This is a genomic window from Acetobacter sp. (assembly GCF_052102375.1).
Classification (GTDB): Bacteria; Pseudomonadota; Alphaproteobacteria; order Acetobacterales; family Acetobacteraceae; genus Acetobacter.
This window is the reverse complement of sequence record NZ_JBQDXI010000012.1, coordinates 23,645-80,707: the sequence shown is the minus strand read 5'-3', so window position 1 is coordinate 80,707 and position 57,063 is coordinate 23,645. Positions and strand designations below refer to the sequence as shown.

At 55.2% G+C, this 57,063-nt stretch carries 50 protein-coding genes and 1 pseudogene; 22 read left to right on the top strand and 29 right to left on the bottom strand.

Features of this window, described 5'->3' with window-relative positions; genetic code table 11:
* Positions 1-132 precede the first annotated feature (132 nt).
* Positions 133-909 carry a sulfite exporter TauE/SafE family protein gene (locus ACTIDN_RS07375; RefSeq protein WP_415508696.1) on the bottom strand — a complete coding sequence of 259 codons (777 nt, stop codon included), beginning with the start codon at positions 907-909 and terminating at the stop codon, positions 133-135.
* A 39-nt stretch (positions 910-948) separates the two neighbouring features.
* Positions 949-1,875, bottom strand: a complete 927-nt coding sequence (locus ACTIDN_RS07370; protein WP_415508697.1) for an MBL fold metallo-hydrolase — start codon at positions 1,873-1,875, stop codon at positions 949-951.
* Positions 1,876-1,981: 106 nt separating this feature from the next.
* On the opposite strand from ACTIDN_RS07370, the gene ACTIDN_RS07365 reads away from it, so the two are divergent.
* The 3 genes from ACTIDN_RS07365 to pgm all read left to right on the top strand — a co-directional run bounded on the left by ACTIDN_RS07365 (position 1,982) and on the right by pgm (position 4,943).
* Positions 1,982-2,641, top strand: coding sequence for a peroxiredoxin (locus tag ACTIDN_RS07365; protein ID WP_415508698.1), 660 nt, complete (start codon positions 1,982-1,984; stop codon positions 2,639-2,641).
* A complete protein-coding gene (locus ACTIDN_RS07360) occupies positions 2,638-3,060 on the top strand; it encodes an ArsR/SmtB family transcription factor (protein ID WP_441376548.1) in 423 nt (140 codons plus the stop codon). The genes ACTIDN_RS07365 and ACTIDN_RS07360 overlap by 4 nt, the downstream gene beginning before the upstream one ends.
* Positions 3,061-3,296: 236 nt before the next feature.
* Positions 3,297-4,943: a phosphoglucomutase (alpha-D-glucose-1,6-bisphosphate-dependent) gene (gene pgm, locus ACTIDN_RS07355; protein ID WP_441376547.1), complete on the top strand. Its 1,647-nt coding sequence runs from the start codon at positions 3,297-3,299 to the stop codon at positions 4,941-4,943.
* Between the two features lie 556 nt (positions 4,944-5,499).
* Here pgm and holA read toward each other — a convergent pair.
* From holA to ACTIDN_RS07320, 7 genes are all read right to left on the bottom strand, one after another.
* Positions 5,500-6,516 carry a DNA polymerase III subunit delta gene (holA, locus tag ACTIDN_RS07350; protein WP_441376546.1) on the bottom strand — a complete coding sequence of 339 codons (1,017 nt, stop codon included), beginning with the start codon at positions 6,514-6,516 and terminating at the stop codon, positions 5,500-5,502.
* Between the two features lie 60 nt (positions 6,517-6,576).
* Positions 6,577-7,281 (bottom strand): hypothetical protein, encoded by a 705-nt coding sequence (locus ACTIDN_RS07345; protein WP_441376545.1) that lies wholly within the window; start codon positions 7,279-7,281, stop codon positions 6,577-6,579.
* Positions 7,281-9,920 (bottom strand): leucine--tRNA ligase, encoded by a 2,640-nt coding sequence (gene leuS / locus ACTIDN_RS07340; protein ID WP_441376544.1) that lies wholly within the window; start codon positions 9,918-9,920, stop codon positions 7,281-7,283. The genes ACTIDN_RS07345 and leuS overlap by 1 nt, the downstream gene beginning before the upstream one ends.
* A 55-nt stretch (positions 9,921-9,975) precedes the next feature.
* On the bottom strand, positions 9,976-10,515 hold the full coding sequence (locus tag ACTIDN_RS07335; protein ID WP_441376543.1) for a DUF3576 domain-containing protein: 540 nt from the start codon (positions 10,513-10,515) through the stop codon (positions 9,976-9,978).
* Positions 10,516-10,686: 171 nt separating this feature from the next.
* Positions 10,687-11,745 (bottom strand): transglycosylase SLT domain-containing protein, encoded by a 1,059-nt coding sequence (locus ACTIDN_RS07330; RefSeq protein ID WP_441376542.1) that lies wholly within the window; start codon positions 11,743-11,745, stop codon positions 10,687-10,689.
* A 115-nt stretch (positions 11,746-11,860) separates the two neighbouring features.
* Positions 11,861-12,124 (bottom strand): hypothetical protein, encoded by a 264-nt coding sequence (locus tag ACTIDN_RS07325; protein ID WP_415508706.1) that lies wholly within the window; start codon positions 12,122-12,124, stop codon positions 11,861-11,863.
* A gap of 102 nt (positions 12,125-12,226) precedes the next feature.
* Complete coding sequence (locus ACTIDN_RS07320; RefSeq protein ID WP_441376541.1) at positions 12,227-12,790, bottom strand: DUF721 domain-containing protein; 564 nt, start codon at positions 12,788-12,790, stop codon at positions 12,227-12,229.
* Between the two features lie 10 nt (positions 12,791-12,800).
* On the opposite strand from ACTIDN_RS07320, the gene mutY reads away from it, so the two are divergent.
* Both mutY and hemH read left to right on the top strand, forming a co-directional pair.
* Positions 12,801-13,865 carry an A/G-specific adenine glycosylase gene (gene mutY / locus ACTIDN_RS07315; protein WP_441376540.1) on the top strand — a complete coding sequence of 355 codons (1,065 nt, stop codon included), beginning with the start codon at positions 12,801-12,803 and terminating at the stop codon, positions 13,863-13,865.
* A 101-nt stretch (positions 13,866-13,966) separates the two neighbouring features.
* Complete coding sequence (gene hemH, locus ACTIDN_RS07310) at positions 13,967-15,004, top strand: ferrochelatase (RefSeq protein ID WP_441376539.1); 1,038 nt, start codon at positions 13,967-13,969, stop codon at positions 15,002-15,004.
* 29 nt (positions 15,005-15,033) lie between these two features.
* Here hemH and nth read toward each other — a convergent pair whose 3' ends face one another.
* A complete protein-coding gene (gene nth, locus ACTIDN_RS07305) occupies positions 15,034-15,858 on the bottom strand; it encodes an endonuclease III (protein ID WP_441376538.1) in 825 nt (274 codons plus the stop codon).
* A gap of 163 nt (positions 15,859-16,021) precedes the next feature.
* Between nth and ACTIDN_RS07300 the strand changes: the two genes are divergently transcribed.
* The 3 genes from ACTIDN_RS07300 (at position 16,022) to ACTIDN_RS07290 (ending at position 22,323) form a co-directional block, all read left to right on the top strand.
* Entirely contained in the window at positions 16,022-17,821 is a 1,800-nt protein-coding gene (locus ACTIDN_RS07300) for an ABC transporter ATP-binding protein (protein ID WP_441376537.1), read from the top strand.
* A gap of 226 nt (positions 17,822-18,047) precedes the next feature.
* A complete protein-coding gene (locus tag ACTIDN_RS07295; RefSeq protein WP_441376536.1) occupies positions 18,048-20,570 on the top strand; it encodes a TonB-dependent receptor plug domain-containing protein in 2,523 nt (840 codons plus the stop codon).
* A 214-nt stretch (positions 20,571-20,784) separates the two neighbouring features.
* Positions 20,785-22,323, top strand: coding sequence for a hypothetical protein (locus ACTIDN_RS07290; RefSeq protein WP_441376535.1), 1,539 nt, complete (start codon positions 20,785-20,787; stop codon positions 22,321-22,323).
* A gap of 170 nt (positions 22,324-22,493) precedes the next feature.
* On the opposite strand, the gene glyS is transcribed toward ACTIDN_RS07290, so the two are convergent.
* Both glyS and ACTIDN_RS07280 read right to left on the bottom strand, forming a co-directional pair.
* Positions 22,494-24,554, bottom strand: coding sequence for a glycine--tRNA ligase subunit beta (gene glyS / locus ACTIDN_RS07285; protein WP_441376534.1), 2,061 nt, complete (start codon positions 24,552-24,554; stop codon positions 22,494-22,496).
* 4 nt (positions 24,555-24,558) lie between these two features.
* Positions 24,559-25,443 (bottom strand): glycine--tRNA ligase subunit alpha, encoded by an 885-nt coding sequence (locus ACTIDN_RS07280; protein WP_086651058.1) that lies wholly within the window; start codon positions 25,441-25,443, stop codon positions 24,559-24,561.
* Between the two features lie 300 nt (positions 25,444-25,743).
* On the opposite strand from ACTIDN_RS07280, the gene ACTIDN_RS07275 reads away from it, so the two are divergent.
* Positions 25,744-26,511: a DUF2076 domain-containing protein gene (locus ACTIDN_RS07275; RefSeq protein WP_415508074.1), complete on the top strand. Its 768-nt coding sequence runs from the start codon at positions 25,744-25,746 to the stop codon at positions 26,509-26,511.
* 54 nt (positions 26,512-26,565) lie between these two features.
* On the opposite strand, the gene ACTIDN_RS07270 is transcribed toward ACTIDN_RS07275, so the two are convergent.
* The 4 genes from ACTIDN_RS07270 to ACTIDN_RS07255 all read right to left on the bottom strand — a co-directional run bounded on the left by ACTIDN_RS07270 (position 26,566) and on the right by ACTIDN_RS07255 (position 30,127).
* Complete coding sequence (locus tag ACTIDN_RS07270; protein WP_441376551.1) at positions 26,566-27,063, bottom strand: helix-turn-helix domain-containing protein; 498 nt, start codon at positions 27,061-27,063, stop codon at positions 26,566-26,568.
* Positions 27,064-27,159: 96 nt separating this feature from the next.
* A complete protein-coding gene (gene lnt / locus ACTIDN_RS07265) occupies positions 27,160-28,779 on the bottom strand; it encodes an apolipoprotein N-acyltransferase (protein ID WP_441376533.1) in 1,620 nt (539 codons plus the stop codon).
* 68 nt (positions 28,780-28,847) lie between these two features.
* On the bottom strand, positions 28,848-29,705 hold the full coding sequence (locus ACTIDN_RS07260) for a GNAT family N-acetyltransferase (protein ID WP_441376532.1): 858 nt from the start codon (positions 29,703-29,705) through the stop codon (positions 28,848-28,850).
* Entirely contained in the window at positions 29,702-30,127 is a 426-nt protein-coding gene (locus tag ACTIDN_RS07255) for a Fur family transcriptional regulator (RefSeq protein WP_415508076.1), read from the bottom strand. The genes ACTIDN_RS07260 and ACTIDN_RS07255 overlap by 4 nt, the downstream gene beginning before the upstream one ends.
* A gap of 228 nt (positions 30,128-30,355) precedes the next feature.
* On the opposite strand from ACTIDN_RS07255, the gene ACTIDN_RS07250 reads away from it, so the two are divergent.
* Positions 30,356-30,640, top strand: a complete 285-nt coding sequence (locus ACTIDN_RS07250) for a sulfurtransferase TusA family protein (RefSeq protein WP_415508041.1) — start codon at positions 30,356-30,358, stop codon at positions 30,638-30,640.
* A gap of 68 nt (positions 30,641-30,708) precedes the next feature.
* Here the strand turns inward: ACTIDN_RS07250 and rho are convergent, their stop codons facing one another.
* The 3 genes from rho to ACTIDN_RS07235 form a co-directional block, all read right to left on the bottom strand.
* Entirely contained in the window at positions 30,709-32,004 is a 1,296-nt protein-coding gene (gene rho / locus ACTIDN_RS07245) for a transcription termination factor Rho (protein ID WP_048839104.1), read from the bottom strand.
* A gap of 251 nt (positions 32,005-32,255) precedes the next feature.
* Positions 32,256-32,783, bottom strand: a complete 528-nt coding sequence (locus ACTIDN_RS07240) for a hypothetical protein (RefSeq protein WP_441376531.1) — start codon at positions 32,781-32,783, stop codon at positions 32,256-32,258.
* On the bottom strand, positions 32,780-33,967 hold the full coding sequence (locus ACTIDN_RS07235) for a CorA family divalent cation transporter (protein ID WP_441376530.1): 1,188 nt from the start codon (positions 33,965-33,967) through the stop codon (positions 32,780-32,782). The genes ACTIDN_RS07240 and ACTIDN_RS07235 overlap by 4 nt, the downstream gene beginning before the upstream one ends.
* 319 nt (positions 33,968-34,286) lie before the next feature.
* Between ACTIDN_RS07235 and trpB the strand changes: the two genes are divergently transcribed.
* The 6 genes from trpB (at position 34,287) to ACTIDN_RS07205 (ending at position 41,819) form a co-directional block, all read left to right on the top strand.
* On the top strand, positions 34,287-35,531 hold the full coding sequence (trpB, locus tag ACTIDN_RS07230) for a tryptophan synthase subunit beta (protein ID WP_048839107.1): 1,245 nt from the start codon (positions 34,287-34,289) through the stop codon (positions 35,529-35,531).
* Positions 35,528-36,367 carry a tryptophan synthase subunit alpha gene (trpA, locus tag ACTIDN_RS07225; protein ID WP_441376529.1) on the top strand — a complete coding sequence of 280 codons (840 nt, stop codon included), beginning with the start codon at positions 35,528-35,530 and terminating at the stop codon, positions 36,365-36,367. The genes trpB and trpA overlap by 4 nt, the downstream gene beginning before the upstream one ends.
* Positions 36,364-37,635, top strand: a complete 1,272-nt coding sequence (locus ACTIDN_RS07220; RefSeq protein WP_441376528.1) for a TIGR03862 family flavoprotein — start codon at positions 36,364-36,366, stop codon at positions 37,633-37,635. The genes trpA and ACTIDN_RS07220 overlap by 4 nt, the downstream gene beginning before the upstream one ends.
* Before the next feature lie 16 nt (positions 37,636-37,651).
* Positions 37,652-39,133: an ATP-binding protein gene (locus tag ACTIDN_RS07215; protein WP_441376527.1), complete on the top strand. Its 1,482-nt coding sequence runs from the start codon at positions 37,652-37,654 to the stop codon at positions 39,131-39,133.
* A 122-nt stretch (positions 39,134-39,255) separates the two neighbouring features.
* The gene (locus tag ACTIDN_RS07210) at positions 39,256-40,452 is read left to right on the top strand and encodes an ATP phosphoribosyltransferase regulatory subunit (protein ID WP_415508047.1); all 1,197 of its coding nucleotides are present in this window, start codon (positions 39,256-39,258) and stop codon (positions 40,450-40,452) included.
* 77 nt (positions 40,453-40,529) lie between these two features.
* On the top strand, positions 40,530-41,819 hold the full coding sequence (locus ACTIDN_RS07205) for an adenylosuccinate synthase (RefSeq protein WP_441376526.1): 1,290 nt from the start codon (positions 40,530-40,532) through the stop codon (positions 41,817-41,819).
* A 175-nt stretch (positions 41,820-41,994) separates the two neighbouring features.
* Here the strand turns inward: ACTIDN_RS07205 and ACTIDN_RS07200 are convergent, their stop codons facing one another.
* Positions 41,995-42,270 carry a hypothetical protein gene (locus tag ACTIDN_RS07200; protein WP_441376525.1) on the bottom strand — a complete coding sequence of 92 codons (276 nt, stop codon included), beginning with the start codon at positions 42,268-42,270 and terminating at the stop codon, positions 41,995-41,997.
* Positions 42,271-42,481: 211 nt separating this feature from the next.
* Between ACTIDN_RS07200 and phoB the strand changes: the two genes are divergently transcribed.
* The 4 genes from phoB (at position 42,482) to ACTIDN_RS07180 (ending at position 47,506) form a co-directional block, all read left to right on the top strand.
* Complete coding sequence (gene phoB / locus ACTIDN_RS07195) at positions 42,482-43,174, top strand: phosphate regulon transcriptional regulator PhoB (protein ID WP_415508050.1); 693 nt, start codon at positions 42,482-42,484, stop codon at positions 43,172-43,174.
* A 33-nt stretch (positions 43,175-43,207) separates the two neighbouring features.
* Positions 43,208-44,497: a sensor histidine kinase gene (locus ACTIDN_RS07190; protein WP_441376524.1), complete on the top strand. Its 1,290-nt coding sequence runs from the start codon at positions 43,208-43,210 to the stop codon at positions 44,495-44,497.
* Between the two features lie 113 nt (positions 44,498-44,610).
* Positions 44,611-45,624, top strand: a complete 1,014-nt coding sequence (gene pstS / locus ACTIDN_RS07185) for a phosphate ABC transporter substrate-binding protein PstS (RefSeq protein ID WP_415508052.1) — start codon at positions 44,611-44,613, stop codon at positions 45,622-45,624.
* Positions 45,625-45,796: 172 nt separating this feature from the next.
* A complete protein-coding gene (locus ACTIDN_RS07180) occupies positions 45,797-47,506 on the top strand; it encodes a porin (protein ID WP_415508077.1) in 1,710 nt (569 codons plus the stop codon).
* 46 nt (positions 47,507-47,552) lie between these two features.
* Here the strand turns inward: ACTIDN_RS07180 and fdhD are convergent, their stop codons facing one another.
* From fdhD to ACTIDN_RS07155, 5 genes are all read right to left on the bottom strand, one after another.
* Positions 47,553-48,347, bottom strand: coding sequence for a formate dehydrogenase accessory sulfurtransferase FdhD (gene fdhD / locus ACTIDN_RS07175; RefSeq protein ID WP_441376523.1), 795 nt, complete (start codon positions 48,345-48,347; stop codon positions 47,553-47,555).
* Positions 48,337-48,963: a molybdenum cofactor guanylyltransferase MobA gene (gene mobA / locus ACTIDN_RS07170; protein ID WP_441376522.1), complete on the bottom strand. Its 627-nt coding sequence runs from the start codon at positions 48,961-48,963 to the stop codon at positions 48,337-48,339. The genes fdhD and mobA overlap by 11 nt, the downstream gene beginning before the upstream one ends.
* A 133-nt stretch (positions 48,964-49,096) precedes the next feature.
* Positions 49,097-49,513: a glycine zipper family protein gene (locus ACTIDN_RS07165; RefSeq protein ID WP_415508055.1), complete on the bottom strand. Its 417-nt coding sequence runs from the start codon at positions 49,511-49,513 to the stop codon at positions 49,097-49,099.
* A 235-nt stretch (positions 49,514-49,748) separates the two neighbouring features.
* Complete coding sequence (locus ACTIDN_RS07160) at positions 49,749-50,987, bottom strand: histidine-type phosphatase (protein WP_441376521.1); 1,239 nt, start codon at positions 50,985-50,987, stop codon at positions 49,749-49,751.
* Positions 50,988-51,060: 73 nt separating this feature from the next.
* Positions 51,061-52,380 carry a hemolysin family protein gene (locus ACTIDN_RS07155; protein ID WP_086652097.1) on the bottom strand — a complete coding sequence of 440 codons (1,320 nt, stop codon included), beginning with the start codon at positions 52,378-52,380 and terminating at the stop codon, positions 51,061-51,063.
* Positions 52,381-52,673: 293 nt separating this feature from the next.
* Between ACTIDN_RS07155 and acuI the strand changes: the two genes are divergently transcribed.
* On the top strand, positions 52,674-53,660 hold the full coding sequence (acuI, locus tag ACTIDN_RS07150; RefSeq protein ID WP_441376520.1) for an acrylyl-CoA reductase (NADPH): 987 nt from the start codon (positions 52,674-52,676) through the stop codon (positions 53,658-53,660).
* 139 nt (positions 53,661-53,799) lie between these two features.
* Here the strand turns inward: acuI and ACTIDN_RS07145 are convergent, their stop codons facing one another.
* Positions 53,800-54,294 (bottom strand): hypothetical protein, encoded by a 495-nt coding sequence (locus ACTIDN_RS07145; protein ID WP_415508078.1) that lies wholly within the window; start codon positions 54,292-54,294, stop codon positions 53,800-53,802.
* 457 nt (positions 54,295-54,751) lie between these two features.
* Between ACTIDN_RS07145 and ACTIDN_RS07140 the strand changes: the two genes are divergently transcribed.
* Positions 54,752-55,294: a DUF4142 domain-containing protein gene (locus ACTIDN_RS07140; RefSeq protein WP_441376519.1), complete on the top strand. Its 543-nt coding sequence runs from the start codon at positions 54,752-54,754 to the stop codon at positions 55,292-55,294.
* Positions 55,295-55,398: 104 nt separating this feature from the next.
* On the opposite strand, the gene ACTIDN_RS07135 is transcribed toward ACTIDN_RS07140, so the two are convergent.
* The 3 genes and pseudogenes from ACTIDN_RS07135 to ACTIDN_RS07125 all read right to left on the bottom strand — a co-directional run.
* Complete coding sequence (locus ACTIDN_RS07135) at positions 55,399-55,998, bottom strand: acetate uptake transporter (protein ID WP_441376518.1); 600 nt, start codon at positions 55,996-55,998, stop codon at positions 55,399-55,401.
* A 155-nt stretch (positions 55,999-56,153) separates the two neighbouring features.
* On the bottom strand, positions 56,154-56,366 hold the full coding sequence (locus ACTIDN_RS07130) for a hypothetical protein (RefSeq protein WP_441376517.1): 213 nt from the start codon (positions 56,364-56,366) through the stop codon (positions 56,154-56,156).
* A 383-nt stretch (positions 56,367-56,749) separates the two neighbouring features.
* Positions 56,750-57,063: pseudogene (locus tag ACTIDN_RS07125) on the bottom strand (endoglucanase); the annotation flags it as partial.

The window sequence follows — 57,063 nt, the reverse complement described above, 5'->3', positions numbered from 1 at the left end:
ATGTCAAAATACAATGAGGAATGTTTATAAAAACACGTAAAAACAAATGGTTGCGTTTTATTTCGACAAAAAAGAAAGGCAGCTATGATGCTGCCTTATACTTTATCAAAAACTTTAAGTAATGAGGGTGGTTTAGCGGAGACTCTGCCAGATCATATAGCCTGCAACGCAGAAGATGACTGCCGCAAAGAAGAGGGTCAGGGTGCCTTTAGAGCGTGCCATGCGCCGTGCAACCTGTGTGCCTAATACGCTACCAATGGCACCCCCTAAAATAAACAGGGCGGCAAGTTGCCAGTCTATGTAACCGGAAATCATGTAACTGAGTGCTGTGCTGAAACCAAAAGCTGAGACAGCAACAAGAGATGTGCCAACAGCGTTCAGAATAGGCATGCCGGTTGAGGCAATGAGCCCCGGCACAATGAGAAAGCCGCCGCCGATACCAAAAAAGCCGGAAAGTAGGCCGGTGCCAAGGCCGAAACCGGCTACTTTTCCAGCGTTGTTGCGGTTGCAGCTGGCGCCGGGACATCCCTCATTGCGTCGGCCGCGAATCATAATGATGGCAACACCAATCATGAGGACGGCGAAGCAAAGGAGAAGGTGTTTACCATCTACGGCCTTGCCGGCGGTTGCGCCAAGGAAAGCCCCGATAATGCCGCAGGATGCATAGATTGCTGCACAGCGCCACTTGACGGTGTGGGCGCGTGCGTGCTGCGCAAGCCCCACTAACGCGTTGACCGCAACAGCCAGAGCACTCGTGCCCAATGCAACATGGGGGTTTGTAACGCCCACCAGATAAACCATGAGGGGCACAGCAAGAATGGAGCCACCCCCACCAATCAGCCCCAAGGTAAAGCCCACTAACATACCGGAAAATATTTCTAGAATGGTATGAAGAAAAGACGCTGACATATTGTGGGCCTAGTGTGGGAAGGAATTAAAACCAAATAATCAGAGTTTATTGATAGGGATTTTTATATAACTCACGCCATTATCTTCTGGTTCAGGCATGTGGCCGCCCCGCATATTGATCTGCACAGAGGGCATGATCAGGTTGGGGAGAGACAGCTTGGCATCGCGCGTTGTGCGCATCTGCACGAACTCGTCTTCCTGTGCGCCGTCATGCACATGAATATTGCCAGCGCGTTCAGCGCCAACCGTTGTTTCCCACGCAAATGTATCGCGTCCCGGTGCCTTATAGTCGTGGCACAGGAAAAGGCGTGTCTGATCAGGGAGGCTGAGGAGGCGGCGAATGGAGCGGAACAACATGCGGGCATCGCCGCCCGGAAAGTCTGCTCTGGCGGTGCCGTAATCGGGCATGAACAGGGTGTCACCAATAAAGGCGGCATCCCCGATAATAAAGGCCATGTCCGCAGGAGTGTGGCCCGGAACATGCAGGGCTATGGCGTCCAGTGTGCCAACCTTGAACTGGTCTCCGTCATGGAAAAGATGGTCGAACTGTGACCCATCGCGCGCAAAGGGAGTGCCTGCGTTGAAGATTTTGCCAAAAACTTCCTGAACCCGCACGATATCTGCACCGATGCCGAGTTTGCCGCCCAGTTGTTCCTGTAGCCAAGGGGCTGCGGACAGATGGTCAGCGTGGGCATGGGTTTCAAGCTGCCATGCAACGCTCAGCCCTTCGGCTTTGACATAGGCGACAATCTGCTCGGCAGAAGTATGTTTGGTGCGGCCTGATGCGGCCTCATAGTCCAGCACGCTGTCGATAATGACGGCTGTTTTTGTGCTGGGGTCATGCACCACATGGCTGGCAGTGAAGGTGGTTTCGTCAAAAAAAGTTTTGACAATAGGTTTGAGGCCGGGCTCGCGTTCGGCTTTCAGAATTTGAGCTGTTGCCGTGGCCAGAGGCGAATCCGTCATCTTTGGCGCCTTTACAGTTTAAGATTTAATATAAATGTGTATATCATATTTCATTAAATACGAAACCATCTTGCGTCAAGCACACCAATCCGCTTAAGAACGCTTTATGAGCGACAGTAATTTGGACTCCTGCCCCCTTTATCACTCGCGGGCCATTCTGCAGATTGGTGACTCCGCGCCGGATTTTATGGCACGCACCACACATGGTGACCTGACTTTCAGTGCGTTACAGGGGCATTGGGTTCTGCTGTTTGCGCATCCAGCTGATTTTACACCGGTCTGCACAAGTGAGTTCATAGCGCTTGCGCGTGCTGAGCCACAGTTCCGGGCTTTGAATTGCGCCCTTGTCGGGGTGTCTGTTGATAGCTTGCCGTCTCATCTGGCGTGGGTCGAGGCTATTCGGACGCAGTTTGGTGTGACCATACCCTTCCCGATTGTGGAAGACCCTTCCATGTCTATCGCCCGTGCTTACGGTATGCTGGACATGACGGCCCAAAGCAGTGTGACGGTACGCGCTGTGTATGTCATTGACCCTGACGGCATTGTACAGGCCATTAGCTGGTACCCTCCAACCGTTGGGCGCTCCGTGCAGGAGTTGTTGCGTCTGGTTCAGGCGCTACAGCGCGTGGCTCAGGATGGGGTCATGACTCCAGAAGGCTGGCAGGTGGGGCAACCGGTCATAACGCCTATTCAACAGACACAACAGGCGGTGGCAGCCGCTGGTCCTGCATGGTTTATGGATTTATCTCAGGGCTCTAAGGCATGACCCCGCTTTCACTTGAGGAAGCAAAACAGCTTGTTGAGCGCCTGAAGCTTTTTGCTCAGCCCCAGCGTCTGATTATTGTTGATGCCCTGTTGCGTGGACCACTTGCCGTGAGTGAGCTGGAAGCCAAAACCGGTATTGGCCAACCAACACTCAGCCAGCAGCTTGGCACATTACGTCGGGCTGACATTATTGCGCCCCGGCGCGAATCTCGTGCCATTTATTATAGCCTGACAAATGAAGAAGAAGTCTTGCGGGCCCGCGCTCTGATCGGTCTTTTACGTGAGGACAAGGCCGCTATTCCGCTGGCGCAGCGGATGGCTGAACAACGGGCGGCGATTACCTCTCCTCCTAAAAAACACGTTGAGAGTGGAGCGCAGTTTGCCTATATTCGCCCGCCTTCACAGGCCAGCGAGCCCTGATAGAGTAACGCTGGTTCAGGCTTGAAACGCCAGCAATAAAAAGCCCCTGAAATTTAGAGAATTTTATAGTATGCCATTGGAAATATGGCACCACTATGCCTGCCGTGTTTGTAAAACTTTTTCGTTCTGTAAAATCATATTTCCTGCAAACGCAGGGCTAGACCCGCTGCACGAGACGGTGTTTGTTATTGCGAGAACATGAACACCCCTTAAAACGGTGAGGAGCAGACACACGCATGGCAAACATCAGCCCATTGGCAGGACATAAGCTACCCGCAGCAGATCTGGCCGATATTCCCGCTCTTCTGGCAGCTTATTATGACCGCAAGCCAGACCCTGCCATTTCAACCCAGCGTGTGGCGTTTGGAACATCGGGCCATCGTGGTTCACCGTTGCATACCAGCTTTAATGAAAACCATATTCTTGCGATCTGTGAGGCTATTGCCCGCTACCGCAAGGCGGAAGGCATTGATGGCCCGCTTTTTCTGGGCATAGATAGCCATGCCGTATCAGCGCCGGCTCAGCGGAGTGCGCTGGAGGTTCTGGCTGCGCATGGTATTGCAGTGCATATTGATCAGGCAGACGGTTACACACCAACACCTGTCATCTCTCATGCTATTCTTACCTATAATAAAGGCCGTACCACGGGTCTGGCTGATGGTATTGTGGTCACACCCTCTCACAACCCGCCTATTGATGGTGGGTTTAAATACAATCCATCCCATGGTGGCCCGGCTGATACGGCTATTACAAAAGCCATTCAGGACATGGCGAACGGATTTCTGGCAGATGGCCTGAAAGACGTAAAACGGCTGAGTTATGAAGAGGCACTCAAACAGCCCTGCATTACCAAATACGACTTTGTTACGCCGTATGTGGCGGACCTTGAGTCTGTTATTGATATGGCGGCTATTCGGGACGCAAAAGTCAGGATTGGTATTGATCCGCTCGGTGGTGCTGCTGTGGATTACTGGCAGCGGATTGTGGACCATTACGGCCTGAACGCCACTATTGTGAGCAACGAAGTTGATCCGCAGTTTGGCTTTATGACGGCAGACTGGGATGGCCAGATCCGTATGGATTGCTCTTCCCCTTATGCCATGGCGCGGCTGATTAATCTGGGTTCAGAATTTGATGTCGCTTTTGCGAATGATACGGATGCAGACCGTCACGGCATTGTGGCGCAACCTGATGGGCTGCTGAACCCTAACCACTATCTGGCAGTTGCAATTTCCTACCTGTACCAGAATCGCCCGCAGTGGAGCAAAGACCTAGGTATTGGTAAAACACTGGTGAGCAGCAGCCTGATAGACCGTGTTGCGGCAGAACTTGGCCGTAAACTGGTTGAGGTTCCGGTTGGGCTGAAGTGGTTTGTGCCCGGCCTTATGGATGGGTCACTAGGTTTTGGTGGTGAGGAAAGTGCAGGCGCCACCTTCCTGCGGCGTGATGGTACGGTTTGGACAACGGATAAGGACGGCTTGATCCTGAGCCTTCTTGCTGCGGAAATTACAGCCAAAACAGGTAAAAACCCAAGCCAGCATTACCACGAGATCAGTGCGCGGCTGGGCACACCCTACTATCAGCGCATAGATGCTGCGGCGACACCGGACCAGAAAGCAAAGCTTTCCAAGCTGTCTCCTGAGCAATATCCGGGGGATACGCTGGCGGGTGAGGCTATTACAGCCAAGCTGACCAAGGCTCCCGGCAATGGGGCAGCGATTGGCGGTTTGAAGGTGACCACACAAGATGGCTGGTTTGCGGCCCGTCCATCCGGCACGGAAGACGTGTACAAGATTTATGCTGAAAGCTTTAAAAGCCCTGAACATTTGAAAGAAATTCAGGAAGAAGCGCAGGCAGTTATTAGTCAGGTTCTGTCGGCTTAAGATCGTAAATTTGCACCCTCACGGCTTTTGCTGTGGGGGTAAGCAAGATTTGCGCGGCTAAGAGAAAAATTATGAGCATCTGGTCTGCGGAGTAAGATGCAGAGCCGCGCGGTTGTCTGGGCGAAGGTGGAATCTTCACACTGCCAAAAATAAAATTCTTACAGCAAGAATACTGTATTTTGGGGAGTAATAAGGTGGTGTCCGCGACGGGATTCGAACCCATGGCCCCAGGATTCATACCACTTCGGCTTTCACCGCCCCGCCTTTGCGTGTGCAAAAGCGTGTTCGTGGTCTGGACTGTCCCTTTGCCTTAGGCCGTATGGCCCTTAGGCATCGCCCATCCAGTCTCTACACCTTCCGGCCTTTTCAGGCGCGGCTTGGCTCGGGATTGGCACGACCCAAGAGGGTCAGAGCGTTCCCCGACTTTGAGCGAATACACCATGGGGTTTCCCGTCATGGCGCCCAATTACATTAGGAATCCTGTGCTCTATCCTGCTGAGCTACGCGGACACACCGGCCCTGCTTATACCAGACAGGTCTGTGGCGGCAAGAGCGCTTAATAGCGCCGTGCTGCGCGCGCCGCTTTAGCGCATAGGGTTGCAACATGGCGCTTGCATAAGAGTTCGTCTGGCGCGCCAGTCTGTTTGCAGGCCAATTCAAGCGCCTGCGTGTCCTGTAGGGCTTCTGTTAGTGCCGAGAGAGACCAGAGGTCCAACGCACGGTTAAACCCTGCGGTCCGTTTAAAGAACACAGGGGGGCGGAGTGCTTTTACAGCTTCCGTCCGGCTTTCTCCATCAGCCATAGCTGCCCGCACACGGCGCAGACGGTGTAAATGGCTGAGAAAAGCACGGGCAATTGTGATGGGGCTGGTGCCTTCAGCCAAGGCCCGCTCTATGGCCAGATCAGCATCGGCTCTGCGTCCTTCTGTGGCGGCAAAGGCGGCATCTTCTATAGATACGCTACCAGCATCCCCAATGCAGGCCCGGGCATCATCCAGTGTCAGGGTTCCAGTGTCTCCGGCATAGAGCGCCAGTTTCTCAACCTCACTGCGTGCAGCCCCTCTGTCTGAGCCTAAACGCCCTGTCAGCCAGTGCAGGGCATCCTGCTCTATACGGACATGATGCGCGCTAAGCATTTGCGTAATGGTGCCTTCTAGTGTGCGCCCTTCTTCAGGGTAACATCCTACGCTTGCGCAATCCTGTCGCTTTTCGAGCAGGGCACGTAGCTTTGAGCGAGAAGGAAGGCTGGGCGCTTCCAGAATGACCAATGTGTCTGTCGGGGCGTCAAGTAGGGTTGTTACAGCTTTAAGTAAGCTGTCAGAGGCATCCCGTACACGCACAACACGACGACCACCCATGAGGGAGAGGGCTGTGGCCTCCTCTTCCAGCCTGTCGTGTGTTTCCTTGTCCAAAACGGCAACGCGGAACGGGTCGTCAGTGGAACCGGCAATCTGGCGTGTGGCGTCCTGCGCCCGTTCACGGATCAGGCCAGTATCTTCTCCATGCAGCAGGATAACGCGCCACGCTCCGGGGTCTTTTGTGACACGGGAGAGGGAGCGTGCGTCAATTTTCATGGTTCAGCCCAAGTTTCATGCAGGGGTCTGGCGCAACCCTGCATTGGTGCAGCCTGACTGTTACAGAGCGCCAGCGCTTGGTGCGCCGCGCCCAGTCGCCATATCGGGAATAGCGTCAGCACCTTCTTCTTCCATCGGGGACTGCTTCTCGGAATCAGGTATGGCGTTGGGGGTCGGGTAGTAGGTTTTTGGCCCTTGTGCGCGTTTGACAGAGGGGGCGGCGTGGGTTCGGAACCACGTGGCAACCTGTTGTGTTATCTGCTCGGCTAATGCCTGCGTAACGCGTCCGATTGCGGTCTCGCTATTCAGGGTTTGTGCAAAATACTGTTCGTACAGGGCGCTGTAGCCGTCCATGCTACTGGCATCCCCTTCAGCCAAGAGTTTGGGGTTTTGCTCAACAGTGAAAAGCCGCCAATGGGCATGAGCATTGATACGAATACGGCCAGAGGTATTGTCCGCATGAATATCAATGGCTTCCTGCCCGATGTTGGGCTGAGCATAAAGGGTGTAGCCGTCCGGGTTTTCGGGGCCGTCACCTGCCATATTCTGCTGAAGGGCCAAACGCATTAACTGGCCGCTCCGCTCAGGAATATTGGCAACATAAACCCGCTTCAGTTCGTCTTCCACCGGCACGGTATTCTTGGCACCCTGCGTGCCATAGAGCGGCTGAAACCCGCAGCCACTAAGGGCTACAGGCACCACAAGCAGCGGCAGGGCTGTAAAAGAACGGGCCAGAGCAGCGCGAAAAGAGCGGGAGTGGGACATCAGCCTGCCGTTACAAAGTTAACAATGCGGTTAGGCACATGTACCCGTTTGACAATCCGTTTGCCTTCCAGCAACCGGGCCACGTTGGGCTCGGCTTCGGCGCGGGCGACCACGGCATCTTTGTCTTCATCCGGCGCAGCTTCAATCGTACCGCGCAGCTTACCCATGATTTGCACAGCAATGGTGACTTGGGTTGCAGCCAGCAGGGATGGTTCTGCTTCCGGCCAGGGCTGTTGAACAACCATGGGTGCACCCGGCTCAAGCTGGGAGAACATTTCTTCTGCCAGATGCGGCATCATGGGGGCGGATAGCAGGCACAGGGTGCGGGCAGCTTCACGGCGGGCAAAAGCCATGCCTGTTGCATCAGCCGTTTTTTCTGCGTCTGCCAGAGCGGATGTCAGTTCATGCAGGCGGGCAACCGCCACATTGATGGCAAAGCTTTCCAATGCTTCCGTAACGGCGGCAATGGTGCGGTGGGTTGCGCGGCGCAGGGCATCTGCCTGCGCGGCAATATCAGCCGGGCAGGTGTCCTGCGCGGGGACGGTTTCCGCAACTGTACGGACCAGACGGAAAAGGCGCTGTGCAAAACGGGCTGCCCCGGCAACGCCTGCTTCCGTCCATTCCATGTCGCGTTCCGGTGGGCTGTCGGAAAGGACGAACCACCGGGCCGTATCAGCACCAAAGCGCTCAATAATGGCAACCGGAGCCACCGTATTGCGCTTGGATTTGGACATTTTCTCTACACGCCCAACGGTTACGGGTTCATCCGTCCCACGTTTGGTGGCCGTGTCACCTTTACGCTCTACTTCTTCCGGATACAGCCAGTTGCCTGCGGCATCCTTATAGCTTTCGTGGCTGACCATGCCTTGCGTAAACAGACCGGCAAATGGCTCGCTTACGTTCAGGTGGCCGGTTTTCTGCATGGCTTTGGTAAAGAAGCGCGCATAGAGCAGGTGCAGAATGGCGTGTTCAATGCCGCCAATATACTGGTCTACGGCCAGCCAGCCATCTGCGGCATCCCGCACGGTGGGGGTGTCTGCTTTTGGTGCCGTAAAGCGGGCAAAATACCATGAGCTATCGACAAATGTGTCAAACGTGTCGGTCTCACGCGTAGCGGGTTTGCCGCATTTGGGGCAGTCAACATGCTTCCATGTCGGGTGGTGGTCCAGCGGGTTGCCCGGCTTATCAAACGTGACATCTTCCGGCAGTTTGACCGGTAGCTGTGCGTCTGGCACGGGCACTGCACCGCACTCTTCACAATGAATAACCGGAATAGGGCAGCCCCAGTACCGCTGGCGGGAAACACCCCAGTCACGCAGGCGCCAGTTGGTCACCCCTTTGCCAACGCCCAGACCTTCAAGGCGGGCAATGGCTTCACGCCGGGCGTCTTCCGTGCTCAACCCATCCAGAAAGCCTGAATTGATCATGGTGCCATCACCGGTAAAGGCATTTTTGGTAATGGCGAAGTCTGCGGCATCCTTACCCGGTGGCAGCACCACAGGGGTTACCGGCAGGGAATATTTGTGCGCGAAATCAAGATCGCGCTGATCCCCAGACGGGCAGCCAAACAGGGCACCCGTGCCGTAATCCATCAGCACAAAATTGGCGATCCAGATTGGAAAGCTTTTATCAAGGAACGGGTGGTTAACGCGCAGGCCTGTATCAAAGCCACGTTTTTCAGCCGTTTCTACTGCTTCTACGGATGTGCCCAGACGGCGGCATTCTGCAATGAAGTCTGCTGCTTCCGCATTCTGCTGCCCGACCCATGCCGCTAGCGGGTGATCCGGGGCGATAGCAAGGAAAGACATGCCAAACAGGGTGTCTGGTCGTGTGGTGAAGACCTCAAGCGCATTGAGGTTGGTGTCCAGCCCGGCCGGGGGTTGATGAAGGGAGAACGTGACATGCGCCCCTTCTGAGCGGCCAATCCAGCGTTCCTGCATGGTGCGGACACGGTCTGGCCAACGGTCAAGGCTCTTCAGGCCGTCCAGCAGGTCTTCTGCAAAATCGGTGATTTTCAGGAACCACTGAGAGAGTTTTTTCTTCTCAATCGGTGCGCCTGAGCGCCAGCCGCAGCCATCTACAACCTGTTCGTTCGCCAGAACGGTCTGGTCCACCGGGTCCCAGTTGACCCAGCTTTCCCGGCGTTCCACCAACCCTGCCTGCATAAAGTCCAGAAACAGCTTCTGCTGCTTGCCGTAATAGTCTGGAAGGCAGGTGGCAATTTCACGGTCCCAGTTCAGGGAGAACCCAAGGCGCTGGAGCGTGGTGCGCATGGCCGCAATATTATTGAGCGTCCATTCCTGCGGGTGAACGCCGCGTTCACGCGCGGCATTTTCTGCAGGAAGGCCAAAGGCATCCCACCCCATGGGGTGCAGAACAGCGTAGCCACGGGCCCGTTTGTAACGGGCAACAACGTCCCCCAGTGCATAATTGCGGACATGGCCCATGTGCAACTGGCCGGAGGGGTAGGGGAACATCTCCAGCACATAATATTTGGGACGGTCGGCCGGGGGAACATCCGGCACGGTAAAGACACTCGCCTGATCCCACGCCTTCTGCCAGCGGGGTTCGACAGAATCGAAATCATAAGATGTGGCAGAAGGAGCCGCTGTGGCTGGTGTGTTGGCAGGCTGTGTCATGGAACTCGTACAAATGAAGAGAGAGAATTAGGGAGCGCTGAAAAACCGGGCTGGATTAGTTGTCCCGGTTGCCGTTGTCAGCACGCAGCTTGCGGGCACGGGACAGGATGCGTGCCCCAATGTCAGACGCCGTATTGCCTGCGGCTGGTGTATCGACCCACTCCGTCCCCTGCTTGACCTGGCGGAAAACGGACAGGCGCAGGGCGTCTGACCGCAGGCGGCGGTCAAGAATGAAGGCCGTAATTTTGAAGCGTTCATCATGTGCTGCGGGTGGTGTGTACCAGTCCGTCAGGATAATACCGCCCTCGGCATCCGCTGTGGCAACAGGCATGAAGGAGATGGTGTCCAGCGTGGCGCGCCAGAGATACGCGTTGACCCCGCCTTTCAGCTTGTCCTCACCACCTGATGCACCGCGGTCTTCTGCCATAAGGTGGTTGCGTGGGGCTGTGAGGTCACCCACAGATTTGGGAGCGCTTGAGCAGGCGGACAAAGCGGCCAGACCCAGCAGGGCTGCGGTGGGAAGCCAGGACATGCCGCGCAGTGACTGTGCGGCAGAACCGGAGGCGGAACGGCAGGGCATAAGACGACGTGGCATAATGTCGGTACGGCTCCTTCGGCGCGGGGCGTCGATATTTCCAGTCCTGCCTTTAGTCTGTTTTCAGGCCAGGCACCGGTTCGTGGTCACAGGGGTCTTACCTGCCTTCATATCGTGTCGGGGCAGTCCCGCCAAGCGTCTGCGTGCGTAAGGCGAATAACCGTGGTCTGGTTATGGGTTTGTGACCGGAACACAGGGCATGCCCTGCTGCCGCAGGCTTGTGCAGATTGTGCTGGTTTGCTCGGGCGGAAGCCCAGCAAGCCGGGTACGCCATACGGGGTGCGCAGCCCCGGCAGGAGAGATCAGATCAATCTGGCTGACGGCGTTTGCGAGGGCTGTGGAGCTTTGCCGGGCCAGTGCCGTGGCACGCAGGGCGCGGTCCTGCGTGGAGAACGCACCAATCTGAATACTGGCGGCATAGGTTGCGGCATTATCCTGCCGCCATATGGCGGCAGCCGCCGGGGCAGCATAAGCGGGCGCGGTTGAGGCTGGCTGTGCATAGCCCGTAGCCGGTGTGGGTGTATCAGCCGAGGAGACAGCAATGGCGCCGTCTGCGCCATTATAGGGTGTGGGTGCCGCAATGCTGTCATCAGGCAAAGGGGGCGCTGTGCCTGCTGCATAGTGCGGCGCAGAAGCCGGAACCGAGGTTTCCGCCACAACTTTGACCGGTGGCGTGGGCGCTGGCGCATACGCAATCTGGGTAGGTTGCAGCATGGCGGGCACGGGGTCATTTAGGTGGGGCTTGATGGCCGCCATGTAAGTCTTGGCGTAATCAGGCAGTGCGGTGCCACGCGTCCGGTGGTTTTCTGCACATTGAGGGCCACAGTTATAAGCCGCCAGAAATTGCGGCGAGCCAAAGCGGTCATACAGCTCACGAATATAGCCGCTGCCCGCCATGATATTATCGTGCGGGTCATACGGGTCTGAGCCCAGACTGTAGCGTTGCGCCAGCTCGTAATATGTTGCGGGTTTTATTTGCATAAGCCCCACAGCGCCATGAACCGAGCGCACTTTACGGCCACGAATATACTGGTGCCCACCAGACTCCTGCTGCATGACAGCGCGGATCCAGGATTGTGGGATGGAAAACCGATTGGAGGCTTCCTGAATGTAGTTGCTCCACTGGTTGACGCTGGAGCCTGCCACTGGTGTGCGCACAACCGGTTGGCTTGCGCAGGCGGATAAAACTGCCAGCCCAGCGACCGAGAGCGCGGTCACAACACGGGGCATGCCCCTGCTGGCGCGCTGTTTTTCACACACAGTTTTCATGGAGCTGTAATTTGCCCGCGTTGGCCGCGGGATGCAATCTGCCAGACAGGAGGATTTACATGCCTGCCCGGTATTTTTAGCAGGATTTATGGCGCGGGAGTTGTGGGTTACCGCTCACGCTTTGTGCAATATCCTGCATCAGGTCCGGGTTGGTACGCCGTATTTGCCCGGCGCGCAGAATGCTGGCAGCGGAGGCACCTGTGCCACCAGAAGCCCACTGCTCCATAAATTGCAGGTCGGACAGGCTGGTGGCCCCATGCTGGCGCAGGGCGCGGTGGGCTGCAAGGCTGCACAAAGTAGAGCGAAGTTTAGTGGGCTGCATGGCTGAAAAACGATTCATGGTTCTAAGTCTGTGAATAAGGTGCAAACCTAGAGCATTACGAATATGTCATTTTCAAGGGCGCTTGATAACACTTTCTATTGATGCCTTGTGTGCCGGGCCTTAGCGCTTCTGTTTTTCCTGCAAAATGCGTGCGCCCAACGACTCCAGGGCAGCCCGTAACGGGCTCTCTTCCATATCTGGCACAACACAACTTGGTGCAGGCCGCAGGCTTTTACGGCGGGTGGACGTGGTCAGACGGACTCCGGCCTGTGGGTCCTGCACAAAACGGAGTCGGGTTACCAGAGTATGGCCGCACCAGGTGTTGATACGGGCTATAAGTGTACTGCTGAGATGTTGTAACTCCATGGCAACCGGCCCGGCACAGGCAATGGTCAAGGTGCCAGCGCTTAGTTTGCTGGGCGTGGTTACGGCGGCATGGGCAGGCCCCATAATATCCGCCCAATCCGTAAAAACCTGAACACTGGCCGGGGAGCGGCGGCGGAAGGCTGGCGCCGTGACTGCTGGCAGCAGGGACGCAAGGCTGCGCGCGGCAAATGCCCGCTTGGGGGGAGGGGGCGGCGGTTCAGTCTTGCTGCGGCTAGGGCGTGTGGGGGTGGCTGGTTTGGTACGCGGGGTGGTGTGCGCAGTCTGACCCATCTTGCCGGGGGCACTCTCCTTCGTCATAACGTCCTCCGTGACACTCCCATCTGCCCACCTCCTGCTTGATTGGTATGACCGCCACCGGCGTGTGCTGCCGTGGCGTTCTGGCCCAGACCAGAGCGCAGACCCTTACCATGTCTGGCTTAGTGAAATCATGCTCCAGCAGACAACGGTTAAAGCGGTTGGTCCGTATTATCATCGTTTTCTGGAGAAATTTCCAACAGTTAACGCACTGGCCGCTGCGGAACGCGATGATGTGCTGGCTGCATGGGCAGGGCTTGGCTATTACTCCCGTGCCCGCAACCTGCATGCCTGCGCGCAACAGGTGGTAAAGCTTGGGGGTTTTCCCCGAACTGTGGAGGGCTTGCGGGCTCTGCCGGGGATAGGAGCTTATACAGCCGCCGCTGTGGCTGCCATTGCGTTTGGTGTGCCCGTTGTGCCGGTGGACGGCAATGTGGAGCGTATTACCGCCCGCCTGTTTGCCGTGCAGGAGCCTCTTCCGGCTGCGCGTAAGGCCTTGGCCCAACTGGGTGCAAGCCTGAATGCGGATAAAGAGGCCAAGGCCCGCCCGTCCGATTTTGCACAGGCGTTGTTTGATCTGGGTGCGTCTCTCTGCTCGCCTCGCTCTCCCGCATGCGGGCTGTGCCCGTGGCAACAGGGATGTGCCGGGTATAAAGCAGGGCTGGCAGAAACCCTGCCACGCCGCTCGCCCAAAGCGGAAAAGCCTGTGCGCTACGGGGTGCATTTTCTGGTGATGGATGAAGCGGGTTCTGTCCTGCTGCGTAAAAGGCCAGAGACAGGCCTCCTTGCCGCCATGACAGAACTGCCGGGAACAGAATGGCGCAGTACCCCGTGGTCTGGGGCTGAAGCCCTTGAACACGCGCCCCTTAAAGCAGACTGGCTGCCATGTGGTGATGTGCGCCATGTTTTTACGCATTTTACGCTGGAAGTCAGTATTTACGCAGTAAAGGTCAAACGGTTTTCAAACCAGATTGCCCAGATCGGCTTTCTGACGCCTGTTGACGCAGTGGAAACACTGTCACTGCCGTCTGTTATGGTCAAATGTTTCAGGTCAGGTTTAAAAACCCTTGGGGTTTGAACACGTTCTCTTTGCGTCTCGCACGGCACGGGGTTTGCTGACAGCGCTTATATAACCCGGTGCAACAGGCAGCTATGCGCCGGGTTTTAGAAAGGTTTTTTATGGTTTTTCATCATATTCCGCCGCGTAAACGCCCAGACGGAGCTGCCCGCGCTGCAAACCGCCCCGGCATATTGCTGCTGAACCTTGGAACACCGGATGATACCGGATATCGGTCAGTGCGGCGGTATTTGTCTGAATTCCTGTCTGACCGGAGGGTTATAGAAGGCTCACCTGTGCTGTGGCAGCCTATTTTGCAGGGCATTGTGCTCACGGTCCGGCCCGGCAAAAGCGGCAAAGCCTATGAGCGGATCTGGGATAAAGCACGGAACGAGAGCCCCTTGCGCGGCTATACCCGCAGCCAGTCAGAAGCACTGGCCCAGCGCTTTGCTGCTGAGGATGTGCCCGTTACATGGGCCATGCGGTACGGTAAGCCCTCTGTGGCTGTGGGGCTGAAAGAACTGATGGAGCACGGGTGTGACCGCATTTTGGTCATGCCGCTGTACCCGCAATATAGCGCTACCACCACAGCCACCGCCAATGACCAGTTTTTCCGGGTCCTTATGAAAGTACGGAACCAGCCTGCTGTCCGTACTCTGCCAGCCTTTCCGGATCATCCTGCTTATATAGACGCCTTGGCGGCCTCCATTCAGGATGGTGTGGCGCACCTGCCCACTCCTCCGCAGATGATTGTGGTGTCCTTCCACGGCTTGCCGCAGGAGTATGTCGATAAAGGGGACAGCTATCAGGCGGACTGCATCCGCACCATGGAGGCCCTTCGTGCTAAACTGGGTATGACGGCAGAGACTTTGGTTCTCACCTTCCAGTCCCGTTTCGGGCCGACCAAGTGGCTGGAACCCTATACTGCTCCGTTTGTAGAAGCCCTGCCGGAAAAAGGCGTGAAAAACATCGCCGTCATTACGCCCGGTTTTATGGCCGACTGTATTGAGACACTGGACGAAATAGGAAACGAAGTAAGGGATGAGTTTCTGGCAAAAGGGGGAGAGACCTTCACCCTCATCCCATGCCTGAATGACAGCCCTGCCTGCATAGACCTGTTGGAGCAACTGGCCCGGCAGGAACTGTCTGGTTGGCTATAAGGGTGCGCCTCCTCGGGCGGACAGTTTAGTCAGACTGATGTGCTGCGGGGTGGCTTGATAACAGGCCGCTCCGTTTTTGTGGGAAAAAGGCAGGGAGCTATGGCCGCACAGCGCCAGCATTCCGGCTTACGGGCTTTACACACATAGCGCCCTTGTAAAATCAGCCAGTGGTGAGAGTCTCTTATTATGTCTTGGGGAATACGGTGTTCGAGGGCGGCTTCCACGGCTTCCACCGTTTTGCCACGGCCTAGTCCCGTCCGGTTGGCTAGCCGAAAGACATGAGTATCCACTGGTACTGTGGGCTGATTGAAGGCAACATTCAAAACCACATTGGCAGTCTTGCGGCCCACGCCAGCAAGGGCTTCCAGTTCTTCCCGTGTACCGGGCACTGTGCCGCCATGCCGTTCCAGCAATTGGCGGGAGAGCGTTACCACGTTCTTTGCCTTGTTCCGCCATAGCCCGATGGTGCGAATAAGCGCGCCAACGCCCTCATCCCCCAAAGCGGCCATGGCTGCGGGCGTAGGGGCCGCAGCAAACAGGGCAGGGGTTACTTTATTAACCGAAGCATCCGTTGCTTGAGCAGAGAGAACAACGGCAACTAATAAAGTAAAAGGTGAAGAATAGTGTAACTCTGTTTCCGCATCTGGCCAGGCCTGCGCAAGATCTTTGAGGAAGGTTCGAATTTCTTCCGGCTTCATGTCGCGCGGCGCCTGTGTTGCTGGCACAGTTTTGGGTGCTGTGGCCTTGGCGGCTTTGGTTGCTTTAGACGGCGCACGTTTAGCCGTAGCTTTTGGGGCTGCCGTGCTGGCGGCGGAAGTTTTACGGGTGCGGGTAGGGCGGGGGGCATCAACCATGGGGGTCTTGTATCCCGTTTGCCCGAGCGGCGTCTATGCTGCGGCAGGCGTGGTAACGTGTTTGCCAAAAAAAACGAGGCAAGATACAGTCGCAAATCCGTTTTAGCCGTTCAGGCTTCCTCAGCGCCTGCTGAGCGATGATTGTTTTTTTCGGAATCTCCTCATGAATACGTCCTCTTCCGATGCGCAAACTGCCGCACGGAGGCAAAATCTGTTTGTCGATGTCCTCAAATTTGTCATGCGGCGGTGGTTGGATTTTCCAGTCCCGCTTTGGATCACGGTGGCGGGCGTCATGTTCGCTACGGTGCTGGACGTCCTTATGCCAGTGCTGGCAGGGCGCTTGGTGTCAGACGTGGCTATGCCTGCTGCTCAGTCCAGCCGCACGCAGGATGCGGTGTGGATGCTGGTGGCTATGGCCGCATGTGGTGTGGGCAACGTACTGGGCAAACGGGCCGCGTATCTGGGCATTACGCACCTGACCACGCGGGTTATGCACAAAATTGCTGCACAGGCCTTTGCGCATGTGCAGCGCCTGTCAACGGACTGGCACGCCAATACATTCGCAGGTTCTACCGTCCGCCGTCTGACGCGCGGGATGTGGGCGGTGGACATGCTGGATGACACACTGTTGCTCATGCTAATTCCCGAAGTCTGCCTGCTGGTGCTGACAACGCTTGTTCTGGCATGGCACTGGCTGTTCATGGGTGTGCTTCTGGGTGTGTTGTCTGCCGTGTTTATTGCAGTCTCCATTACCCTGACGCTCCGCTACGTTGCACCTTCCGCGCGGGAGTCCAACCAGTGGGATAGCCGCATGGGTGCCGCACTGGCGGATGCCGTAACCTGTAATGCCGTGGTCAAGGCCTTTGGTGCGGAAGAGCGGGAAGAGAAGCGGCTGGAAGACGTTATCAGTGCATGGCGCAAGCATACCTGCCGCACATGGACGCGCGGTACCAATAGTGCAGGCATTCAAAACCTTCTGGTCACCTTCATGCGGCTTGCACTGGCGGGGGCTGCGGTGTTGCTGTGGCTTTCTGGCGCGGCTGGCCCGGGTGATGTGGCGTATGTGCTGACCATGACCTTTCTGGTGCAGGGGTATTTGCGTGACATTGGCCAGCAGGTCTCTGTTGTGCAGCGCTCCGTGAATGAAATGGAGGAACTGCTTGTTCTGTGGCGCACGCCGCCGTCCGTTAAAGACCCGGTCAAACATCTACCCTTCAAGGCGCAGGAAGGTGAGATCCGGTTTGAGCGTGTCAGTTTTCAGTATGCAGGCCAGACGCGGCATATTTTCTCTGACCTGAATGTCACCATTGCGGCAGGCAGCCGGGTTGGGCTGGTTGGGCCGTCTGGTTCTGGCAAATCTACCTTTACCAAGCTGTTGCAGCGGCTGTACGAGCTGGATGGTGGCCGGATTATTGTGGACGGTGTGGATATTGCCACCATCCAGCAATCTGCCTTGCGGGCAGAAATAGCGATCGTGCCGCAGGAGCCAATGCTGTTTCACCGCAGTCTGGCAGATAATATTGCCTATGGCAGCCCAAACGCCACGCAAGCCCAGATAGAAGAAGCAGCCAAACTGGCAAACGCGTCAGATTTCATTGACCGGCTACCCGAAGGATATGACACCCTGGTAGGGGAGCGTGGGGTCAAGCTGTCTGGTGGTGAACGCCAGCGTGTGGCCATTGCCCGCGCGTTTCTGGCTAATACCGCTATTCTGGTGATGGATGAAGCAACCGCCAGCCTTGATTCCCAGTCCGAGGCATTGGTGCAGGAGGCCATGCAGCGTTTGATGGTGGGACGCACGGTTATTGTGATTGCTCACCGTCTGGCTACAGTTGTGGACCTTGACCGTATTCTGGTTTTTGAACGCGGGCAGGTTGTGGAGGATGGTACCCATTCGGAACTGGTGCAGAAACCCGATGGCCTGTACCGGCGTTTATATGAGCTTCAGTCCCTCGAGCAGTAAAAGCCGGGGCTGGCTACGTCACCCCCGACTGTTGCGGGGGTGACACAGTTTGTGGCTCATTTCAAACAAGCTGTATTTTCCCTAATGCCTCAAGACAAAAAGTAACATAACAATTAAACGATTGTTTGTTGTTGTTTGTGTTGGGAGCATCCCTCGTGCGTCAGCGTTCTATTTTTGCAGCTGAGTTTTCTGCCCGCTCTCGTAAAAAACGTGCGGTAGGGGGCAGTTGTGCCTCTGCTCTGCTGGGGCTACCCTGCTTTCCAGCCCGGTGGGTGCGCGAGCAGCCACGCTCTCTACCCCAGAGACCCATACTGGGGCACACCCGCAAAAAGCCCCGGTTCGGGCTGTTGCTGCGCGTAAGACGCCGGTTGCGCGCCCTACTGCACCTGTGGCCAGTGTGGCGGCCGTACCCCACCGGGTTTCCGCGCCTGTTGATAGTACGGGTGAGGAAAGTGTGATTGTTACCGGCACGCGTGAGACAGGCCGTAAGGCCCGTCAGAGCCTCGCGCCGATTGATGTAGTCTCCGCCAAACAAATCAGTCAGACCGGTCAGCCTAATTTGCGTGAAGCGCTGGCCCAGCTTTTACCGTCTCTCACCATGCCCACCGCTGGCTTTGATACAGGTGCTCTGACTGATTCCATCAGTCTGCGTGGCCTGAACGCCAATGAAACACTGGTGCTGGTGGACGGTAAGCGGAGGCATACAACAGCCAATATCTATTCCAATCCCGGCCCACAGCAGGGTACCACTCCCGTGGATATCGACATGATCCCCATGGCGGCGATCGACCATGTGGAAGTGCTGCGTGACGGTGCATCCGCTCAGTATGGGTCAGATGCGGTGGCGGGTGTTGTTAACATTATCCTGAAAAAGCAGGACCATGGTTTCCATGCGCAATCCATCAGTGGCATTACGGCGGCCAAGGATGGTTTCCAGCAGGGTGTGTATCTGGATGGCGGGGCCAAGCTGGGCCAGCGCGGTTTTGTGCATGTCAGTGGCGATTTTTTCCACACAGACCACACCTACCGCAGCGCACCGGACGCCCGTACGGGCACCAAAGTGAACAATGTGCTTAGCCAGCCAGAGCAAACGCGTGAAAGTGTTGCCATTAAAGCGGGATATGACCTGACGGATAGCATTCAGGCCTACGCAACCGGCACCTATGCTCACCGCCATGCTGAATCGTACCAGAATTACCGTCTGCCGAGTTCGGTCTCTAAATACCCCGGATATGCCGCGCAGTATCCATGGGGTTATTCTCCCCTGATCACGCTGGATGAGGATGACTACGAGCTTACAGCCGGCCTGAAAGGAACTTTCATTGGCTGGAACTGGGATCTCTCAACCGTATACGGTCGTGATTTCGACAGCATTGGCCTCAAGAACTCCGCCAACACGATACTGGAAACCACACAGGGCCGCTCGCCCACAAAATTTAACGATGTTCAGGGCTTTAACAATTCGCAGTGGACCAGCGGTCTGGATCTGTCGCGCAATTTTCACCTGTCTGGCTGGCCTCATGCCATTAACGTGGCGGGCGGAACATCCTACCGGTACGAAAGCTACTCTATTGGCGCGGGCTCTGCCGACTCTCTGGCAGGAAGCGGGTCTGACGCCCTGAGCGGCACAAACCCTGGTAACACCGGTAACTTCAACCGGGATGTGATTGCGGGTTACATTGATGTCTCTACTCATCTGACCAAAAACTGGCAGATTGATCTGGCCGGTCGGTATGAGCATTATACTGACGTAGGCGACACCGAAAACGGCAAGATATCCACCCGATATGATGTCTCACCGCGCCTTGCTTTCCGGGCAACAATATCCAACGGGTTTCATGCACCCACACTGGCGCAGGAGCATTACAGCTCTCTGGCTGTCTCCCCTACGGCTGCACGTGGCCTGATTGCTGTGAATTCGGCAGGGGCGCTTCAGAATGGTGCTTCCCCACTGAAGTCTGAGCGCTCAACAAACGTCAGTGGCGGTATTGTCATGGAGCCGTTCCGCAAACTACACGTGACGGTCGATGTGTATCAGATCAACCTCCGTGACCAGATCATGCCGGGTGGACAGGTTTATGGTACGCAGGCGGCTGCTGCATTGCAGACCAACGGCTTTACCTTGCCGAATACAATATCGTGGCAAACAAATCCGAATGCGCTCTCTACCAACTGGTTTGCAAACGTAGCCAGCACCCGCACACAGGGGCTGGACCTGACGGCAACCTATGCCACGCGTTTGGGTGATATTGGGCGGATTGACTGGGATGTTGCCATTAACCTCAACCGGACACGTTTGAGCCATCAGGGCACGAACGCCAACGGAGGGCCGCTGCTTAACCCGCAGAGCATAGCCTATCTGACCACCGCTTATCCCCGCAGTAAAATGATCTGGGGTGGGCGCTTCACCAGTGGTAAATGGACCGTAGGCGTGCATGAAATCCGGTACGGGCAGGTTACGTCACAGCTCAGCTATTACGGCGGTGCTGGCAATACCCAGTCGCTTTCTGGTTCAGGCAACTATCGCGAATTTAAAAATACGCCCAAGTTCATTACCAATATGGAAGTCACATACCGGGCGTTGCCGCAGCTTGCCGTAACGCTGGGGGCTAACAATATTTTTGATGCGCGACCAAGCCGTGTGCCGGACAACAACCGCTACCTTGGTGCGCCACAATATTACATGAGCACATCGCAATTGGGTATGAATGGTGGGTTCTATTACCTGCGGGGTGATATTTCGTTCTAAAAAACAGTTCCCCGTCATGTTCTGCTAGTTATGCAGAACATGACGACTGTCTGATATGTCTGCATGGTATCATATCGTGTTGAAACAGTATGTAAGACTATTTTTTCTATATTTCTGTTATACAACAGCAATACCGTGAAAAAATCTTGATGTTTGTTTCCAATATATAGACTTCTCTGCTAAAAATATTTTTTTAGAATAAGAGTTTGCGTCAATGGAAAAAACTTCAAAAAATATTTTCCCAATTTTCTTATTGTTTGTTTCTTTTATTCTTTTTGCTGTCAGCGCTGTGAAAGGTATTGGCAGTCCCAGTTTTGGTGATGAATCTGGGCATATGCTCGGTGCTTTTGCGGTTGCGCGGGGCGATATTCTCTACCAAGACTATATAGATGCTCACGGCCCTTTTATTTATATGCTTACATGGGTTCCGGCTTTATTTGTAGGGTTTCATTATGCCTACCTTCTTAGGTGTGTTTCTATTTTTATAGTATTACTTACAACATTATCCTTATACTATTCACCTCTTTTCAAAACACAGAATTCCCGCTTCCTGGGAATGGCTTTCTGGTTAGGCTCCTTGTCTTTTTTCTGGGTTACTCAAGGGCTGAATATGGCCAGCTACTGGACTTTGGGTGGAGGTCTTATCGCCATTATTCTCTCAAGTTCGGTATTACCTGCTATTTTGAATGAACCAAGCAACCAGAAACTATGCTTCATGGGTGGGGCGTCTTTGCTCTTTTTGTGCCTTACAGCATATTCTTTCACACCCGCAGCAATATTATTATTTGCAGCTTTATGTTTCGCTCCTACGGCAGATCGTAAAAAAACGATTATTTATACGCTGTATGGCGCATTAAGTGCAGGAGGCGTATTTTTAATTTGGATGCTTTTTTGCGGAGATATTGAAGGATATATAATATATCACTTTATTCTCAATCAATTTTATTATGCACATTATATTTCATTTGGTCTTTCCCCTCTTTTCCAAAGTCTCATTCCATCTTTCACACCGCAATCAGTTATGAATAGTTTGGGGACCTTATCATTTTACGTAGCGGTTCCATTTTTATTTATCAAATCGCGCTTTAAGATACCCTTTGTATTGACCGCTGTCGCATTACTAATAACCCAAATTCGTGGTGGTACAGAATTCCAAGACGGTACGTTTTTGATGGGATCGCTGATTCTTCTTACGTTAACAACAGTGTATGTTATGAAGGATAAAGTTCTTTTTACAAGTATTCTTATTCCTGCATTGTGGGCCGTTTTTTACGCAGGCCAGCATCATGCTATTTTTTCTCCGTACGGCATGTCCGAAAAGGACATGAATAATCGTGGTCTACATTTATTTAGAGAAAACTCTTCCATAGGTTTTTCTCAAATCATACAAGCTTACACAAATAAAAATGAAAGAATATTAGTAATACCCTATAATCCAGATGTTTATATTTATTCTGGACGATTATCTATGAAAAAATATCACGAATATCTTCCATGGGAAGCAGATTATGCCAAGCATCCCTGGGGCGGGTATGAGCGTGATATATGCCAAGATCTTTTGCATACACCGCCGCCTGTTATTTATTTTGATCATTACAAAGTTTGGGGGCAATGGAGTGCTTACGACTTTATTCCATGCCTAAATATGCAACTCACACAGAATTACCAGCAAAGCACTGAAAATTCATCGCTATACATTAGAAAAGACCGTTTTCTTGAGCATCAAACCATTCAAGACAAAAAAGGCTTGTAAAATCGCAGAGGCACAAAAACAGCACATCAGAAGAAGAGTTTATTCAAAAATAGTCCGTTACTTTTTGTTTTAGATTTATGCGTGATGCTGAGTTCTAGTTAAAAGCACAAAAAATATGAGAAATTTGGTCTGCATTTCGTAAATATTGAAAAGCAGACCAAATTATTTTATCAGCCTTCTATCTGGCTGAAATCAGCAATAAGACGCATCATGCGGCCAAGACGGGCGAGGAGATGCAGCCGGTTAAAGCGCAGTGCAGCTTCTGGCGCATTAACCGTGACTTCTTCAAAAAAGCGGTCCAGTGGTGCACGCAGGGTAGCAGCGTCGCGCATGGCATCCGTAAAACGCTCTTCTGCAAAAGCTGCTTCTACCGCAGGTTCTACGCGGTCCAGCGTTGTGGCAAGGTCGCGTTCTTCTGGCTGAGCATACAGCGTTGCATCAGGTGCTTTTTCGTGCGGGCCGTCCTTTTTATCCTCAATACGCAGGATATTGGCAGCACGACGAGTGGCGGCAAGCAGGTTTTTACCGTCCTCGGTTTCCAGCATCTCCTGCAAAGCCTGTGCGCGGGAAAGCAGGCGAACAATATCCGTGTCCGTATTGCCAACCGAAATAGCTGCCAGACAATCGTATCGCGCTCCTTCTGCGCGCAACTGAACCCGCAGGCGCTCAGCAATGAATTGCGGCAGTAGGGCGAGGTCTTCCGCGTTCTGCAAGCTTTCAGGTAAAGCTTCTGCGGCCAGCGTGAAAACCTTGACCAGATCAAGCCGTAAGGTATTTTCACGGATCAGGCGGATAATACCTAATGCAGCACGGCGCAGGCCGAAGGGGTCTCCGGAGCCAGAGGGTTTTTCACCAGCCGCAAAAAAGGCCGTCAACATATCAAAGCGGTCTGCCAGACCGGTCACAACGGCCACCGGGGCTGTTGGCACGGTGTCACCGGGGCCGCGTGGCTGATATTGCTCACTAATAGCCTGCGCCACGCTTTCCGCCTCGCCGTCATGGCGAGCGTAATATCCGCCCATCACGCCTTGAAGCTCAGGGAATTCCCCAACCATACCGGTGGGCAGGTCAGTTTTGCTTAGCAGAGCTGCGCGTTCACACTCCGCTTTTGGTGCCCCAAGCATATCGGCAATAAGGCCAGCCAGCCGGACCATACGGCGTGTGCGTTCGCCCTGTGTGCCCAGTTTGGCATGGAAAGTAATATTATCCAGCGCGGTCAGGCGGCTTTCAAGGGTCTGCTTGCGGTCCAGATCCCAGAAGTGGCGCGCATCAGCAAAACGGGCGCGCAGCACACGCTCGTTCCCGGCAACTACCATTGCGCCGCCATCCGTTGGTGTGATGTTAGCGACAAAAGCAAAGCGGGGAGCGGCCGTGCCATCGCTATTGCGCAGAGCAAAATAGCGCTGGTTGACGCGCATGGAAACCTGCATGACTTCCGCAGGTAGGTCCATGAAGTGATCGTCAATGCGGCCAAGGAACGGCACAGGCCATTCCACTAGCCCGGCAACTTCATCCACCAGTCCGGCATCTGGCACAATGCTTAGGCCTTCGCTTGCGGCCAGTTCTGCCAGTGTGGTGCTGATAATGGTACGGCGCTCAGCGGCATCCACCATCACGAAGCGTTCACGCAACGCCTCTGCCCACTGGGCCGTGCTGGTGATGGTGACAGGGCCGGGAGCCATGAAGCGGTGGCCTTCCGTTACGGCATCAGCCGTCAGATGGTGGCCATTATCCTCACCCTGTGCCAGCGTGACGGGTATGGCTTGACCGTCCAGCAGGCAAACAATGCGGCGCAGTGGGCGGACCCATGTAAAGCTGCTGCCAGTTCCCCACCGCATGGACTTAGGCCATGGAAAACGGCGGAGCAGGTCCGGCAGGGTGGCGAGGAGATGCGTGCGGGCTTCAATGGCGGGTTCGTCACGTTCCAGAACCCAGAAACCATTTTGCAGAGTCAGGGCATCCGGTGTGACGCCATGCTTACGTGTAAACCCTTCCAGAGCTTTTTCTGGCGCGCCTTCGCGCGGGCCACGTTCGGAGACTGTGCGGCCGGGAACAATGGCATTCAGGCTCAGGCTTGCTGCAATACGGCGTGGGCCGGTGAAGGCCTGTGCAGCCTGAGGTGCCAGCGGAGCCAACGCCTCGTTCAGCAGGCGGAGCAAGGTTTCCCCGGCCTGCTGCTGCATGCGGGCGGGAATTTCTTCTGAAAACAGTTCTATTAGTAATTCAGGCATGATCTTATTTGTCCTCGCCAGCCAGCCAGGTCTCGCAGCATAATTTTGCCAGAGTGCGCACACGGCCAATGTAGGATGCACGCTCGCTCACGCTGATAACGCCACGGGCGTCCAGCAGATTGAACAGGTGGCTCGCCTTCAGGCACTGGTCGTAGGCAGGCTGGGCAACTCCGGCTTCTGCTAGTGCAACACTTTCTTTTTCGGCATCTGCAAAATGGCGGAACAGGCGGTCTGTGTCGGCCAGTTCAAAGTTGTGGCGGGAGTAATCCTGCTCAGCGCGCAGGAAGACATCGCCATAGGTCAGGCCCGTGCCGTTATAGTCGAGGTCGTATACGTTCTCGACACCCTGCACATACATGGCCAGACGTTCCAGCCCGTAGGTGAGTTCGGTTGAGGGTAACACTACTGGAATACCGCCCACCTGCTGGAAGTAGGTAAACTGTGTTACCTCCATGCCGTCACACCAGACTTCCCAGCCTAGGCCCCACGCACCAATGGTCGGGTTTTCCCAGTCATCTTCCACAAAGCGGATGTCATGTTTATCCGGGTCAATACCAATGGCGCGGTAGCTATCCAGCAACAGCTTCTGGCTTTCTTCCGGTGTGGGTTTGAGCAGCACCTGATACTGGTAATAATGCTGCAGGCGGTTCGGGTTTTCCCCATAACGGCCGTCAGACGGGCGGCGGCAGGGCTGCACATAGGCGGCCTTCCATGGTGTGCTGCCAAGTGCGCGTAAGGTTGTGTGCGGTGAGAGTGTGCCTGCACCCACTTCCAGATCGTAGGGCTGGAGAATGGCGCACCCCTGCCGGGACCAGAACTGGTGGAGGGTCAGGATCAGGTCCTGAAAGGAAAGAGGCCGCTCGGTCGGGCGGGGAGACGCCGGGTCCATGTCAGACAGAAGCTCCGCAGTAAAAACAGGGTCAGAACATACGCACAGGCTTGGCCGTGCATACAGAAGGCCCACACCATACAGATGTGCATGGCATACAGGAAGAGAAGCATGGCACCTGATGCTGCCAGAACTGTTATAAGTTTTACGCAAACCGCTGCGTGGGGGGATGTGGCCTCTTGCAAGTGCCTTGCAGGCGGGCCACATCTTGGTCAAAGTGCCATAAAAGTTAATCTGGTACAGGCTGTGGCTCTGGGCCAAAGCCAGTCAGTGCGCCGTAGTCAGGCAGGAAGGTATGAGATGAACAACGAAGAACGCGACCTCATTTCCAAATTTGTCGCACGGGTTGGTGGTGCGCCACAGGGTAGCTTTGGCAGTGTACCGGGCACACGCCCCAGCTTGCCGGCTATAGACCCCGAGGCTGATCAGTTTATTGCCCAGCAGTTTCAGCAGGTGCCAGAAGCCCGTTACCGCATTACACAAATGGCCGTTGTGCAGGAAGCTGCGCTGGTAGAAGCGCAAAACCGTATCCAGCAGTTGCAGTTTCAATTGCAGCAGGCCCAGCAGGCTTTGCAACAGGCACAACAGCAGCAGAAATCTGGTTCTGGCGGTGGTTTTCTGGGTGGCTTGTTTGGTGGTGGCCAAAGGGCTCCGCAGCAGACGCCTCCCGGTTGGGGTGGTAATACGCAGGCTCCGCCACAGCCGCCGCAGTATCAGCAAATGCCTTATGGTATGCAGCCCAGCACGTTCCAGCGTGGCGGTTCAGGCTTTTTGGGGTCTGCGCTTACAACGGCAACAGGGGTTGCCGGGGGTATGCTGGCAGCCAATGCCCTGACAAGCCTGTTTAGCGGGCACCATGATGCTGCCGCAGGCGGATGGGGTGCAGGTGCTGGTGCGCCACAAAGCGAAACCATCAATAATTATTATGGTGACAATTCAGACCCGTTTGCCGGTCAGGGCCAGGCAGCAGACCCGAACTTTGATGCAGGCAATAACGACTGGGGTGGTCAGGATGCTGGCGGAGACGGTGGTGACTTCGGTGGTGGCTGGGGAGACGATAACTTCTAAAACCACCCTAAACTGGGGGCAGAGGCTTCTGCCCCTTCCGGCCTAATGCCGCATTTACTCGGCGGTAGGTGTGTGGTCGGGCCTCATGGAACGAACAAGTTCAAGCACATTCTTTCGGATTTTGATGTCCGGAATGGCGTGGTAGGCCCGTACCAGTTCAAGCGTATCTTTGTTGTTGAGCAGAGCCGCTGTTTCAGAGTCCTGAACGTGAGCAGGGAACCCCTCAAAAGCCCTGCGACTTTCTGAAACGCCGCTGCTCCGGTAGCCACTCCCGGGGGATGGATGCCGGTCAACGCCTTCAAAAAAGAACGCTATAGGCACATCCAGCGCCCCGGCAATATCATAGAGGCGGGAGGCACCAACACGGTTCGTGCCACGTTCATATTTCTGAATCTGCTGAAATGTAATGCCCACTAATTCTCCCAGTTTTTCTTGCGAAAGGCCAAGGAGTGTCCTGCGCAGGCGGATGCGTCTTCCAACATAGGCGTCAACTGATGTCGCGCGGGGTATAGCTGTGTGGCAGGTGTCAGAATTTTGCAATTTTTCTTGCATCACTATTTTCGCCAACGCTCCGACAGGAAATGGACTGGTTGGGCTAGTATCTACCATTACAAAAATTTTTAGTAACCTTTTATTAATGCATTGAGCTCAGACCCGTTTGCGTGCTGGGCTAAAGGCCGAAATCATAACTAAACAGCATAACGCCAGCGCAATGACCCGACCGTAGAGGGAAAAGAGCGGTGCGGGTAGGGGGGCGGGCAAAGGTACGACCAGACTATCGGTTTTATCCCAACCCAGACGCGCCAGCTCATGCCCAAATCCGTCATAAGCAATGGAAATACCGGTGTTTGCAGCGCGGGCTATCGGCAACCCTTCCTCAACAGCGCGTAACCGTACAGAAGACAAATGCTGGCGTGGTCCGGCACTGTTCCCAAACCAGGCATCATTTGTCACATTGGCCAGCCAGCGGGGGCGATCTTTTTCATCCACAACGCTACCGGAAAAAATGACTTCATAACAAATCAGGGCCCCTACAGAGGGTACATCAGCCAGATGCCACGTATGCGGGCCGGGGCCTGCTGCCAGCCCTCCTTGCGGGACAATTTGCAAAGGAATGTAAGACGGTTGGTATTCTCCAAAGGGCACCAACCGGGCTTTGTCGTAAATGGCATCAACACGTCCATCCGGTGCAAGTGCCAGAACAGAGTTACGGTAACGTCCTTCCTCGTCATGGCGTAATGCGCCAATCAGGCCTGCCTGTGCGCCTTCGGCCCAGCCCATAATGATCTGCCGTGCGCGCGGGCTGTCCTGTAAAAGCGGGTAACCGGGGTAAGCCGTTTCAGGCCATAAAAAAACAATTGCCCGGTTAGGGGATGACGTCTGGAGCGCATGAGCGCGCTCTATACCTTGCGCCGTAAGGCTAAGGTAACGTTCAAAAACGTCCCGTGCGCTCTGGTGGGCAACTTTCTCGTTCTCCGGTACGTTCCCCTGAACAAGAACGGTGATGGGCCCGGCCTCTCCTGTAGGCCTTACCGTATGTAAACGGATGTACCCCGCAGCGCCCCACCCTATAACCATGATGGCGCTTAGACCCAGCGTTATGCGCTGCTGTAGAGGACTAAAACAGACGGTTCCTGTTTTGCGTGCGCGGTGCCAGTAATCCTGTAGCGCTGTTCCGGCCATGAGAGACAGCAGAACGACGCAGAGGGTCATGCCATCAACACCCATCCATGCGGCTGGTTGTATCAGCACATCCCCAACCGGTCCCGGTATGGCAAGAGCACTGCCAAGGGGGTTCCACGGGAAACCACTAAACAGGAACACACGCCCCATATCAAACACCGTCCAGCTTGCGGCAAACAGGATGAGGCGTCTGGGGCCAGATTTTGCCAGTAGGCTGAGGGCAGCCGGAGCCGCCGTCATGGGGGCCAGAATGAGTGCGCACCCGAGTGAGGGGAAGGGAACAAACCACCAGAAGTCTTCCGCCCGGATCATGACGGCATTGACCAGCCAGTAAAGGCTTGCAGCATAGAGGCCAAACCCGAAGAGCGCCCCTGCCCAGGCCGCGCTTTTCCAGTTTGTAGAGCGGTTAAGCACGGCTCCCAATATTGGGAATGTAATGAGCAGCACGGGAAGGGCATGAACCGGTGGCAGGGCCAGTGCGGACAAAGCCCCCAACCCCAGTAGGGAAAAGGTATGGCGCATGCTGGCGCGGCTGGGCTTGCGCAGCCGCAGGCGGCCCTGAAAGACGCGGGATGGGCTGTTCATGGTCACCGGTATGTCTTGCTTGAAGTCTGCCGCAAAACCGGCAGACTATGGGCGCAGAATTGTAAGGATTAATCCAGCGCGTCGCGTAAGCGGCGTTCATAGTGGCGGTAGTATTTGTCCGCCAGCAGTTCGCTTTTTACAAGAACGGCAACGTCTGTTGTGTTGAACTGCGGGTCAATCACAGCGCCATCCCCAACATAACCGCCAAGGCGCAGATACCCTTTTACCAGTGGGGGTAAACCTGTCAGGCATTTGCGGAAGTCCAGCGTATGCGGGTCTTTGCGCAGCATTTCCACCCGGCGTTCAGGCAGTGCCTTAACGCGCAGGGCAGGGGGTGCCAGATGATTATGGTAGAGATAGGTCAGTTCGTCCGCATTGGCGTCAGGGTCTGTTCCCTGCAGGCTGGCGCAGCCAAACAGCACATCAATCCGGTGCAGGAAGATGTAGGAGGCAATGCCACGCCACAACAACTGCATGGCGGCACGGCCACGATAGTCTTTATCCACACAGGAGCGCCCAACTTCCAGCAGGCGGCCGGGGAAGTCGGTCAGAGGGGAAATGTCGTATTCGCTTGAAGAATAAAAACGGCCAATTTTTGCAGCCGCATCGCTCTGCACAAGCCGGTAGGTGCCTACAACGCCACGCGCATCTGGCGCTATGGCGTTATCAATCACCAGCAGATGATCGGCCACAGCATCAAACTCATCAAAGTCACGCTTCAGGCGCAGGGTTTCTGCGTCTGGATGTGCGCCCATTTCCTCGTAGAACACCCGATAGCGCAGGGCTTGAGCGGCATCGCGCTCAGCTTCTGTCTGGGCAATGCGCACACTGAGGTTGCCGCCCCGCAATTCGGGAAAGCCGTTCCGTTCCAGTTCCAGCGTTGCGAGTGTTGAGAGAGAGGTCTCTTTATTTTGCGCAGCACTCATGAGGTCTCTCCTTTACGGCGACCCTTGGGCGCAGCGGCCTTGGTGTCTTTCTGCACGACTGCCCGTTTTTTACCGAACAGTTCCAAACGCATGGACACAAAGTCAAAACCCAGACGCTCAGCAACGCGGCGCATCAGGTCTTCGTGCTCGGGGTCCTCAAATTCTATCACCTTGCCGTTATCGACATCAATGAGATGATAATGGTGCTTACCACCCTCGGTTGCTTCGTACCGTGCGCGGCCTCCGCCAAAGTCCCGGCGTTCCAGAATCCCTTTTTCTTCCAGCAGGCGCACGGTGCGATACACCGTGGCAACTGAAATACGGGAATCCAGCATCGCGGCGCGACGATAGAGTTCTTCAACATCCGGATGGTCATCTGCGTCTGACAGTACACGTGCGATTACCCGCCGTTGTCCGGTCATTTTCAGGCCATGTTCTACACAGAGCTGCGCGATCCGCGATTCTTCTGCCGACTGAGATTTCAAGGGCGCAAATCCTGCTTAACTTACCACCTGTATTTCTTATGCATGAGGTAGCCGAAACGGAGTGGGTTTGTCCAATTTTACACGAGCGGGCAGGTTTTCTATGCTGAGCCTTCACCAGCATGTTCCATGTGCCCGGACACGCCGGGTTGAAGGAGGCTGAACAGGATGCAGGATATCTCCACCATGCAGGATAACCGTGTGCCGGATACTGTTATGCTTGATATTACCGGCGAGAAGTGCCCCATGACCTTTGTACGAACCCGGCTTGCGTTGGATGGGCTGTTGCCGGGCGGTCTGCTGGCTGTGCACCTGCGGGGAGCGGAACCTCACAAAAATGTCACACAGTCAGTGCGCGCTTTGGGCCATCTGATCTTGGCCGATCAGGCCGAGCCTGACGGGACATTTGTGCTGACCATACAGAAAAAGCTGGTGACACCGCCCAGCGCCTGAAAGGTACATACAAAAACAGGAGGCCGGAGCCTCCTGTCTCTGTGCCGTATTGTGAAAGCAATACCGCTTTAGTTGTTCATGGCTTCAAAGAAGTCATTGTTGGATTTGCTGTATTTCAGCTTGTCCAGCAGGAAGTCCATGGCGTCCATCGTGCCCATAGGAGCCAGAATACGGCGCAGAACCCACATTTTGGACAGGGTTGCACGGTCAACCAGCATTTCTTCCTTACGGGTGCCACTTTTGGTGATGTCAATGGCAGGGAAGGTACGCTTGTCGGCCAGCTTGCGGTCCAGAATAAGCTCGGAGTTACCCGTGCCCTTGAACTCTTCAAAGATCACTTCATCCATACGGCTACCGGTATCAATCAGTGCCGTGGCGATAATGGTCAGAGAGCCGCCTTCTTCAATGTTACGGGCAGCACCAAAGAAGCGTTTGGGGCGTTGCAGCGCGTTGGCATCCACACCACCGGTCAATACCTTGCCTGATGATGGCACAACAGTGTTGTAAGCACGGGCCAGACGGGTGATGGAATCCAGCAGGATGACCACATCGCGTTTGTGTTCAACCAGCCGTTTAGCTTTTTCCAGCACCATTTCCGTAACCTGCACGTGGCGGTGTGCTGGCTCATCAAAGGTGGAGGACACAACTTCACCGCGTACGGAGCGCGCCATGTCGGTCACTTCTTCCGGGCGCTCGTCAATCAGCAGCACGATCAGGAAGCATTCCGGGTGATTGGCGGAGATAGAAGACGCAATGCTTTGCAGCATGACCGTCTTACCGGTACGGGGTGGTGCCACGATAAGGGCGCGCTGGCCCATACCAATGGGGGCCACAAGGTCAATCACACGGGGTGTGAAGTCCTGAGTGCTTTTGCCCTTTTTGCCTTTGGTTTCAGCTACCGGCGGTGCAGCACCTTCTACTTCCATACGCAGTGGGCGTTCGGGGTAGAGGGGAGTCAGGTTATCAAAGTTGATGCGGTGGCGCACGGCCTCCGGCGGTTCAAAATTGATGCTGTTGATTTTGAGCAGGGAGAAATACCGCTCACCATCCCGCGGGGCACGGATCTGGCCCTCAACCGTGTCACCGGTACGCAGGCCGAAGCGGCGCACCTGTGTGGGGGAGATGTAAATATCATCCGGGCCGGGAAGGTAGTTGGATTCGGGAGAGCGAAGATAGCCAAATCCGTCGTGCAAAATCTCGAGCGTGCCATCGCCGTAAATGGCCTGATCGTTGTCTGCCAGCGTCTTCAGGATGGCAAACATCATATCCTGTTTGCGTAAAGACGAGGCGTTTTCGATATTGAGGTCTTCAGCGCAGGCTAGAAGATCGGCCGGAGATTTGGCCTTGAGTTCCGCAAGATGCATTGAGAAATGCCCTGATTGGCAAGTAGGTCAGAAAAGGGAGGTCTGGACCGTAAGGAAGCCAGCGTCAGGGAAATACAGCCTTGCATGACACATGAAGCGCCACGCCGGCACACCGACGCAGGATGGATCCTGACTAAGGGAGGAAAAAGCACTGGGCAGGTGAAGTCAGCCAGTGTCTGGCGCAAAATATAATAGTGTTGCGCTTTGCCGTCAACCTTGGGCCGGGCCCAAGGCCGGAAGCCTTATGGTGCTTAAGGTCGGGCGGCTGATGGCGTGGTGGCCTGCTGCCACGCCTGCCGTGTCAGCCAGTATTGGGACAGGGACGGGTCCGGCGAGATGAATTGAGACACCTGAGACCATAATTGGGAGGGGCGTTGATGCACACTCAGTGCGCCAGACATCTGACTGTCCGAGCACGGGCCATCCAGCAGAAGGTCACGCTCCGGCAAGGTGATGGAGACCGTGCAGCGGGCGGTCTGGTGCAGGGCTGTTCCGGTAAAATGGCCTTTGGCTGGCCCGGCAAACTGGGGCCGCATGGTGGCGTCCAATTGCATCATTTCCCCCTCAAGTCCGCCTTGGGCGGTTGGGTGCAAGCCAAGCAGAATGCGGGCGTTGCCGGGGGAGGAAAGGCCCGCATAGCGCAGGGGTTCTGCGGCCAGACGGTCAAAGGTGGCTTGGTCTGCCGTGGGGGGCGGGTTTTGCGCGGCATGTGCTGGTAGATTCTGTGCCAGCAGAACGGTGAGGGTTCCGAGTGCAGATGCTCTGAAAAAGCGGGTCATTTAATGCCTCCCAACCAGCCTTTACGCCAGAACCACAGCAGTGGCAGCACAACAGAGGCCGTCATTAATGCAAGAGAATACCAATAGCCGTACCGCCATTCTAACTCCGGAATGTCCTTGAAGTTCATTCCATACACCCCTGCAATCAAGGTGGGGGCTACACCAATAAAACTGACAACCGTCAGTACTTTCATCATGCCATTCTGTTCGATGCTGATGAAACCGAGCGTTGCATCCAGCAGGAACTCCACTTTGCTGGCAGCTTGGGAGACGTAATCCGTTAGGGAGGAGAGGTCCCGGTTGGCCGTTGTCATGCGCCCCCTTAACGCGCCGGATAAGGCGTAAGGCGCGTTTTCTGTGGAGAGAGAGCTGACGCCAGCCTCAAAGCGTCGGGCAGAAAGGGGCAGGCCAGAGGCTGGCGCTGCTCCGTCTTTCTTGCTTTCACCCAGAAAAATGGTGATGCGTTCCAGACCAAGTAATGCATCCCGTACGCGGGAGCAGAGGTCTCCGGCACTTCCTACCCGTTCCAGCAGGTCTCGCTGCCATGCGGCAATACTGTGCATAGGGGATTTGTTCGGCCGCCGTTTGAAAATATCCTGCGAGAGTTTGTCCAGTAAGAGCCCGACATTCTCCAGAATATCGGCCAAACGATCGACAATTGTTTCAATAAGCGCGACCAGAATTTCTCCCGCCCCAATCGGTGCAGGTTTAAGGCGTTGCGGTGGGGCGGCAGCAGTTTGCGGGCTTTTCTGCTCTGGATGTGCTGCGTCCTGTGCCGGGCCAACAACCGTACTGGGCGCTGGAGTGGATGCGGGGGCAGGGGGCAGAATATGTTCAGCCACAAGCTGAGCGACTGCTTCAAAAGACGGATAGGGCTGGTAGCGGATGGTAATCAGGCGGTCTGCCGTCAGAATAAACCCTACGGGTGAACTCTGAAATTCAGGACCAATTTTTTTGAGAAGCGGTGTGGAGAGGAAAGCAGCCCCATTACGCACACTGATGCGTGATGAGCTTTCAATTTCGCTCAGGTCATCCAGCGTTGGTAAAGGTTGCCCGCAGATGCGGCCCGCCAGAGCCTGCTCTTGCGGGGTGGGGTTCAGCAGGTCAATCCACGTTACGTCTTGCGCGTCAGCCTCACTTTCAATGGCTCGGGCGGGGGCTCCGGGCTTGTGGGCCAGAAACATGCAATTCTCCTCAAAGCGTATCGTTTTATGACAGGTGCCAATCCCTGGAATGCAGGCGCTGGAACTATGGCCTGACCGAAAGGAGAGTGACAAGTGACAGTCTGGAATAACGGAAATCTGGCTCTGTTGTGTCATAACTCTGCCGCGCCATGCCGGGTGAGGGAGCGTTTCCGTCGGAACAATGATGTGCGGGCCGAGGTAAAATTTAGCGTGCCCGCCCTCTGTGCAACTGCGTTAGGCTTCTGGTAAGCTAGATGCCTGCTTTTGGGCCAGGGCGGCCCCGGCATACCACGCAAATTCAGGAGCGTTAGAACCAGCTATGGCAGACACAACAGAACACGGCATATCAGCAGCACAAGCTAACTCCCTCCGGCACGGGCCGGATGAGCGTGGGCACTTTGGCGGGTGGTATGGCGGGCGCTTTGTGGCTGAAACCCTCATGCCTTTGTTGCTGGAGCTGGATCAGGCCTATAGCGCAGCCAAGAGTGACCCGGCTTTCCAGAAAGAGCTGGCATTCTATCTGCGTGACTATGTTGGCCGCCCAAGCCCGCTCTGGTTTGCTCAGCGCATGACCAAGGAACTTGGCGGTGCCAAGATTTACATGAAGCGTGAGGAACTGAACCACACAGGCTCCCACAAACTTAATAACGTCATGGGGCAGATTTTGCTGGCCCGTCGTATGGGGCGGACCCGTATTGTGGCTGAAACCGGTGCAGGCCAGCATGGCGTGGCTACGGCAACGGTGTGTGCATTGTTCGGCATGAAATGCGTTGTTTATATGGGTGCTACGGACGTTGAGCGCCAAAAACCCAACGTGTTTCGTATGCGCCTGCTTGGGGCAGAGGTTGTGCCGGTTACCGCTGGTGCAGGTACCCTGAAAGACGCCATGAACGAAGCCATGCGGGACTGGGTGGCCAATGTGGCGGACACTTACTTCCTTGTGGGTACAGTGGCTGGCCCGCACCCGTACCCAGCCATGGTCCGTGATTTTCAGAGCATTATTGGCGAAGAAACCAAAATACAGATGCAGGAGCTTGAAGACCGCCTGCCGGATATTGTGGTGGCGGCCATTGGCGGTGGCTCCAATGCCATGGGAATTTTCCATCCGTTTCTGGATGATGCCTCGGTGCGTCTGATTGGTGTTGAAGCCGCAGGCCACGGGCTGGATAGCGGTAAAACCGCAGCGTCTATTGAGCGTGGACGCCCCGGCGTGCTGCATGGCAACCGGACATATCTGTTGCAAGATGCTGACGGACAGATTGATGAGGCCCATTCCATTAGTGCGGGGTTAGATTATCCCGGCGTGGGGCCTGAACACTCCTGGCTGAATGATATTGGCCGTGCTGAGTACGTAGGCGCTACGGACCAAGAAGCACTGGATGCCTTCCAGCTCTGTACCCGTACGGAGGGCATTATTCCCGCGCTGGAATCCGCCCATGCCATAGCCTATGCCGCTAAAATTGCCCCAACCCTGCCTAAGGACACTCTGCTGGTCGTGAATATTTCAGGCCGGGGTGACAAAGATATCTTTACCGTTGCTGAACATCTGGGAGTGAAACTGTGAGCCGTATTGCCGCCCGCTTCAAATCTCTGGCCGCCCAAGGGCGTGGTGCGCTCATTCCCTATCTTGAGGCCTTTGACCCAGACCGCGAAACCTCATTGGCGCTGCTCAAAGCCATGCCTGCCGCCGGGGCAGATCTGATTGAGGTTGGGGTTCCTTTTTCAGACCCATCAGCCGATGGTCCGGTTATTCAGCTTGCGGCCCGCCGCGGGTTGAAGGCTGGCTCAACGCTGGCTGGTGTGCTGGGCATGGTGTCCGCCTTCCGTGAGGACGATAACGAAACCCCCATTATCCTGATGGGTTATCTGAACCCCATTGAAGCCTATGGGTATGAGCGCTTTTGTGCGGATGCTGCCAAAGCTGGTGTGGACGGCTTGATCATTGTTGATCTGCCGCCCGAGGAAGCAGACGTTATTGAGCCGCATACAGAGGCTAATGGTCTTGATATCATCCGTCTGGTCGCACCCACCACGACAGATGAGCGCCTACCTTATGTGCTCTCTCATGCTTCAGGTTTTGTCTATTACGTCAGTATTACCGGCATTACCGGTACACGCACAGCTAGTGCGGAAGATCTGCAAAAAGCACTGCCGCGTTTGCGGGCCGCAACCTCTCTGCCTGTCGCCATCGGGTTTGGTATCCGTTCTCCAGAACAGGCTGCAACGGCTTCCAGCATAGCAGACGGTGCGGTTGTTGCCTCCGCGTTGCTGGCCACATTGGCTGAAACGCTTGATGAAAACGGTAAGGCCACTGCGCAGACACTCCCAAGCGTTCTAGGGCAGATTAAAGACCTGGCAACCGCAGTGCGTGCAGCCGGGGGCGGGCAGAAAGCAGGGTGACCCTGAATACCCCCCCTTTGTCGCCTCTCTCTCAGGCGGCTCGTGTCTGCGTTGTCGGTGGTGGCCCGGCCGGGCTGGCGGCGGCAGAAGTGCTTTCTGCCGCAGGCTGCGCCGTGCAGGTGGTTGAGCATATGCCTAGCTTTGGCCGTAAGCTGCTGATGGCCGGGCGAGGGGGCTTGAATATTAGCCACTCCGAGCAGCCCGATAAGCTGTTAGCCCGCTACGGCACCGCAGCGCCTTGGTTAGAGCCTGCTCTGGAGGCCTGGACCACGGAAGAGATCCGAGAATGGATGTCGGGGCTTGGGCAGGAAAGCTTTGTCGGGTCGTCCGGGCGGGTGTTTCCTACTGTTATGAAAGCGTCTCCGCTGCTGAGGGCATGGTTGGAGCGCCTGCGCCAGCAAGGTGTTGTACTGCACACCCGTGTCAACTGGACGGGGTGGGATGCAGCCGGTCATCCGGTTTTTGCTCCGGTGCAGCAGGACGGCACATTGCCGGACTCTCTCAAGCCGCCTTACGTGCCGGATGCGATGGTTCTGGCTCTTGGTGGGGCCAGTTGGCCGCGCTTGGGTAGCACGGGCGCTTGGGTGCCTACCTTACAGGAGCAGGGCATAGCCGTATCACCGCTTGCTCCGTCCAACTGCGGTTTTCAGGTTGCGTGGTCTGCGGCCATGCGGGAGCGGTTTGCAGGAACCCCCCTCAAACCCATTGCACTGGGTTTTGGTGACCACACGGTACGTGGTGAAATTGTGGTGACAGCGACAGGGCTGGAGGGTGGAGCACTTTATGCTTTGTCAGCCGCTTTGCGGGAACATATTGCCCAGCACGGTTCTGCTACCTTGATGCTGGATTTACGTCCGGACCTGACAGAGGAGGCCCTAGCCAGCCGTCTCTCCAGTGTGCGCCCGCGTGAGAGCCTGTCTAACCGGCTCCGTAAGGCTTTGCGATTACCGCCTGTTGCGGTCGCCTTGCTGCGGGAAGGGGGAGAGGTTCCTGCCACCCCACAGGCTTTGGCGGCGCGGCTCAAGGCTTTGCCTCTTACTCTTATGAAGCCTCAACCTTTGGCGCGGGCTATTTCCACTGCCGGTGGTGTGACGCAGAAGGCGTGCACGTCACAGTTCATGCTGGCGGCCAGACCCGGCGTTTTTGTGGCAGGTGAAATGCTGGACTGGGAGGCCCCAACCGGCGGTTATCTGCTGCATGCTTGTCTTGCAACAGGCCGGGCGGCAGGAAAGGGTGCATTGCAATGGTTGCGGGATACCCACGCATAGCGGTATCTGCTCCCCCATGACCAACATGATCACACTGGGGGAAGTGCCGGGCGGCGGCCCCGCACACATGGACCTTGCCGAACTTCTGGCAACGCGCCTGCTGGTGCAGGGTAACTCTGGCTCAGGAAAATCGCATCTGTTACGGCGGTTGCTGGAGCAGTCTGCGCGCCTTGTGCAACAAGCGATCATTGACCCGGAAGGCGATTTTGTCAGTCTGGCCGAGAAATTCGGCCATCTGGTGATTGATGGGGCTGAGTACTCGGAAATAGCGCTCCATGCCGCAGGGGAGCGGATGCGCATGCACCGTGCGTCTGTTGTGCTCAACCTTGAAGGGCTGGATGCAGACCAACAGATGAAATGGGCTGCCGCCTTTCTGGGTGGCATGTTTGAGGCACCACGAGAGTACTGGTACCCCGTGCTTGTGGTGGTGGATGAGGCCCAGCTTTTTGCCCCCGCCGCTGCGGGTGAGGTATCTGACGAAGCGCGGCGTGCCTCACTTGGGGCCATGACCAACCTGATGTGCCGTGGCCGTAAACGTGGCCTTGCTGGTATTATTGCCACCCAGCGTCTGGCCAAGCTGGCCAAGAACGTGGCGGCTGAGGCCTCCAACTTTCTGATGGGCCGTACGTTTCTGGATATTGATATGGCCCGTGCGGCTGACCTGCTGGGTATGGAGCGTAGGCAGGCCGAGGCCTTCCGTGACCTTGCGCGTGGTACGTTTGTTGCACTGGGTCCGGCCTTATGCCGCCGCCCAACTTCAGTGCGTATTGGTGCTGTTGAGACGGAAAGCCGTTCTGCGGGACCGGTTCTAGCCCCGTTCGTGCCGCCGACCGAGCCTGTGCACGACCTTATTCTGGCCCCCCTACCGGCAACAGAAAGCTTTACCCGCCCGCGCAAACCCCCGGCAGCACCAGCACCGGACCTGTTGTCCCAGCTTGCTGCCCACGGAGAAGCACAGGCCACCACCGCTCAGGCCGAGCAGGAGCAGGACGAACCGCCCGAAGATCAGGGCGAGCGGGATGCTCGCATGGCCGCCATATTGCGGGATATGCTGGAAGATGAAGAAACATCTTTCCGCTCTGCGTCTGTGCTGTATCAGGATTTTCTGGTGCGTTGCCGTATTGTGGGGTTGGGGCGTAATGCGCTGGACCTCAAAAGTTTCAATCGCGCTCTGGCCACCGCCCGCAGCGGGGTGAGTGAGGATATGTCCGCTACCCCGGAGTGGCAGGAGGCCGAATCGCTGGCGCTTACGCTGCCGGAAGACCTTCAGTCTGTTTTTCTGTGCCTTGCCCGCACAGCCATTGCCAGACAGCCTAGCCCGTCCGATGCTGAAATTGCCCGCGTGTATGGCACCGTTTCTCAAGGCCGCGCCCGCCGCCTGCTGGAATGGCTGGAAGACCGCAATGTTATTGTGCTTCAGGCTGATGGTATGGGCCGCCGCATCATCACTATTATCGGACCGGGTTGGGAAACCCTGCCGGGTATGCCGCAGGCTTAGGAGCGGTCTGCCTCCGGTTAAATACGGCTGAACGCACGGTCTTGGTGGTGTCTGCTGAGAATATCATGACCGCAAAGCAGCCTGCGGATGAAAGAACTGCAAAAAAGTGCGCCTTTGCGGGCATGACGTGTGCGGCTGGCAATGCTATAGCCGGAGGCATGACGGAAGACCCGCCCTTCAGCCCGGCCCTGCTGCCGGCCGGTTTCGTAGATTTGCTCACGCCCGATGCCCGTACAGAGGCAGAGGGTGTGACTACTCTTATGGGGGTGTTTGCCTCGCACGGGTATAATCGTGTGCGGCCCCCGCTGATGGAGTTTGAAGAGACCCTGCTTGCAGGCTCTGGCGCTGCGCTGGCGGAGCAGAGCTTTCGGGTCATGGACCCGGACTCCCGGCGCATGATGGTGCTGCGCCCAGACATTACACCACAAATTGCCCGTATGGCCGCGACTCGTTTGTCCGGCCTGCCGCGTCCGCTGCGTCTGTCTTACGCCGGGCCGTGTGTGGTGGTCATGCCCGCTGCGGCGGAAGAAAGTGGCCGCCAGATCATGCAGGCGGGTATCGAATTGATTGGCCCCGATGTGCCGGAGGCAGATGCTGAGGTTGTGACTGTTGCCGCACAGGCGCTGGAACGGCTTGGCGTGCCCGGTGTATCCTTTGATCTGACCATGCCCCCGTTTGTTCCCGCGTTGCTGGAAGAGGCGGGCATTGCACCGTCTGCACGGCAGGCACTGTTGCGGGCGCTGGACCGTAAGGACGCCGCTGCGGTGGCAGAACTTGGCGGTGCGCTGTCAGAAACCCTTATTGCGCTGTTACGGGCGGCGGGCCCTGCTGCTCAGGCTGTCAGCCTGCTGAACCAGATTACTCTGCCCCCCAAAGCCCGCGCGATATTGCAACGTCTGATTGATGCGGTGGAAGCTGTGCATGCCCAACGGCCAGACCTGCGCCTGACTGTGGACCCCGTGGAGTTTAGGGGTTGGAAATACCATACCGGCGTGTGCGTCACGGTGTTTGCCGTGGGCCGTGCAGAAGAGCTTGGCCGGGGTGGCCGTTACCTGTGTAACGATAATGAGCCCGCTTGCGGCCTTACTTTCCGGCCGGATGTGTTGTTCCGTATGATTCCGGCCGCGCAGCCTCTGCCCTGTGTGTATCTGATGCCTGGGGCCGATAGCGCTACAGCAGCCAGCCTGCGTGCCAAGGGCTACGCAACATTAGCTGCTCTGCCTGCGGCAAGCGGGCAGCACACAGACCATTCGGCTGAGGCGGTACGCCTTGGCTGTAGCCACGTTCTTGCCGGTGCAACATGCACGGAGCTTGCATAACCACCCGCTTTTAGGCCGCGCCCTACGCCCTACAGGGTTGTTAACCGGCATTTTTTCTTCCAGGAGCAGACAATCCAATGTCCAACGTCACCGTAATTGGCGCCCAGTGGGGCGATGAAGGTAAAGGCAAAATTGTCGACTGGCTTGCCAGTCGTGCCGATATCGTTGTGCGCTTTCAGGGCGGCCACAATGCGGGGCATACGCTGGTTGTTGGTAATCAGGTTTACAAGCTGTCCCTGCTGCCATCAGGTGTTGTGAGCGGCAAGATTGGCGTTATTGGCAACGGCGTTGTGGTAGACCCGCAGGCGCTGCTGGCTGAAATCAGCCGTGTGCAGGAGCAGGGGCTTATTGTGACCCCAGCTACTCTGAAAATTGCTGAAAACGTACCGCTTATTCTGCCCGTGCATGGAGCACTGGACCGTGCGCGTGAAGCGGCACGCGGTGATCGTAAGATTGGCACGACAGGCCGTGGCATTGGTCCGGCGTATGAAGACAAGGTGGCCCGCCGTGCTATCCGCCTGTGTGATCTGGCAGAGCCAGAAACGCTGGACTGGAAGCTGGATGAACTCCTGCTGCACCACAACACTCTTCTGGCCGGTTTGGGTGCGGAAACGTTCAAGAAGGAAGACCTGCTGGCCTTCCTGAACGATATTGCCCCCAAGGTTCTGCCTTACATGGCCCCCACATGGGACCTGCTGGATGAAGAACGCCGCGCAGGTAGCCGTATCCTGTTTGAAGGTGCGCAGGCTGTCATGCTGGATGTGGACCACGGTACCTATCCGTTTGTGACCAGCTCCAACACGGTGGCTTCCAATGCCGGAACGGGGTCAGGCATGGGACCGAATGCTGCCGGGTTTGTATTGGGTATTGCCAAAGCTTATTGCACCCGCGTGGGGGAAGGGCCTTTCCCGTCTGAATTGCATGATGATACAGGGCGCAAACTTGGTGAGCGTGGGCATGAGTTTGGTACCGTGACAGGGCGGCCGCGCCGCTGTGGCTGGTTTGATGCCATTCTGGTGCGTCATGCTGTGCGGGTTGGCGGCGTCAACGGTTTGGCTTTGACCAAGCTTGATGTGCTTGACGGCTTTGACGAAATCAAAATCTGTGTTGGCTATGAACTGGATGGGCAGCAGATTGAGCGCTTCCCCTCTGCTCCGGCCGCTCAGGCGCGTATCAAGCCGATTTTCGAAACCATGGAAGGGTGGAAAGACACGACCCATGGTGCCCGGAGCTGGGCGGATCTGCCTGCACAGGCCATCAAATATGTCCGCCGTATTGAAGAACTGGTGGGCGCACCGGTTACCCTGCTGTCCACCAGCCCGGACCGTGATGATACCATCCTGATGCGCGACCCGTTTGAAGACTGAGTTAGACGCAAAAGAGTTCTGGTGAAAAACCCCGGTCAGTATCCGTTACTGACCGGGGTTTTCTTTAATGATGTGCCTATTGGTCTGTTGGCCCGCTGTCATTGGCGGGGGTAAGCCCGCTACTTTTAAAACTCTGCGCCAAAAGGCTTATCGTGCTGTAGACAAGCCGTGTGTTTTAGCGGTGCGCAGAGTGTGGAGGAGTCATGGCGGTTGCCGTGGGCCCTTCTGCAAAGGCTCCAAATGTGCCTGATACAGGGTAGAGCGCACGTAGGCGGTCTTTACGGGTATTCTCTTCCAACGTGGCTACAATGCCTTCAAGCATACCCAGTTGCAGCATGCCACGTGCCGCAAAGGCCTGCGCTATACGCTGACAGAAGGCATTTAATAAAAATGTCACGGTGGGGCGGGGGGCCTTGCCACTTTGTGGCAGGGAAGTGCGAAAAATACTCATGCGAGCGTACCCGGGAGGTGCATCCGGCACAATTACCGGTCCAGCTCCTTTTCGGGTCCATAATCTACAAACCCCGGCTTTGTATATAAAGATTTCGCACATCTGGTCAGCCAGTGGTGCAACGGCTGAAAACAGCCACTCCTGTAGGGGTAGGGTGTCCTTTTTGTATGTAAAAGCCTATCTTGAAACCCGAATCCGTTATGGGTAGGTCATGACGCAGAAAGCAAACATTCTCGTGGTTGAAGATGATCCGGCACTCTCCCGGCTCATGTGTTATAATCTTGAAAAACAGGACTATGAGGTCCGGTTGGCAACAGATGGTCAGGCAGCGCTGGACCAGATAGCCCGCCGTATGCCTGATCTGGTGCTGCTGGACTGGATGTTGCCTGGTTTGTCCGGGCTGGAAGTATGCCGCAGGCTGCGCGAGCAGGGTAAAACCCGCACGCTTCCCATCATCATGCTCAGCGCCCGCGGTCAGGAGACTGATAGCGTCAAAGGTCTGGATACAGGGGCTGATGACTATCTGGTCAAACCTTTCGGCATGGAGGCCCTGTTTGCACGGGTCAAAGCCATTCTGCGGCGTATGCCTCCACCTAACAAAAATCTTCAGTTTGAAAATCTTGTCCTTGATCGTGTTGCCCACAAGGTTGAGCGAAACGGGCGTCTTCTGGCGCTTGGCCCGACCGAATACCGGTTGCTTGAATTTTTGATGACGCATCCCGGCCAGGTGTTCTCGCGAGAGGAATTGCTGGAACATGCCTGGGAGAGAAGTTCTTATGTCGAACTTCGGACAGTGGACGTCCATATTCGTCGGTTGCGTCAAACCCTTAATGAAGGGGATGAGCAGGACCTTATCCGCACGGTCCGCGCCCGGGGGTATGCGCTCGATTTACCACAAAATTAACCCACGAATGGCCTGAAAGCAGAGGAGACGGATGTGGTCGTACACACTCTGCTTTTAGCGGCAGGCAGTGCCGCCGGGGGCGGTCTGCTGGCTGGTGCGCTCACCACCCTGTTCCTACGCTACAAGGCTGCGGCAGAAGTGGTCCATGCGCCGGTACCGGCGCCCACCATTCCTGCCAAGGTCAGGCTATTGATGGCGGTTGAGCAGGTGGTGGCCGCGTTGCCTCTGGCTGTTATGGTGCTGGATAAGGACCGGCGGCTGCTTTATGCCTCCCCCCACGCATACCGGGATTTTCCTAATGCTTTGGGGTCCATTGAGCGGCATCCTGCTTTTCAGAGCGCTCTGGACCGGCTGGCAACACGGGTTAATACACGGCAGGCGGAAAATGAAGAGGCCCGCATTGTGCTGGATATTCCTGTGCACAGGGTTGTGCAGGCTTTTTTCCAGAAAACCATATTTTCCAAAGAAGCTTTTGCAACAGAGTACGGACGCCCGGAAGGCGGCCCCAACCGTACGGAACTGTTGTCTTTCATTGCCCTGCATGACGTGACGGAAGCAGAAATGACGGAGCGGCAGCATACGGACTTTGTTGCCTATGCCAGCCACGAACTTCGTACACCGCTTGCCGCGCTGATGGGGTTTATTGAAACCCTGCAAGGCCCGGCAGCAGATGACCCGGAAGCCCAGCGCGAATTTCTGGAGATCATGGCCGCGCAAGGCAGGCGCATGCAGCGCCTGCTGGACGGCCTGCTGTACCTGTCGCGTGTGCAGATGCTGGAGCATCAGCGGCCCAAAGGGCGGGTTATTCTGGCCGATTTGTGCGTCAGGCTTCAGAACGAAACCAGTATCCTCTTCCGCCAGAACGAGGCAGAACTGGTTATAGAACCCCCCGCACACCCGGACATTGCCGTTGTGGGGGATGAAGACCAATTATTGCAGGTGCTGATTAATCTGGTTGAGAATGCCCTGAAATATGGGGGCTGTGATACTGAGAACCCCCGCACACTGCCGCTTGCTGTCACAGTCAGTTTTCGTAAGGCTGAGCCACTGGGTGGCTGGCCTGCGGAAGGGGGTGTGGTGCTAAGTGTGTCAGATAATGGGCCGGGTATTGCGGCACGTCATTTGCCCCGCCTGACAGAGCGGTTTTATCGTGTTCCCAAAACCTCTGCCATGGTGCAGGGTAGCGGCTTGGGATTGGCGATCGTACAGCATGTCGTTACTCGGCATGGTGGACGGTTTATGGTAGAAAGTACGGTGGGCAGTGGCACTGACTGCCTGATCTGGCTACCAATTGCTGACCCCGCTGGGGCGTCACAAAACTGAAACAAAACTGTCTTCAAGAGTTCATTACTTTTTAAACATCAAACCCGGTAAGGGGTAGGGCAGACGTAGCCCCGCTGCGCCTTATTTGATGATGTTCAGGGATACAACTGAAAATGCGTCTTTCAATCCGGCCACTCGCCGTTCTTCTTGCAGCAACCAGCCTTGCAGCAGTTCTGCCCGGCGTTTCCATGGCTGAAAGCGTGACTGGGGCAGGTTCCAGCTTCGCTGCACCGATTTATCAGGCATGGAGCGATGCCGCTAAAAAATCTGCTGGTGTAAGCATCAACTACCAAAGCGTTGGGTCCAGCGCAGGTCAGAACCAGGTTCTGGCTGGTACGGTCGATTTTGGTGCCTCTGACGCGCCAATGGACAACCAGAAAATTGAATCCGCTCACCTTTTCCAGTTCCCCACCGTTATGGGTGGTATTGTTCCAGTTGTGAACATTCCGGGCATGAAAGCCAACGCACTGAGCCTGAGCGGTGAAGTGCTGGCAGGCATTTACGCTGGTGAAATCACTGAGTGGAACGATGCCAAGATTGCAGCCCTGAACCCGGGCGTGAAACTGCCGGATCTGGCTATTGCGCCAATTCACCGTGCAGACGGCTCTGGCACAACTTTCGTGTTCACGTCTTATCTGGCGCGTTCTTCTGACGCGTGGAAGAATAATCTGGGTGCTGGTACGTCCATCTCCTGGCCCGGTGGCCTTGGTGCCCGTGGGAACGATGGTGTTGCCGCAACCGTGCAGAACACGGAAGGCGCTATTGGCTACGTTGAATATGCGTATGCCAGCCGCAACCACCTGACCACCACCAAGCTGCATAACCATGCTGGTGAAAATGTGGAAGCCAACCAGACCAGCTTTGCTCATGCAGCAGAATCTGCAGATTGGGAGCACGCCACTCACTTCGCGGTAGACCTGCTGGATACGGCTGGTCATGGCGCATGGCCGATTGTGTCTGCAACCTATGTGCTGACGCCGGTTCCGCCTAAAGATGCTGCACGTGGCAAGGCAGTACGCACCTTCTTCACGTGGGCTTTCAAACAGGGTGATGAAACAGCTTCCAAGCTGGATTACGTTGCACTGCCTCAGGCAGTTAAAACTAATATCCTGTCTTCCTGGAAGTAATATTAGTTTAAATTCAGAATAAGTACTATTGAGTTATTTAAGCATAAGGCCATCCATACAAATTGGATGGCCTTTTTTCATATAACTGTAATGAAACCATAACGAAACCCTCACCAAACCGTGTGAGAAATCTTTTATTCAACACGCATCCTTTCGCTATGGAATTGTTATGATGCGTTGCAAAATCCTTATTTCGTCGCTGGCATTTGCGTCTGTTCTTATGAGTACGGTGGCCCCCGCTGCCATGGCTTCTTCTTCTGATGACGCACAGCTTCAGGCTCTGCGGCGCGAAATGCAGGAAATGCGTCGCGAAATGCAGGGGCAGATCTCCACACTTAAATCTCGCCTTGCAAAAAGCGAAGCAGCAACCGCAACGCATCAGCGTGGCGCTTACACGCAGCATGCGGCTTCCGGCCCAGTGCACCATCACATTGAATCCGGTCCGGCGGACCCAAGTGTGCAGTTTAACGAGCCCTCAACCGGCGCATCTCGCATCCATCTGGCAAACGCAGGCACCCCCACTTCCGACCGTGGCGATATTACGTCCTGGAAGTCTTTTCGTGCTGCTACAAAAAGCGATGAAAACGTGCATGTTGGCGGCATGATCATCGGCTTCCCGAAAGGCCGCTTTACTGTTGCGTCTGAAGACGCAGCCTACGGCCTGTCAATCGGTCTGGCATTCCATCAGGATTTCGGTGGTTTCTTTAATTCCGGGCCACGTGGGAAAGATGCACGCGGCGCGTTTAACAGCTTTACCAGCAACATGCGCCGCCTGCGTATTCCCTTTACCTTCCGGTACAAAAACTGGGTGGCTGCTGTAACACCAGACTTTGGTGCAAACCATAACGATGGTTACGTAGGCCTGTATGAAGGCAACCTGAACTACACCGGTCTGCACAACACCATTCTGACCGTTGGTTACTTCCAGCCACGCGTAACCGAAGAAGACTCCGAAAGCTCCAACGACTTCTTCACGCTTGAACGCCCAAGCATTACGGACATGGTGCGTAACATTGCAGCAGGTGACGCCCGCTTTAGTGTTGGTGCCTTGCATTACGAAAAACGCTGGTGGATTGCTGGCTACTTCACGGGGCAGGAATGGGGGCATCGTAATGCTTCTGACATGAGCTCTACCTACTATGGTGGTGGTAATGGCTCGACAATGGACAGCCAGACAGGCGGCACCCTGCGTGTTGCTGGCCGCCCTGTTGCGACCAAAGATTGGGATGTCCATATGGGGGCATCTGGTATTTCTGCGTTCCGTCTGGCGTGTAACTCCACATCCGCCAACAACTGTGCCCGCTCTACCTCTTTTGGTCAGCGCCCAGAGTTTGATATTGGTGAAGCCAATCTGGCGGCTACCGGCGCTATTGCCGGTGCAAAGCAGGTCTGGGCAGCCGGTCCGGAATTGGGTGTGCGTTGGAAACGCCTGATTGTGAAGGGTGAATACTATCACGTTGGCGTAGAGCGTCAGGGTGCAAACCTGAAATCTGCGGGCTTCCAGGGTTGGTATGGTTCAGCAGCCTACACGCTGTTTGGTAACCCGCGTATGTATAACGAGAAAGAAGGTGCTTTCGGTGCGCCTGGTGTGCCAGAAGCGCAGGAATTTGACCCAGCAACCAACCACTGGGGTGCGCTTGAAGTTGTGGGTCATTACAGTGTGATCGACCTGAACAGCCGTTTGGGCGATGCCTATGCGAAGAACGTTATCCGTGGTGGCCAGCAGACCGTGTGGACCGGTGGTCTTAACTGGTACCCCAACCGCCACTTCCGTGTGATGCTGGATTACAGCCACTTCATTGTTTCCCGCAGCGAGCAGGCTACTAATATTGAAGGCCGTACCGGTAACTCCGTTGCAGCTCGTATTCAGGCAGGTTTCTGATCTGTCTTGAACACGTCAAGAGAAAGGGGCCGCAAGGCCCCTTTTTTTATGCCACGCTTCCAGTGAACAAGAATTGTGACTGCGCGCGCGCAAGTGCCACAATCGTCAGCCCAGCCTGTTGTGCCAGACGCAAAGCGCGGGTTGTGGGGGCAGAAATAGCAACCAGCGTTGTAAAACCGGCAAGAATGGCTTTTTGCACCATCTCGTAAGAGCAGCGGCTGGTAATAAGACAGAAACCATCTGAAAAATTGGCCGAGTTTCGTAATCCCGCCCCAATCAATTTATCAAGGGCGTTATGGCGGCCCACATCTTCCCGCAAAATTTGCACCCGCCCCTCTGCACAGCACCATGCTGCGCCATGAACCATATGCACCTGTGCATTAAGGGTTTGATGGTCCGCCAGAGTTGCCAGCGCTGTGCGAATGGCTGTTATATCGACAGGCTGTTTTTGCACCACTTGGGGAAGTTGCGTGTGTAGGCTTTCAAGGTCTTCGCTGCCGCAAATGCCGCAGCCTGTGCGGCCAGTCATGGCTCTGCGCGATTGCAGCAGTTTTTTGAAATCTTCCCCCTGAATGGAAACATGCACTGTAATACCGTCTGACGCAGGATCAATACTGATGGAGCGTATGGACGATGCATGAGAGACAATGCGCTCCGTTATGGAAAACCCGTAGGCATAATCTTCAATATCCTGATAGGTCGCCATCATGACAGCATACGGGATGGCATTGAAGACAAAGGCGACCGGTGTTTCGTCTGCCAGCTTCAGGGCTGTGTCACAGAGCCCTGTTTCAGTCAGTTTCTGGACAGGCCATGTCTGAACAAGGGCGTTATCTGGCATGAGCGTGAGTTTCCTGTACCCTGTTCTGGGCAGTCGCGTAATCTTCAGGCGTATTGATGTTGAAAAAGGGGTCGTGGGGCTGGCACGAAAACGCCACCTCCTGCACGTTCAGGGTATCGGCAAAAAGCCGGACCCTCCGTTGAGAGTCGGTATGTGTTGCGGCTAACCACTCCTGCAATGCCTCAGCGCAACTGACTGGCCATGAGGCAACCAGATGGTGCCGTCTGCCATTGGACGCCGCTACTTTTGTTGGGGGCGAGAGAGCGGAAATCAAAGTGGGCGGTACAAATGGTGTATCCCCGGGTATTGTCACCAGTGTGTCCACCCCAACATCCCGCGCCCAGTATAAGCCGGCTAGCACACCGGCTAATGGGCCATAGGCAGTGTTTGCGTCCGGTAAAACTGGCAAGTTCCAAGGGGCATAGCGCTTTGCATCTCCATTGGCGCTGATCGCAATGGCGGCGCAGTGGGGTGCAATAGTGTCCAGCACTGTGTCGAGAACGGTTCTGTCGTTTAAAGGCAGGAGAGGTTTATCGCATCCTCCCATACGCATGCCTTTACCACCAGCAAGAATGAGGGCCGCCACGCGGGAAGGAGAGGATGAGTGTGTCGTCATCCACTCAAAATCCTTCGCTTGTGCAAAAGATGCAAGAGGCGGCAGCACTGCCGTATTCAGTATAAATGGAAACGGCCAGAGAACGGGCTACCCCATCTCTGGCCGTGTTCTAAAACGGATATGGCAGATTAGCTTAGCGTGGCAGAACGTTTTTATAAGCAATCATGCACTGCACATAGGCGTTGTCGTACTGGTTTTGCAGGGAACCCTGCTTGCTGTTGGAGTATAGCCCGCCACCTGCGGTACCACCCAGTGCACCAGCGCCAGCACCAATGGCGGCACCAGCACCGCCGCCAGCGGCAGCACCCAGGCCAGCACCCAGCGCTGTTGTTGCAAGGCCACCCAGAATGGCGCGGTGGTTCTGGCGCTCAGCTTGGCCGCTTACTGCCGTGGCAGCCTGAGACCGGCAGAAATTCTGCTCCTGCGAAAATGTTGCATAGGATTTGCCCTGAGTTGGCAGAACCATGACGCTGGGGCCCATAGGTGTTTCTGCGCAAGCTGTCAGCAAAAGGGCTGGAAGCAAAAAAGCGGATGCAGTTTTCAGTTTCATAGGTTTTTCTCTTCTTATAGCGACCCGGTGGCGGATCGCCCTATTGGACCGCACATAAGCACGATGAAGCGCTGTCGCGTGAGTTGGCAACTGAATAATTATCACATAGGTGCGCAAGTCAACCCATCCAGCAGGGGCACGAGATGGGTAGTTCTGGCCGGGGTTTATTTCTATTGGCCGATTTGTCCTTCCACACAGTGTGTACAAATGGCCAGATGCCCGTAAAATATGGCGGCTATAAGGGAGCCGTAGAGGGCTTTGAGGAAAAGTGTCTGGCAAGTTCGGTCAGGCTGCAGAGATCTGTTGGGCACAGGCTACTGTGTAGCACCATGGCAGCCCCACCATCCGGGCGTTCTGCGACAGGTGTGGCTAGGCGCAGCTGCGCCAGACTTTGGTGAAACAGGACAAACCGCACCATGCGCTCCTGACCGGGTACGTGCCAGACTTCCAGCCCCAGTGTTGTGTCAGGTGCGGTTGGATCAGGTTGATCTGTAAACTGCCATTTCAGTCCAAACAGGGTGGCCAGTATATCAAGCGTTGTGTCATGGCCTGCAAAGAGAATGAGGCGTGCCGATGGCGGGACGGTCTGTGAGGGGGCTGAAGACAGCAGATCTAACAGAGTTTTCAGCAGAACCTGTCCACGGGCTTTAGCCAGTGCTGGCAGGCGCCGCAAGCGTTGGCTCTGATAGGTGTGGGCGGGTAAAATTGTGGCCAGAAGATCCGCCTGACCCTGCTGTACTGTGACCGTGGGGGGTAAGCCTTGTACATATTCCAGCAGTAAGTTTTCCGCTACGGCAGCAGAAAGTGCCAGACCACCCGTTACGTGGGGTGCTCCCTTTTTCCAGCCAAGCTTTGCTGGAGCGGTAAAGCAGGCCGCGTGAGGGCTCTCGCACCCTTGGGGCGCAAAAAGACGTTGCAAGGTTTGCTGTGCAGTCTGCACAGCCGGAGGCAACGCCCCAGAATCATCTTTCAGAGAAAGTGCTGTGAGCGTGCGGGTAATGGCTGATTGGTCCAGCACAACACGCCCGCTCGCCACCGCATCAAAGAGGGAGTCTTTCTTCCCCGCAGGCAGAGAGGCAGGGGAAAGCACACACCCATTGCTCAGCACACGTACAAAAACTGTGCCTGTTTCCAGAGTTCGTGTGTCAGCGGAATCCGCCCAGACAAAAACAGGGCTGGTTGCTGGTGTGCAAGGCGTTTTCCCGGTTGTTGCGACAAGAGGGGCATATACGGTGCGTAAAAAGGTGGCCATAAGCGCCAGATTGGTGCGCCCATGTTCTGTCATGGAGCCGGGAGGCACAGGCCATGCGGACCATCTCTTGCCAGTTTTAAGCGTCAGGCTTTCCGTGCTCTGGGTCGGGCTGCGGATGCCGTGGCGTGCTACCAGCACAACCCGTTCCAGCACTGCGCCATCGGGTAGGTCTGTTGCTGCGTAAGCGGACGTGCCGATGGTAAGAGCAGTGCTTCCCGTCACTACGAGCAGACAGTGGGTGCTGAGCAGGAATGCACCCTGTCTGAGACGACGAAACATTCAGGAAAATCGGGTATCAGGCAAGGCGCGTTACGAGCAACTGGTTGATGCGGAAGCCTTCAACGTCCACCACCTCGAACCGATAACCGGACTGGTCAACACGGTCTGTTTTGCGGGCCATGCGGCGCAGACGGTGCATCACAAACCCGCCAATTGTATCAAATTGGGTGCTGTCTGGCAGTTCAATCAGGTGCAGTTCGCGCATGACATCCCCAATTGGGGCGGCACCATCTATCAGCCAAGAGTTTTCATCACGGCGGACAATGGCCTGTTCCTCAAAGGGGTTGGCCAAACCGTCCATCAATGCGCCCATGATGTCCTTGAAGGTGATCAGACCCACCACAAGCCCATACTCGCTCACAATCAGGGCAAAACCAACGCCATGTGTATCAAACTGAGCCAGAGTATCCCACAGGTTCAATGTTTCCGGTACGGACAGAACATCCCGCCGCATTCTGAAGATTGGGTTGGGGAGGGTGGCATCGTTGGGGGCTGGCACAATGGACGGGTCTACAACGGAGGCTAGAACGTCCTCTGAGCGGATGGAGCCAATGACCTTGTCCAGTCCCCCATTGCAGAGAGGATAACGGGAATAAGGTTTTGCTCTGACCTTTTCATGATTGCTCTGGGCTGTGTCCTGCACATCCAGATAAACAATTTCATCCCGTGGGGTCATGGCGGATGTGACGGAGCGGTCCTGCAGGCCCAGAACATTCTCAATCATCTGGTGTTCCTGCTCCAGCAAAACGCCGGAAGCCGTGCCCGCTGCCAGAATAGCCCGCAAGTCTTCGGGAGTAATTGGTTCAACAGCGGATGCTGCCGGAATTTTCAGGGCGCGCAGCACAACGTCTGACACTTTGGAGAAAATCCATACAAACGGGTACAGCACGTGCAGGGCAAATTTGGGGAACCACCCAATTGCCAGAGCCACCTTGTCAGGCGCGTTCATGGCAACCCGTTTGGGCAACAGGTCAGCAAAAAGCACGAACAGGCCAGTTACCAGCACAAAGCTGATGGCGGAGCCCAGCTTGTCCGCCATACCTTGGCTCAGCCCCCAAGAGATCAGCAGGGCTGAGGTAGGGGGAGACAACATTTCCGAGCTGACAATACCGCCCAGAATACCAACACCGTTCAGGCAGATCTGTAAAACAGTGATGACCTGTCCACTATTGCGGCGGAGGGCAAGAAATGCCTGCGCCCGTTTATCGCCTGCTTCTGCCCGTGAGCGTAGCCTGACCTCCCGCGCGGCAGCGAAGGAAATCTCGGAAAGAGAAATCAGGATACTGACGGCAATCAGCAGAATAAGGGCGACAATGCCCGTGAGGAACAGGATCAAGAGAAAACTCTGGCTAATAGAAGAAAAACGGAAATGTTCTGCCAGCTATAACTTGTGCTGTGCCTGCCGCCTAGCTTTGTTTACTGCATCCCGGCGGAACGGCCGCTCAAGCGCAGCGTTATGTGCCGATTGTGCTGGTAAAAGCTGGTTTTTCAGCAAGGCTTGCAACAGGAATGTCATGGAGCGTGGCGTCAGGGGAAGCGCTGTTCAATCGCTCGTGTCTTGCAAGGTGTCGCAAGTCTCCCTCACATCAGCAGCACAGTGATGCACGGTGATGGAAAAGGGACGCTCAGATGTTCAATGCTCTGCTTATTGAGAAAACTGCGGCGGGAGATCAGACCGTGCAGTTACGGCCTCTCTCTGACGCGCAGTTGCCAGAAGGGGATGTGACAGTCCGTGTTGCCTATTCCACCCTGAATTATAAAGACGCCTTGGCCCTTACCGGGAAGGCACCCATTGTCAGGCACTTCCCTATGGTGCCAGGGATAGATTTTGCAGGTACGGTTGAGCACTCAGACACTCCTGCATTTTTACCGGGTCAAGATGTCCTGCTGAATGGGTGGGGAGTAGGGGAAAGCCATTGGGGCGGATTGGCCACACGGGCGCGGGTTAAGGCGGAGTGGCTTCTACCGCTGCCTGCGGCATTTAGTGCGCGTCAGGCCATGGCGCTCGGCACAGCGGGATATACCGCCATGTTGTGTATTCGTGCCTTGCAACGGCAGGGCATTACCCCGCAAAGCGGTGAAATTCTGGTAACGGGTGCCACGGGGGGTGTGGGCAGCATTGCCGTAATGGTGTTGGCCCGTTTGGGGTATGCTGTTGTTGCCGTGACAGGCCGGATGGAGGAAGCCCCTTTCCTGAAAGATCTGGGCGCTCATGACGTCATTCCCCGCCAATATTTGGAGAGCATGACGCGCCCGCTGGAAAAAGCGCGTTGGGCAGGTGCCATTGATGTAGCAGGAGGGCAACTGCTGGCGGCTGTCTGTGCCTCCATCCTACCTTACGGCGTGGTGGCTGCGTGTGGGCTGGCCGCAGGCATGGACTTTCCCGCAACAGTGGCCCCCTTTATTTTGAGAGGCGTAACATTGGTGGGCATAGAAAGTGTGTCCTGCCCTGTAGAAGAGCGTCGTGCAGCGTGGCAGGATCTCGCAGCTCTTGTTGACGTGAAGAAGCTTGATGCCTTGACAACGGAAATTACGCTGGCCGACGCCCCTAAGGAAGCGGAAGCCTTATTGTCAGGGAAAGTTAGAGGAAGACTTGTTGTTAAACTGGACTCATAAGAGTTTATTTTAAGAGCCGGTGTTTCTGGAAACTAGCCCTTTAATAGTCAAAGAATAGCGGATCAAATAAAAATGCCACCATAAGTTTGGTGGCATTTTGTGTGCGGAGTGTCGTCCCGAAACTGTGGACTGCGTTGTGTTATTCTTTGCGAGGAATAATGGCAGAGTCTGTGGATTTTGGATCAGGGTTCAGGACAGCACCGCCAGCTTGCGAAGAGTAGGTGGCAGAAGTGGACTGGTTGGGGGTCTTGGGTGGTTTGAACGCAGATACAGGCCCAAAGAGCCCTCCAGCGGACTTTTTCATTGTGCCTTCTGGCTGCCTTGCACACCCACGGGTAATGAGAGAGCAAATTCCATCTTCCCCAATAACCTCATCCGTGTTGCCGGTGTAATGCACATCGGACACCCGGTCATGGTCCAGGCGCACAATCGCTGTACAGGTTGTGCCAGCGCCCCCCGTAAATTGCAGCAGTGTCGTCACAATATCCCCAATAGGGATGATGGTCGAGCCACCAAAGCCGGGCTGAGGGCGGCCACCCGTGTAAGTAAAGATCTGTGTTGTGTCGTTCAATTGTTTTGTGGCTGCGGGTAGGCCAGCGCAGGCCTGAAGGTCATAAGATGTCATCCCGATCATCGTCACCTGTGCCTTATGGGCTGCACGGGAGTCAAAATATCCACATCCACTCAGGCTGAGCACTACAGGTGATAGAGCAAGCAAAGATAGAAGGCGATATTTCATTGTTCTGGAGTATCCTACGGCAGCAAATAAGATGGTACACCCGGCACAGGGCGTGAAGTGCGCCAACCTACTGTGTTCTTTCTTGATAATGCAAGAGCAGAAAAAGACATAAATTTGCAAAGAAACTATGAATATATAATAAAAGAAAAATAAATTTAAAAATTATAAAGACCAAGTTTTTTCATTTCTTTTCCAGAATACGGAGGTTTTGGCATTGCGTTCTGTGTGCCCCGTACGCATCATGCGGGGCATCTTTGGCACAGCGCTATCCATTGCGGGTTTTCTGTTCACGCAAAGAAACAGCGTGGTTTTGTACCTGTAGTGGATAGTTCAGAAGGAGTTTTTATTGACTATGTCTTTTGCAATCAGCCGGTGGTCCGTAGTGCGTGCAACCGTTTGTCTGGCTTTGCCTTTGGCCTTGAATGCCTGCTCAGCTGCAAAGCCTGAAGCACCGCCACTTCCACCGCTTGTCAAAATTGTTCCGTTTACACCGCTGGATATCAGTTTTGTTCAGAGGCTGAATGATCTGGACCTGACGCATACTGTTTTGGCGCAACTTGCTAAAACCCATGCTGGCCGTGGTGATCTTGCAAGTCTTGCTCTCGTAATAGAGACGGACCTGACACAAAACAAAGCAAAACTTGATAAATTGGCCGCAGCGCAAACCCTGACACTTGCTGCAAAACCATCCGCTGTGCATACCGCGACCATAGCCAAAATGGGGCGTTTGCATGGAGCTGCATTTGACCGGAGCTATAGCCGCGCTGTGACGCAGGACTACACAGCGTTTAAACCTGTTCTTGAGCAAACCATTGCAACCTCCAAAAATACGGATCTGGTTGCCTTGGCAAAAGAGATACAAACAAAACTGGCTGGTTATCAAAGCCAACTTTAATAGAATTATAGCCCGAATTTTATAGGGTTTTCTGATTCAAAAAGGCCTTCCCAATGTGGGAAGGCCTTTTTTAGAAAATAGAATTTTTTTGTGCTGGTTGCGTGTCAGGCAGGCAATGCCTGAGGAGGATACGCAACATAAGGCCCCACAGGTAAAACATGGGTATGAAACTGTGCTTCCAGCACTTCAGCCGCAGCTAAGTAAATTGCAGAAAGACCACAGAAAATTCCTTCATAGCCTGCAATAACTGTCAGGAGCGGTTGTCCAAGGATATCTGCAAATCCCAGTAGGCCGAACAGAACAGTCAGAGAGGCAAAAATAGTCTGGTGGACTTTGGTGGCGCGGAGTGTGCCCAGAAACATGATAAATGTGAAAAGACCCCAAATAAGCAGATAGCTGCCCATAAGGGTTGGGCTGGACGCATCGCCCACGCCAAAACGGGGTAAAGCGATTAAGGCAACAAGAGAAAGCCAGAATGCGCCGTAGGCAATAAAGGCTGTCATGCCAAAAGTATTGCCTTTCTGATATTCCAGAATGCCAGCTACAATCTGTGCTCCCCCACCAAACATAAGGCCCATGCCTAAAATAGCAGACCCCATAGGCACAAAACCGGCGTTATGGAGATTGAGGAGAACAGTTGTCATACCAAAACCCATGAGGCCGAGAGGGGCGGGGTTGGCGAGAGCAGAAGCTTGAGATGCCATGGCAGGAACTTCTTATTTCTGTTGTTATGAAACAATCATAATTGAAATTCTCTTATCTACATCATGAATTAATTGTGCTGAGCTATAACTTTTATTTTACAAAACTGGAGTCTTTGCCAACAGAATAACGCTGAACTGCTGAAAAAGAGGACGTATCAGACCTCAGAAGGTATCAGGTTATCATCGGCATGTTTGGCGCGGGGCAATGGCTTAGTATTCTTGGCTGCTGTGGCGCGGCCAGAGAGTGCAGGTAATGTGGGGCGCTCCCAGATATAGAGCAGATTCTGCCGCCACGTCTCCCTTACTGCTTCCCTCCATTTGTCAGTGGAAGGGGCCGGAAGAAGACAGGTCGTGTTGAACTGGGACATGGTGGTTTCTTTAACATGTGTCGCTTTGAGCAGCGTCTTACGCATGTTTTTATTGGATGTGTGTGAAGATTTTATGAAGAAAAAATATGATAAAAAATAAAAAACAAATACTGTCATAATAGAGCCATGAATTTGTAGTTATCTAAAATAATAATTGAGAGGAAATCTATGACAGCTTTTCAGGAATACTGGATTACACTCAAGAGTAAGGTAGACACTCTCCTTAACGCTATTCGTAACCGGGCTTTACGCTTCAGGGGGCTGAGAAAAGCATATCCCAGACCATCAAGAGGGCATTAAAAAACCTCTCTCCCAAAAATAAGGAGAGAGGTTTTTTTTATCTCATTGCATGCTTTAGGGCATGCTGATTAACGGCAAGATGATTACTTGCTGTTATCGCCAGAGAGAGTGTTATTGATGCTCTTGCCTGCATCCTCACTCCATTTACCTACTTTTTTACCAGCGCGCTTGCCCCAGTCTTTGGTGGAGTCTGCTGCGTCTTTTGTGCCGGACTTGGTTTTATCCCACGCTTTTTCTGTGCCAGACTTTGTCTTGTCCCAAGCCTTGTCTGCGCCGTCTTTGGTTTTGTCCCAAGTGTTTTCAGTGCCGGACTTGGTTTTATCCCAAGCTTTTTCGGACCCAGACTTTGTCTTGTCCCAAGCCTTGTCTGCGCCGTCTTTGGTTTTGTCCCAAGTGT

Excerpts from the sequence above, each read along its gene's own strand:
- ACTIDN_RS07145 (WP_415508078.1), bottom strand. The coding sequence starts at position 54,294 with ATGATCGGGATGACATCTTATGACCTTCAGGCCTGCGCTGGCCTACCC.
- ACTIDN_RS07165 (WP_415508055.1), bottom strand. The coding sequence starts at position 49,513 with ATGAAACTGAAAACTGCATCCGCTTTTTTGCTTCCAGCCCTTTTGCTG.
- ACTIDN_RS07275 (WP_415508074.1), top strand. The coding sequence starts at position 25,744 with ATGAACAACGAAGAACGCGACCTCATTTCCAAATTTGTCGCACGGGTT.
- ACTIDN_RS07130 (WP_441376517.1), bottom strand. The coding sequence starts at position 56,366 with ATGTCCCAGTTCAACACGACCTGTCTTCTTCCGGCCCCTTCCACTGAC.
- ACTIDN_RS07210 (WP_415508047.1), top strand. The coding sequence starts at position 39,256 with ATGACGTGTGCGGCTGGCAATGCTATAGCCGGAGGCATGACGGAAGAC.
- ACTIDN_RS07215 (WP_441376527.1), top strand. The coding sequence starts at position 37,652 with ATGACCAACATGATCACACTGGGGGAAGTGCCGGGCGGCGGCCCCGCA.
- ACTIDN_RS07255 (WP_415508076.1), bottom strand. The coding sequence starts at position 30,127 with ATGACCGGACAACGGCGGGTAATCGCACGTGTACTGTCAGACGCAGAT.
- ACTIDN_RS07345 (WP_441376545.1), bottom strand. The coding sequence starts at position 7,281 with ATGTCCCACTCCCGCTCTTTTCGCGCTGCTCTGGCCCGTTCTTTTACA.
- ACTIDN_RS07290 (WP_441376535.1), top strand. The coding sequence starts at position 20,785 with ATGGAAAAAACTTCAAAAAATATTTTCCCAATTTTCTTATTGTTTGTT.
- mobA (WP_441376522.1), bottom strand. The coding sequence starts at position 48,963 with ATGACGACACACTCATCCTCTCCTTCCCGCGTGGCGGCCCTCATTCTT.
- ACTIDN_RS07330 (WP_441376542.1), bottom strand. The coding sequence starts at position 11,745 with ATGCCCCGTGTTGTGACCGCGCTCTCGGTCGCTGGGCTGGCAGTTTTA.
- ACTIDN_RS07270 (WP_441376551.1), bottom strand. The coding sequence starts at position 27,063 with ATGCAAGAAAAATTGCAAAATTCTGACACCTGCCACACAGCTATACCC.
- pgm (WP_441376547.1), top strand. The coding sequence starts at position 3,297 with ATGGCAAACATCAGCCCATTGGCAGGACATAAGCTACCCGCAGCAGAT.
- ACTIDN_RS07375 (WP_415508696.1), bottom strand. The coding sequence starts at position 909 with ATGTCAGCGTCTTTTCTTCATACCATTCTAGAAATATTTTCCGGTATG.
- ACTIDN_RS07325 (WP_415508706.1), bottom strand. The coding sequence starts at position 12,124 with ATGAATCGTTTTTCAGCCATGCAGCCCACTAAACTTCGCTCTACTTTG.
- rho (WP_048839104.1), bottom strand. The coding sequence starts at position 32,004 with ATGCATCTTGCGGAACTCAAGGCCAAATCTCCGGCCGATCTTCTAGCC.
- holA (WP_441376546.1), bottom strand. The coding sequence starts at position 6,516 with ATGAAAATTGACGCACGCTCCCTCTCCCGTGTCACAAAAGACCCCGGA.
- phoB (WP_415508050.1), top strand. The coding sequence starts at position 42,482 with ATGACGCAGAAAGCAAACATTCTCGTGGTTGAAGATGATCCGGCACTC.
- ACTIDN_RS07280 (WP_086651058.1), bottom strand. The coding sequence starts at position 25,443 with ATGGACCCGGCGTCTCCCCGCCCGACCGAGCGGCCTCTTTCCTTTCAG.
- ACTIDN_RS07250 (WP_415508041.1), top strand. The coding sequence starts at position 30,356 with ATGCAGGATATCTCCACCATGCAGGATAACCGTGTGCCGGATACTGTT.
- leuS (WP_441376544.1), bottom strand. The coding sequence starts at position 9,920 with ATGACACAGCCTGCCAACACACCAGCCACAGCGGCTCCTTCTGCCACA.
- ACTIDN_RS07235 (WP_441376530.1), bottom strand. The coding sequence starts at position 33,967 with ATGTTTCTGGCCCACAAGCCCGGAGCCCCCGCCCGAGCCATTGAAAGT.
- ACTIDN_RS07320 (WP_441376541.1), bottom strand. The coding sequence starts at position 12,790 with ATGACGAAGGAGAGTGCCCCCGGCAAGATGGGTCAGACTGCGCACACC.
- trpB (WP_048839107.1), top strand. The coding sequence starts at position 34,287 with ATGGCAGACACAACAGAACACGGCATATCAGCAGCACAAGCTAACTCC.
- hemH (WP_441376539.1), top strand. The coding sequence starts at position 13,967 with ATGGTTTTTCATCATATTCCGCCGCGTAAACGCCCAGACGGAGCTGCC.
- nth (WP_441376538.1), bottom strand. The coding sequence starts at position 15,858 with ATGGTTGATGCCCCCCGCCCTACCCGCACCCGTAAAACTTCCGCCGCC.
- pstS (WP_415508052.1), top strand. The coding sequence starts at position 44,611 with ATGCGTCTTTCAATCCGGCCACTCGCCGTTCTTCTTGCAGCAACCAGC.
- ACTIDN_RS07370 (WP_415508697.1), bottom strand. The coding sequence starts at position 1,875 with ATGACGGATTCGCCTCTGGCCACGGCAACAGCTCAAATTCTGAAAGCC.
- glyS (WP_441376534.1), bottom strand. The coding sequence starts at position 24,554 with ATGCCTGAATTACTAATAGAACTGTTTTCAGAAGAAATTCCCGCCCGC.
- ACTIDN_RS07335 (WP_441376543.1), bottom strand. The coding sequence starts at position 10,515 with ATGCCACGTCGTCTTATGCCCTGCCGTTCCGCCTCCGGTTCTGCCGCA.
- ACTIDN_RS07300 (WP_441376537.1), top strand. The coding sequence starts at position 16,022 with ATGAATACGTCCTCTTCCGATGCGCAAACTGCCGCACGGAGGCAAAAT.
- ACTIDN_RS07205 (WP_441376526.1), top strand. The coding sequence starts at position 40,530 with ATGTCCAACGTCACCGTAATTGGCGCCCAGTGGGGCGATGAAGGTAAA.
- ACTIDN_RS07365 (WP_415508698.1), top strand. The coding sequence starts at position 1,982 with ATGAGCGACAGTAATTTGGACTCCTGCCCCCTTTATCACTCGCGGGCC.
- ACTIDN_RS07140 (WP_441376519.1), top strand. The coding sequence starts at position 54,752 with ATGTCTTTTGCAATCAGCCGGTGGTCCGTAGTGCGTGCAACCGTTTGT.
- ACTIDN_RS07240 (WP_441376531.1), bottom strand. The coding sequence starts at position 32,783 with ATGACCCGCTTTTTCAGAGCATCTGCACTCGGAACCCTCACCGTTCTG.
- ACTIDN_RS07135 (WP_441376518.1), bottom strand. The coding sequence starts at position 55,998 with ATGGCATCTCAAGCTTCTGCTCTCGCCAACCCCGCCCCTCTCGGCCTC.
- lnt (WP_441376533.1), bottom strand. The coding sequence starts at position 28,779 with ATGAACAGCCCATCCCGCGTCTTTCAGGGCCGCCTGCGGCTGCGCAAG.
- acuI (WP_441376520.1), top strand. The coding sequence starts at position 52,674 with ATGTTCAATGCTCTGCTTATTGAGAAAACTGCGGCGGGAGATCAGACC.
- ACTIDN_RS07180 (WP_415508077.1), top strand. The coding sequence starts at position 45,797 with ATGCGTTGCAAAATCCTTATTTCGTCGCTGGCATTTGCGTCTGTTCTT.
- ACTIDN_RS07260 (WP_441376532.1), bottom strand. The coding sequence starts at position 29,705 with ATGAGTGCTGCGCAAAATAAAGAGACCTCTCTCTCAACACTCGCAACG.
- fdhD (WP_441376523.1), bottom strand. The coding sequence starts at position 48,347 with ATGCCAGATAACGCCCTTGTTCAGACATGGCCTGTCCAGAAACTGACT.
- ACTIDN_RS07200 (WP_441376525.1), bottom strand. The coding sequence starts at position 42,270 with ATGAGTATTTTTCGCACTTCCCTGCCACAAAGTGGCAAGGCCCCCCGC.
- ACTIDN_RS07360 (WP_441376548.1), top strand. The coding sequence starts at position 2,638 with ATGACCCCGCTTTCACTTGAGGAAGCAAAACAGCTTGTTGAGCGCCTG.